Here is a 57,671-nt window from a genome sequence, read left to right on the forward strand (position 1 = left end):
GCTTGGCGTGAATAATCCGAAAGCTCTGGCCAAAAAACTATTGCCCCTGAACTCTGATGATGCGGCATTAATTGCCGGCGCTATGCATTTCGCGGCCACGGCGCAGCGCCGAATTTTCACATATTCAGACAAGGATTATCCGGCCCTATCCGCCGCAATTGCCATGCAGTTCGAAGCCGGATTTTCCGAAAATTTCCTATGAGCGATGATCCCGATTTCCCGTTTGACCGCTGGCTCAAAATCGCCGTGACGATTCTGCGCATTTCACCGTCACAGTTCTGGGCGATGAGCCTGCTGGACTGGCAAATGCTGACACGCATTGATGAGAAGAGCTTGGGCCGCGCCGATCTGGCGGCCCTCCAACACCACTATCCTGACGAGACATATATATGACACAAATTGATAATGGCGCTGGCGCGCTGGAGGACTTCGCAGTCCGCGAGGCCAAATCCGGCGCGCAGGCAACGGCTCAAGCGTTTGAGGCGGCGGGGCGGCGCATCGAAGCCGCGCTGGTCAAAGCGGCTAAGACCGGGGAGTTGTCCTTTCACGACATGGCCGAAGCGATCCTTAAAGACCTCGCCCGCATCGCCGTGCAGCAGGTCATTACCGGCCCGCTGGAAACGGCGCTTGGGGGCCTTGGCAGTGAGAGAAATTCCGGAATTCCGCAATCGCCACAAGGCCCCATGAATATCACACTCAACCTGTCCGGCGTGTCGGATGCCGGCAGCTTCACGCGCAGCCAAGGGCAGATTTCCGCCGCGCTGGCCCGCGCAGTCTCCGAGGGACAGAGGTTTTTATGATAGACGATATTGTATTTCCGCTGCCGCTGGCCTTTGGCGCGAGCGGCGGTCCTTCTCGCGTGGTCGAAATTTATACCGCCGCCTCCGGGCGCGAGCAAAGAAACAGCCCGCACGCACAGTCCCGCCGCCGATTTGACGCCGGAGTCGGGATTAAATCGCTGGATGATATTCACACTTTGATCGCGTTTTTTGAAGCGCGCGGCGGACAGCTTCGCGGCTTTCGGTTTCGTGACCCGATGGATTATAAAAGCAGCCCGCCAAGCGAAGGCATCCGTCCCACAGACCAATCTGTCGGTATAGGCGACGGCGCGGTGGATCGCTTCATCCTCGTCAAAAACTATGGCGATAATGCGGGGCAACATACTCGCCGCATTGCTTATCCGCGATTTGAGACGCTCGCCGTTTTCGTTGACGGTCTAGCCGTTCCAGTCACGTGGGACGCGGAGGAAAAAGAAGTTGTCCTTGATACGCCCCCCGCTATCGGCGCCGTGATCACGGCAGGATTTGAATTTGATACGCCTGTGCGCTTTGACACCCCGTCGCTGACGCTGGCCTTACAAGCGTTTGGCGCGGGGCAAGCCGCCCATATCCCGCTGATAGAGGTTACTGAATATGCGTGATCTTTCCCCTGAATTTAGGGCTTTGATAGAGGCCGAACATAGCCGGGTGTGCTGGTGCTGGACGATCACGCGCGCAGATGAGATCATGCTTGGATTTACGGATCATGACCGTGATTTGACGGTGGGCGGCGTCATCCATTATGCGCGTAGCGGCCTGACCCCCAGCGCTGTGGATAGCCGCGAAGGATTCGCGGTCGATAACTCCGCCATTGCAGGCGCTCTGGATCATGAGAGCTTAGACAGCGCCGCTCTGGCTAAAGGCTTATTTGATGGCGCGCAGATTATTCTTCGCCGCGTGTCATGGGAAAACCCGGATATCACCGATACGGTGTGGGCGGGGCGCTTCGGTAAAATTACGCGCAGTGATAATGGCTTCACGGCTGACCTTGTCGGGCCGGGCGAGGCGCTTAACCGCGCGGTGGGCCGCGTCTTTTCTAAAATGTGTGACGCGCGGTTTGGCGATGCGCGTTGCGGCGTTGACGCGGCCAATTATCCTGAAGGAACGCTTTGCCCGCGCACATTCGAGGCGTGCCAATCCCTGTTTAATAATACCGTGAATTTTCGCGGCTTTCCCTATCTCATCGGCGATGACGCCATGCAGGCGGGGCCGGATAGTCAGGCCGTGCGTGACGGAAGCTCGCGCTATTCATGACGCAGATCAGCCGCGCGGACATCGTGGCTGCGGCCCGCGACTGGATCGGCACGCCTTATCGTCACCAAGCGTGCTGTAAAAACGCCGGCACGGATTGCCTCGGTCTTATACGCGGGCTGTGGGCTGAGCTTTACGGCAGCCTGCCTGAGTTGCCGCCGCCCTATAGTCCCGATTGGGCCGAGCGGGCGGGCCGCGAAACCTTATACGCCGCTGCCGCGCGCCATATGGTCGAAAAACCGCTTTCGGCCGCAAAGCCCGGCGATATGCTTCTGTTTCGTATGGCCGCAAACAGCCCCGTCAAACACGCAGCCATCATCAGCGCGCCGGATAAGATCATCCATGCTTATTGGGCGCGCGCCGTGACCGAGAGTTTTCTCATTCCCTATTGGCAGAGGCGACGCGCCTATGCCTTTTCATTTCCAAATCTGACGGACCCCACATGAGTAATGTCATCTTGCAAAGCGCGGCGCGGGCCGCCCCTCTCATTGCCCGGACAGCCGGGCGTATCGCGCTGGCCTATGCCAATAGCGCCATTAGCCGCGCCTTTGATAACCGCGTATTCGAAGGCCCGCGTCTGGAGCAATTTCACCTGCTGACCTCACAGGACGGCGCGCCTATGGCGCGGGTTTTTGGCCGTGTGCGTCTGGCCGGGCAGGTCATCTGGGCGGCCCGTATAACCGAAATCCAAACGGATGAGCAGGTTGGCGGCAAAGGCGGCGGGCCTGTGCAGCGCGATTATAGCTACAGTATAAGTTTTGCGATCGGTCTGTGCGAGGGAGAGATTTCCGGCATTGGCCGCATCTGGGCGAATGGCGAAATCCTGCGCGCCAGCAACCTGAATTACCGCGTTCATTACGGCGCGGACGGCCAAGTGCCCGATCCGCTAATTGCCGAGATTGAAGGCGGCGATGTGCCCGCCTTTCGCGGCGTGGCCTATATCGTCTTTGAGGATTTTCCGCTGGATGATTATGGTGCGCGTCTGCCGCAGATTAATGTCGAAGTGTTTGCCGCGCCTGACAGTGTAGGCGGCGAGCCCCGGCTTGAGGATCTGGTGACAGGCGTCAATCTTATCCCCGGGTCAGGCGAATTTGTCTATGCGACAACGCCAGTCGAAGAGCTGATCAAACCCGGGCAAACGCGGGCTCTTAATGTCAATAATATGGACGGACGAAGCGATGCCTCTATCGCACTGGATCAGCTGCAAAGCCAGCTGCCCAATTGCAAACATGTCAGCCTGATTGTGTCTTGGTTCGGCGATGATCTGCGCGCGGGGCAATGCAAATTGCGTCCGGGGATCGAGCGCCGTGACCGCGTTACGCAGCCTTTAACCTGGCGCGTTAATGGTCAGACCCGTGACACGGCCATACTCATCCGCGAGGCAGGCGGCAATGCCGTTTATGGCGGTACGCCCGATGATAGCTCCGTTATTGATATGATCCGCGAGCTTAAATCACGTGGCTTTTCGGTGACGCTTTACCCGTTCATCCTAATGGATGTGGACAGCAAAACGGGGCAGGGCGCATTTCCGTGGCGCGGCCGTATTATCAGCGTCGCTGCTGATGACAGCGCCGCTGCACAGGGCGAAGTCGCCGCCTTTTTTGGCGCGTGCAGCGCGTCTGATTTTGCCGCAGACGGAGAGACCGTGACATATAATGGCCCGGTCGAGGACAGTTTTCGCCGTATGATTTTGCATTACGCAAAACTGGCCGGCCTTGCGGGCGGGGTGGATAAATTCATTATCGGATCAGAAATGCGCGGCCTGACCACGATACGCGGCGGCGGCCTATCCTATCCCGCCGTGTCGGCCTTTAAAACGCTGGCCGCCGATGTGCGCTCCGTTATGGGCGCGCAGACGCAGCTCACCTATGCCGCCGATTGGAGCGAATATTTCGGCCATCATTTCGGCGATAATGTCATCTTCCATCTCGATCCCTTATGGGCTGATCCAAATATAGACGCAGTGGGGATAGATGCCTATTTTTCACTTTCGGATTGGCGTGAAGAGGCAGACCATCTCGACGGGGCTCTGACCGATAATATTTATGATACGGATTATTTAGCGGGCAATATTGAGGGGGGTGAAGGCTATGAGTGGTTCTACGCCAGCGCCGCAGATCGCGAGTCGCAAAATCGCACCGCGATTACCGACGGGGCATACTCAAAACCGTGGGTGTATCGTTATAAAGACCTGAAAAATTGGTGGACCAACCCGCATTACAATCGCATTGATGGCGTCGAGCAGGCCATGCCGACGTCCTGGACGCCGCAATCAAAACCGATTTGGCTGACCGAAATTGGCTGTCCTGCTATCGATAAGGGTGCCAACCAGCCCAATGTATTTTACGACCCGAAAAGCAGTGAGAGCGCTGCGCCCTATCATTCGACCGCGCAGCGCGACGACCTGATCCAGCGTCGATATCTGGAGAGCCTGCTCACATATTACAGCGAAGGCGGCGCGAATAATCCGGTGTCGTCAGTGTATGGCGGGCCGATGATAGCGCCCGATCACAGGCATGTCTGGTGTTGGGATGCACGGCCGTTTCCCGACTTTCCGGTCCGCGACAGCGTCTGGGCAGACGGCGAGAATTGGTCACGCGGGCATTGGCTATCGGGCCGCGTCGGGGCCGCCATGCTGGGCGATGTTGTGCGCGATATTGTGACCGCAGGGGGCCATAGCGCGCCGGATGTCAGCGGCCTAACCGGCATTGTGACGGGCTACCGCATTGACCGCCCGATGAGCGTGCGCGCCGCGCTGGAGCCGCTCGCCTTTGTCTATGATTTTACAATAGTAGAAGATGCCGGAGCGTTGCGTTTTATCCATAACGGGCGCAGTGAGGCGACGGCGTTAACGCTCGATGATTTGGCCGAAAAACATCCCGGCCCGGCGGAATTTATCGCCGCCGACCCCAAAGCCCGGATGCGCGAGCTGCGCCTGCATTATATCGATAGTGGCGGCGATTATCGCGCCGCGACGGTCAGCGCGCAGGACGATCTTGCGCAGAGTGAAGGCGTCATCGACATGACGGCGCCGCTGGTGATGGACGCGGCGGGGGCAAAGGCGGTGACAGTGCAGATTATGTCCGCCGCCACCGCGGCGCGGCGCAGCGCGCAATTCTTGCTTATGCCGCGCGCTCATGCCCTGCAGCCCGGCGATATCGTCACGCTTCGGGATAGCGCGGCGCGCTACCAGATTGAAGCGCTGGATGGTTTGATGCAGCGTGACGTTACAGCCCGCGCCCTGCCGGATGGGCGTGGCCTGGCCTTGGTGACGATAGGAGAGCCTGCAGTTCCGGATACGCCGCTCTGGACATCGGAGCCGCAAATTATTGTGATCGACGCTGTCAATCTGCCCCTATTCGAGGGTCGGAGCGGGCCGCTTATCGTGGCAAATGCCGAGCCTTTTTCGCCCGTGACAGTCATCCATGCGGGCGCGCAAATCACGTTAAACCGCCGCGCCATGGTCGGGACGACGCTCACAGATTTCCTGGCCCGCCCTGTGGGCCGCTTTGATGAGGCCGGATATTTGGATATTGAGCTGGCTTGGGGCCATATTGCGAGCGTCGAAGAGCTGGACGTTCTATCAGGGGGAAATGCGCTGGCTTTGGAAACGCTGCAAGGGTGGGAGATCATCCAGTTCCAATATGCGCAACTGATTGCGCCGCGCACTTATCGCCTGTCCAGATTTTTACGGGGGCAAGCGGGCAGTGATTATGCGATGGCCGCAAATCTTGCAGCGGGTGCGCGGCTCGTCATCCTAAATGACGCCGCGCAGCCCCTTGCACTCTCAAATGAGCTGGCCGGAACGACAGTCACGTTGCAGGTTTATACCGGTGACCGCGCCATGCAGAAGATTGAGGTGGATTACACCGCTGCGCATCTTAAACCGCTCTCGCCTGTCTATCTACGCGCGACTGAAACGCCAGGCAGTCTGAATATATCATGGCTGCGGCGCGGACGGTCAGGCGCAGATAGCTGGGCCGGAACTGATATACCCTTAGGCGAGGAGACCGAGCAATATTCCGTAACCGTCATCAAAAATGATGTTCGTCTTGCGCAATATCTGATGCCGCAACACGCCTTTAGTATGCCCATGCAAAACCTGCCCGACCGTCCTTTCCAGATTGCCGTGGCACAGTTGTCAATGGTGATCGGTGCGGGGTTTGCAACTAAAATCAGTCTCACCTGACCCGTTGTAAAACACGGATAAATCCTTAAATACCTCCTGTAGAAAGGAGGCAGATATGGCCGAAAACCCGTACACCCTATTGGGCATTAAAAAGACCGCGACAGAAACAGAGATACGCAAAGCCTATCGGGCTTTGGCTAAAAAACTGCATCCTGACGTCAATCCCGATGAAAAAGCACAGGAAAAGTTCAAGAAGATCAGCGCGGCTTACACGCTGCTGACGGACAAGGATATGCGCGCGCGCTATGATAGCGGACAGGTGGACGGCCAAGGCCAGCAGCAAGCGCAAAATCCGTTTGGCGCCGGCTATGGCGGACGCGGTGGTCAACAGCCTGCAGGCGGATTCCAAGGCCAAGGCTTTGACGATATGAATGATATCTTTGCCTCGCTTTTTGGCATGCAAATGGGCGGACAGCGCGGCGGCGCGCGCCTGCGCCCGCAAAAAGGCGGTGATATTCGTTATAAGCTCACCATCGATTTTCTCGAAGCCGTAACAGGCGGCGCAAAATCAGTTAGCATGGGCGACGGGCAGAAACTGTCCATTAAAATTCCCGAAGGCACGGATGACGGCACGACGCTTCGCTTGCGCGGTAAAGGGCAGCCCGGCGCGAATGGCGGCCTTGCGGGTGACGCCATGGTTGAGATCAGCGTGCGACCGCATAAATATTTCCGCCGTGACGGAAAGGATTTGCGCCTCGATCACAATATCGACCTGCAAACCGCGGTTGTTGGCGGCAAGACCGAAGTCATGACTCCAACGGGCACCGCCAAGGTGAGCATTAAAGCGGGAACGAGTTCCGGGAAAACGCTTCGCCTGAAAGGCAAGGGCGTCAAAGGAGGCGATCTCTACGTGAAGCTTATGATCGTATTGCCGGATGACCTGTCAGAGCTCTCCGCCTTGTATCAGGAAAAGGTGCAGTAGCGTCTTTTCCTTGCCCATTGCGGTAAGCCTGCTTACATACGCTTACATAACAAGACATTCAGTTTAGGTTCAGCGCAATTTGCTATGGATGCGATATGACTATCACGCGATTACATAAGCTGACATTTGGCGCCGCCTGCGCGGCGATGCTGGCGTTTGGCGTGCCCTCTGTGGCGAGCGCGCAAACTCGCACAAATGGGCCGGATTACACCGCCCGCCAGAGCTATGAGGCTGTGCCAATGGCGCGCCGCCGTGCGGCGCCTCCCGGCCAATATCAGGTCGCGCAAAATCAGATTTCCCCCAGTCAGGCCAAAGCGATTGCCATGCGCGCCGTACCGCGCAGCAAATATCTGGATCTGCGCATGGATGGCAGTGGATATCGCGTCCGGCTGATCAATAAGGACGGCGAACGCGTCGAAGTCTTTGTTGACGCGCGCTCCGGTGCTTACCGCATCGTCAGAGCGTAAATCCTTTGCGTTTTTGACGCTTCCCCCTAAACATGACTGCGACCAGCTTCCGAAAGGGCAAATATCATGAGAGTTTTGATTGTCGAAGATGATGCCGATCTGTGCCGCCAACTTGTCGACGCGATGAAGACGGCCGGTTACGCGGTCGATCACGCCACCGACGGGGAAGAAGGTCACTTTTTAGGCGATACAGAGCCTTATGACGCGGTAGTGTTAGATCTTGGCCTGCCCACGATAGACGGCATTTCCATATTGCAAAAATGGCGTGCTGACGAGAAGACCTTCCCGGTTCTCATCCTGACGGCCCGCGATCAATGGAGCGAAAAAGTCGCCGGATTTGACGCCGGAGCCGATGATTACCTCACCAAGCCCTTTCACACCGAAGAGCTTCTAGCGCGCCTTCGCGCCCTGCTGCGCCGGTCCGCGGGCCATAGCACGGATACGCTGGATATTGGCGGACTGATCGTCGATACGCGCGCGGCCCGCGCCTTTGTGGAAGGCAGGCCCGTTAAGCTCACCAGCCACGAATTTCGCCTGCTCAATTATATGGCGCTGCATCAGGGCCGCGTGATTTCGCGCACCGAACTGGTCGAGCATATTTACGATCAGGACTTTGACCGCGACAGCAACACCATCGAAGTGTTTGTCGGACGCCTGCGGAAGAAAATCGGGGTTGACCGGATCGAAACTGTGCGCGGTCTGGGCTATCGCCTTGTTGATCCGGATGAGGGCAAACCCGTTCCGCCAAAGCTGGAAGATAAGTCAGCGTAGAAGCGGCGGGGATTTTAACGTTTATATGGCCGAGCCGCGCAAACCGAAACTGCCGACGCAAGCCGAAGTGACGCGTTCGCTTGTTGGGCGTCTTGTACGCGCCGCTGCCCTATGGGCGCTGCCGCTCCTCGCTTTGACAGCATTCGCTCTGTCATGGCTTTATCGCAATTCCACCTATCAGATTATCGAAGAGCCGCTCGTTGAAACGGTGACCTCCCTACTGGCCCATACCGACACCATTCCCCAAAGCGACGGGGAGACGATTATTGACCTGAACCGCGAACCGCTTGATCCACGGTTTCAGCGTGCTTTATCGGGTCTATATTGGGAAATTTTATCGCGTGATGAACAAACGAAACAGCTTAGATCAGAGATAAATTCTAGGTCCCTATATGGCGCGACGATAAAGCTGCCTGTCAGCGCTGTCGAACGCCTGATGACCGAACCGGGGCTGGAACTGCGCACTTCGGCGACCGGAGCTGACAGCGAAAGCCTGCGCGTCGTGGCGCGCTCAATCATTCTGCCGAATATGGACCGCCCCGTCATTATGGTTGCCGGTATTAACCAAGCGCCGGCCAACCGCGCCGTGCGGCGCTTTGCGCTATTGGCCATTGGCCTGGTGGCGGCGCTCACATTGGGCCTGATCGGGGCGATTATATTGCAGGTTCGGCTGGGCCTGCAGCCTTTATTTGATCTGCGCGAACGCGTCGCCGATGTACGTGAGGGGCGGCAGGCACAGGTTTTGGGCAAATACCCGCAGGAAATCGCGCCGCTGGCCCTGGAGCTTAATTCACTGATCGCGCATAACCGCGATATTGTCGAGCGCGCCCGCACTCATGTTTCCAATCTCGCGCACGCGCTGAAAACACCGCTCGCCGTATTGCAAAATGACGCTGCGGCCAAAGACCCTGAACTGGCCGCCAGTGTCACGAAGCAAACCGAGAATATGCTCGCGCAGGTGAACCAACACCTGGCCCGCGCCCGCGCCGCCGCCCGCGCGCAAACCACAACGGCGCGCAGCGATATCGCCAAGGCCGTCAATGATCTGACGCGTACATTAGAGAAAATCTACCGGGATAAGTCAGTCGCAGTGGATTTGGCGCTGGCTGAAAATGTAGGCTTTCGCGGCGAGAAAACCGATCTGGACGATATGATCGGTAATCTCTTGGATAACGCCTTTAAATGGAGCGCGGGGCGGGTCAGCGCGCGTGTAGAATCAGATCCCGAACGCAGCGATTTCGTGCGCATCATCATTGGTGATGACGGGCCGGGTATATCACAGGAGCTTCGCGATCAAGCCCGGCTGCGTGGTGAGCGCCTTGATGAAACCATGCCCGGAACAGGGTTCGGCCTTGCCATTGTTGATGATCTGGCCCGCGCCTATCAGGGCGAGTTGATTCTCGGCAAAAGTAGCTGGGGCGGACTGGAAGCGATCTTAAGACTGCCGCGCGTGCAGGATGGCCGGGTGACATGAGCGATAAACCGGTCCATTTGGAAGACCGCACCTCTGAGGGCGCGCGACTGTTTTCACCGACAGCGGCCCGTAATTGCGGCCCTATAGCAGACATTATCGCGCCGCAGATTAAGCCTGGCCAATGCGTTCTGGAAATTGCTTCCGGCACGGGGCAGCAGGCGATGGCGATTATCGACAAAGCTCTTGATATTTACTGGCAACCCAGTGATCCTGATGCGGCGTCGCGCGCCAGCGTTAAGACTTATATTGAAGCCGCGCCGCTGCGACTGTTAGACCCGTTAAATATTGACGTCACGCAGCCAAATTGGTGGGCGGCTTTGCCCCGAACCTATGATCACATGTTTTGCGCCAATATGATCCATATCGCGCCCGCCGCCGCACTGCATGGACTCGCAAAGGGGGCGGGCGAATTGCTTCCACCCGGCGGCAATATCTGGCTTTATGGTCCGTTTTTGTTCGGCGACGATAGCGCACAGTCAAATCTGACCTTTAATGACCGGTTAAAACAACGTGATCCCGCATGGGGCGTACGAGAGTTAGACTTTGTTAAGCCTATTTTTGCGAATGCAGGGCTAGACTGCGACCGTGTGACCGCTATGCCTGCAAATAATCACATTATTTGCCTGAAAAAACCCTAGCGACATACAACATGACGACTTTGTCATAATTTGGACATGTTTGTGTTATGCGCCAGGCTGCATGACACTAATAGCTAAGGACGATCACTATGATTGCGACAGTCTTGAAATTTGCCGTAACGGGCGCGGGTGCTTTATGGCTTGGCACAGCCTATGGGGCTATGGCCACAGCGCAGACGGTTCCCGCTTCGCTAACCATGCCGTCCCCATCGGGCGATAAAATGCCCGACAGTGTGGCTGATCTGATCGCCATTGTTAGCCAGTCTACGGTAAACGTCATTTCAATTGAAAACGGCACCGCTGCCGAAGGCGCGTCCATGGGACAGGGCTCCGGGTTTATCATCAGTGCTGACGGCAAGGTCGTCACAAATTACCATGTCATCAGAGGCGGTGACAGTTACGAGATTAAGATGAGCGATGGCCGCATGTATAAGGCCCTCGTCATCGGAACGGATGAGGAAACGGATCTGGCTGTTTTACAAATTCAATCTTCCGACCCGTTTAAATTCGTCAAATTTTATCGTGGTAAGCCGCTGCGTGTGGGCGATTGGGTTTTAGCCATCGGTAATCCGTTCGGCATCGGACAAAGCTCCTCTGTCGGTATAATTTCCGCGCTTGGCCGTGACGCCGAGGGCAGCGGGCCCTATGTTGATTACCTTCAAACCGATGCCGTGATTAACCGCGGCAATTCCGGCGGCCCGCTTTATAATATGACGGGCGATGTCATTGCAGTGAATTCTGCTATTTACTCTCCAACAGGGGCCAGCGTCGGAATTGGTTATGCGATACCGCATGATATCGCCGAAGGTATAGTTTATGACCTTGTGACGAAAGGCAAAGTTAATCGCGGATTTTTCGGTGCAGCCCTGCGTACGGTCGAAGTCACAGCTGATGAAGATCCCAATTTTTTTCGGGAATATGTAACAGTTGAGGGTCTCGCGCCCGGCGGCCCCGCGCAAATTGCAGGCCTGAAGGTTGAAGATATTATCGTCAATATTAACGGATCGGCTGTTACTGACTCAGCGGAAGCCACCCGCAAAATCGGGCGTATGCGCGCAGGTCAAACCGTGAGTTTTGATGTCTTCCGCAATAATGAAACGATGACTGTGCCGGTCACTCTGGCCGAGCGACCTGCCAAAGCCAAGGTCGACGCGCTGGCGGGCGTCGTGCCCGGTAGCGGGACACCGCAAGCCCCGACAGCGCCAAGCGGCGATACCGGATTAGGTCTGGTAGATTTGTCGACTACATTTCGGGACAGTATTGGCATGCCGCGCGGTCAGGTCGGCGTTTATGTTGATACGGTCGCGCCCGGCACACATGCAGCGCGCAAAGGATTGCAATCCGGTATGATTTTGCTTGAGATTGATCAAAAACCTATTGCGTCAGTATCGCAATGGGAGAGCCTCATTGCCAAGGCGCGTAAAGCTGGAAAAACGAATATTTTACTTAAAGTCCGCACTTTAAACGGGTCGGAGAACTTCGTGGGCTTGCCCATATAACGGCCTCATTGTCGCCGTCTTTGCACGGCAATCTATGCGGCCAGATAAAGGAAAAACGATGAGAGTTTTGGTTGTAGAAGATGATGAAATCGCCGCGGAATATGTCCGCAAGGGATTAATGGAAGAGGGCCATGTTGTCGATCTGGCCCCTGACGGAGAAATCGGTCTGGAAATGGCTAAGGCCGCCGATTATGACGCCGTAATTCTAGACCGCATGCTGCCTAAACGCGACGGTCTGTCCGTTCTGTCGGCCATGCGTGAAGACGGCGATGCCACTCCGGTTCTGATTTTATCCGCGCTGGGCGAAGTCGATCACCGCGTCGAAGGCCTGCGTGCCGGCGGCGATGATTATCTGGCCAAGCCCTATAGCTTCACCGAACTCCTCGCCCGAGTCGAAGCCATTGGCCGGCGCAGCGATCCGACAGCCGCTGTGACCAAGCTGAAAGTCGCGGATCTTGAAATGGATCTGCTAGCCCGTACGGTCACTCGGGCAGGGCAGAATATTCTCCTACAGCCGCGCGAATTTCGTCTCCTAGAATGCTTGATGCGTCACGCCGGACGGGTTGTGACACGGACTATGTTGCTCGAAAAAGTATGGGATTACCACTTTGACCCCCAGACCAATGTCATTGACGTTCATATTTCCCGTTTGCGGGCCAAAATCGATAAAGAATTTGAATCCCCGCTTCTGCACACTGTGCGCGGGGCGGGTTATCGCTTGCAGCATTAATTAAGTCTGTCAAAACAGGCTTATGCTCGGTGGTGTCCCCAGACTGATTAAAAGTACGGTGTTCAGGCTTAGCCTGATCGCCGCCGGTTTGTTTATTGCCTCTTCGGTGATTGTGCTGGGCTATATTTATTATGCCTCAGTCACGGCGCCGCTTAATGAGATTAAAAAAGAGATCGAAGCCGAGCTTGATGTCTTGGTGGCGGAGCATGAAAAAAACGGATTAAACGGAATTAACCGTGAAGTTATTATACGGATGCGTCTTCTGGGTCCGAATATCTACTTCTTAAAATTACCGGCCGGTCAGACAGCAAATTTAAATCAACCGGCCATATTTGAAGAATTTAAGAACCCAAATAAAGTTGTTCGATTTTTACGTCGTCAGCCGGACGCTCAAAATCAAATTGACAAAGATAGCGGCGTGCGGCGCGGAATAGGATTATTCCGGCCCTTATATAATGGGTTATTTATATTTGTGGGCCGAGACGTTGAGGATCAACTCAAGACCGCAGAGCGATTACAGCGCGCTTTATTCATCGCCGCTATGATGTCGCTGATATTGGGCCTTGCTTCGGGTATTTATGTCTCAGGCCGGTTTGCGCGGCGCATTGATAGTTTAAACCGTCTGGCTACCGATATTCGCGGGGGAGATTGGAGCCGGCGGGCCCCGCTCACACAGTCCGGAGACGAGTTGGATGATCTGGCCGAGCATCTCAATGGCATGCTGGATCATATTAATACGCTGATGAGCGCCATGCGTTATGCCGGAGACAGCATTGCCCATGACCTGCGCAGTCCGCTGACGCGCCTTCGCACGCGGCTGGAAACCTCGGCAAATGAAATAAATGATCCGATTGCGCGAGAAACTTTGATCGATGCTGCGGAAAATGCCGACGAGCTTTTGCAAACCTTTGACAGCGTGCTGCGGATTGCGCGGCTTGAAGCGGGAGATCGCCGCGAATTACTGGTTCCGGTCGATCCAAAACCGCTGCTGGATGACTTGGCAGAACTTTATGAGCTGTCTTTTGAAGATGCAGGTCTAAAATTTGAGACGCAGATTAACGCAGTCGACGACATTCTCGCTGATCGCGGGCTGTTATCACAGGCCGTCTCAAATCTTTTGGAAAACGCCATTAAATATAACGAGCCGGGCGGAAAGATTGTTCTGGAGCTGAACAAGACGCGAAATGGCCGCGTCACGATTGCGGTTGTCGATGACGGCCCGGGCATCCCCGAGGCGCAGCGGCAACGCGTTAAAGAACGGTTTGTGCGGCTTGAAGATTCGCGCTCCAAGCCAGGCTCGGGCCTGGGCTTGTCACTTGTTACAGCTGTTGCGGATTTGCACAGGGCGACGTTTGAGCTGGGCAATGGCCATGGCTCCGATGAGAGCCGGCCCGGCCTGCGTTCAGAGCTTATTTTTCCCCGATACAAAGCCTGATTTTGTCGGAGCGGTTTACGGAGCGGGCAAATTTAGAGGCATTGGGTTACGCTGACTTTGACATGTTCATGGTCCGCGTTGCTGAGATGGCGCCTTATCTTTCGCGATTGATTGAGTTGGAGCCCGGTCTTGTGGAGTCTATCCGCGCCAAATCGCCCGAGACATTAAGCGAGGAGATTCTCAACGCCGTTCGCGCTTATCAAGTCTGCGATGTCGAAGCCGAATTAATGGCGGGCCTGCGCGCGCAGAAATATAAAATTCATCTGTTATGCGCTCTATGTGATCTCGCCGGAGTTTGGCCGTGGGAGCAGGTTACCCGTATGCTCTCTGATTTTGCGGACGCCGCATTACAGGTTACGCTGGGATATGCTGCACGGCAGGCGGGGTTGCAGACGGTTCCAAAGGGAATTTTTGTTCTGGCTTTGGGTAAATATGGCGGGCGGGAGCTAAATTACAGCTCGGATATAGACATCATATTTTTCTATGACCGCGACCTTGTGCGTCTTGATCCGGATCGCGGCATTGAGCGGCACATGATCCGCCTCGTGCAGCGCTGCGCACGTGTGATTGATACCATCAATGGCGAGGGATATGTGTTTCGCGTTGATCTGCGTCTTCGGCCGGATCCGCGATCCAACAGCGTTGCCATTTCGACATTTCTCGCCGAGCGCTATTACGAGGCTTTGGGACAAAATTGGGAGCGCGCGGCGATGATCAAAGCCCGCGTTTGCGCAGGTGATGAAGCCGCCGGGCAAACCTTTATAGACGAGGTGCTCTCCCCCTATATCTGGCGCAAAAACCTGGACTTCGCGGCGATCGACGATATTTCCGCTATGGCCAGGCAAATTCTGTCCAAGGGTGATCGCGCTAAAATTAAATCCGCGGATCATAATATCAAACTGGGCCGGGGTGGAATTCGGTCTATCGAATTTTTCACACAGACTCAGCAACTTATCCATGCCGGACGCCGCGCCCAGCTGCGTACGGCGCGTACGGACGATACATTGGATGCGCTGGCTCAAGCGGGCGTCATTACTGATCAAACCTGCATACAGATGAAAAACGATTACGCTTTTTTACGCAATATCGAGCACCGCATTCAGATGACAGAGGATGAACAGGACCATGTTCTGCCAGCTAATGATGAAAAGCGGTCGGCGATCGCATGGATGTCGGGATATAATGACCTCGCGGATTTTGACGACGCAGTGTACGGCACGCTTGAGCGCGTCCATAGCGCCTATGACGCGCTCTATGCGGGCGGCAGGTCTCTGGCGCTGTCCGAAGGGAGCCTAATGTTTACAGGCGTCGCGCCCGAGCGCGATACGCTGCGAACCTTAAATACGCTCGGCTTCACCCGTGGCAAAGACGTTTGGCGAGAAATGGCAGGATGGCTGGGTGGACGTATAGCCGCGACACGAACGCCGCGCGCGCGAGAACTGCTCACGGATCTGGCCCCGTTTATTATGACGGCCTGCCGGGATAGCGGGCAGGCCGACGAGGCCTTTTACCGGTTTTCTGATTTTTTTACGCGCCTGCGATCCGGCGTGGTTCTACTCTCAATGTTTAAAGCAAAGCCCGATACGCTAACGATGTTGATCAATCTTCTGGCTATGGCGCCGCGTTTGGCGCGCACGTTATCGGATCGGCCCGAAGTGCTGGATGTCTTGATCGAGCCGATGCGAGGCCCGCGTGAAACGGGCGCGATAACCGACACAAGTCTTGAGGAGGCCCTAAGCCAACTTCGCTTAGAGACGGGCGAGGTCCAATTTATAACCGGGGCAGGCCTGTTAACGGGTGCAGTCAGTCCGGCGGATGCGGCGCTGGCCTATACAGCGCAAGCCGACCGCGCCGTGCAAACCTTATTGCCGCTTGCATTTGAAAATGCAGCACAACGCCTAACCCCGCCCGGCGGGCTGGATTTTGCGGTTATCGCGCTTGGCAAAATGGGCAGCCGGGAAATGTCGGCGCGATCCGACCTTGATTTAATGGTGCTTTACCGTCCGTCTACCGCCTCCGACAGCGCACATCAATTTGCGGCGCGTATGACCAAGCGGCTCATCCGTTACCTGACATCAGTCACTGAAGACGGCCCCCTATACGATGTCGATATGGCCTTGCGCCCCAGTGGCGGATCCGGGCCGATCACCGTAAGCCAAGCTGCATTTGACAGCTATTACGCGAAAGATGCGTGGACATGGGAATTTATGACGTTGACCCGCGCGCGGGTCGTGGCGGCGTCGTCTGACGGTTACGCCTCTTTCCTGACTGCGCGTATTGTACAGGTTTTAAAATGGGCTGGCTCCGATAAAAAAATATGTACGGATGTACGTGATATGCGGGCGCGTTTGTGGTCTGAAAAACCGCCGAAAAACGATTGGCATATTAAACGTGTCAAAGGCGGGCGTGTTGATCTGGAATTTATCACGCAAGGGCTCAGCTTGATTGAGGCGGGCAAAGCGGACCGCGCAATTGATGGACATGTCCGCGCGGCCATTGGCGATGTTCATGAGGCAGGCGATATTAGTGACGAACAGTGCACGGCTTTAATTGCAGCCTATGATCAATTTGAAGCTTTACGTCAGGTTTTTGCAGTCTGTCTCAGCGGTGTGTTTGATCCCGAGGCAGACAGCGCGGCGCTAAAACGCACATTATGCAAGGTGACAGGGCAGCCTGACTTTAAGGCGTTGACGTTAAGCTATGCAAAGCACCGCGCGGATGTTTTGAAAGTGTTCGAAGAGTTATACGGGCCGTATTAAGTCCGGACTCTATGCCGCACCATTCTTTCAGCAAAGTAATTTGAGATGAGCTGGCGAAAGGCCGGAAACGTGGATGTGTGCGTGGGTATGACGTGGTTCGTTCTTTGACTGGGTGATGGCATTCTTTTTTTGCAGTAGCTTGTATACGTTTTTGGGCTGAAAGTAGAAGGGCCATTTTTAGCTGCTTAAACAAAAATGCGGCGGTCAGACTGATCATAGAAACTGCGCGGTGTAATGTCACATACCACGCAGGATATTTTTTCAAATGCGGGGGTAATTGCGCGCAGACTTTGTGTCAGTAAAAGTCTTAAACAGGGGGTGGCAGTGCGCGTAGTAATATCGGAGACTTGTTGAATGAAATAAGCTCTAAAAATAGCGGCAGGTTTGTGTGAACCCAAGCATAGGGCTATGGACATCAATAACGCGGTTTCGGATAGGGTTGCTACAAATGTAATTGAAGCAGCACACTGGCGATATAGGGCTGCGTCCAAACGAGGTTTAATTTGAAAAACTACAAAATCTTTGCCTTCATTCTCTTAGTGGCTTTCCTCATTCATTTGCCCGCGATGATATATCCAGACGGTAAAAGCCACAGCGCCGTTTACAACTTCATCTGGACAACCGAGTTTGCAGACTCTTTTCTAAATGATGTTTACTACCCGCGCTGGGCTCCCGGTAGCTTTGAAGGTTTAGGTAGCCCTACCTTCTATTTCTATCCGCCCCTAGCATTTTGGATAGCTGGAGCTTATGCGGCTCTGGGCATTCCACCGCTTTTGGCAGTGGTATTTGCTGGGGCGATGTTTAGCGCGGCGTCTGGCATGGCGATGTATTATTGGCTTGCGGCGCGGACACCGCATGCACTGCTGGGCGCAATCGCTTATATGCTCATGCCCTACCATCTTTATAATTTCTATGTTCGCGGTGCCTTAGCAGAATATGCAGCGTTTGTCTGGCTACCGTTGATAGTGCTTTCTATCGACCATCTGCCTAAAAAGCATGGAGTTTTGTTTCTTGCAATTTCATACGCGTGCTTGTTGTTAACACATATCCCTTCGGCTCTATTGGCGACGGTATTCTTGATAGCCCCTTACGCAATATATCAGGCCTATTATGACAGGGGGAAGATTTTGCCGGGAATTATAAGCGCGGCGCTTGGCATCGGCCTATCGTGTTTTTACTTAGTTCCCGCTCTCGCATTGCAGGACTATATCTCGACTGACTTACTATGGTCTAGCTATTATCAGCCAAGCTCGTGGTTCCCATGGAACCGTTTCGAAATTGGCTACCTGATCGGAATTCCTACTCTGGCCGTTACCTATATAATGTGCGGTATTTCGACACGTAACTTTTGGGGTGTAATTGCGATCATTGCAAGCGCGTCATCAGTCGGACTTATTCCCTTCATCTGGAATATTGATTTATTGACGCAGGTCCAGTTCCCCTGGCGGTTACTGGGGGTAGTTGAATTTGCGGCTGTCACCGCAATTGCTTTAGGCGTGCGGTACAAGCGCCTTCTGAAGTTCGGCTTGATAATCGCAATTATGCCCAGCGTGGCATTTCTGACGACTGCGTTACTCACAATACGCACACCGATGGACATCAGCGCTATTGATGAAAAGCGTCCTGATGCTCCCGAGTATTTACCACCTGGTGTAAAAAAGGACGGTATAACCGGAGTGGATCGCGTTGCAGACCTTACCGACTTTAAGCACCTTTCGCGTGGCGATCGCATCACTGTTTTGGCAAAAGGCGATGTTATGATTGGTCGCGCTGATTTCCCTATCTGGCAGATCGTTCACAATGGTAAGATTATCCCGCATGAGGGGCCTGTCATTAATTTTTATGCTCCTGAGCCGGGTGTCTATGTTGTGGAGAGGAAGGTGATGCCAAGTGAAAGAGTGGGATGGCTGGCATCGTTAATTACACTACTAATAATTCTGTTTCTATATATCAGTTCGTCTAAATACGTTTTCCTAAGGGCCCTTAGGTAGCGGCAGAAACTCCAAGGTTCACGCTGCCTGCGTCATTAAGGAACGGCCGGTCGTCCTGCTGATATCCTACCAAAGCACTTTCAGTAGGAAAATACCTTCACTTAGATTCTACACACTTTGGGTATCGTATGGGTCGAATGTCAACGACCGGTCGGATGGTAACTTAATCGGCTGTATTATATACTTTATATTTCGCTCTAGATTAGCCTTCGTAACGCGGGGGTCAGAGGTTCGAATCCTCTATGCCGCAGGAGGCGGGGCGGTTGGCTGAGTTTGATTTTGGGGAGCAGAGAGAGATACGGGCTCCGCTACATTATTAGGCGTGTTATCGCTACCGGCCAGCACATCAGCAATATCTTGGGCAAGACGATTAATTTCCTGACCCACTTCCTGATTTTTTTCAGGTGCGGATTTAACCGGCGGCGTGTTCGGAAGTGTAAATGTAACCGTTGTGCCTTCGCCCGGCTGGCTTTCCATCAGGAAGTTACCGCCATGAAGCTCAATCAGAGATTTGGACAGCGCGAGACCTAAGCCCGTACCTTCATTTTGTTTAGACGCATCCTTATCAACTTGTTCAAACGGCTTGGCCAAACGGTTAATATCATCCTTGGAAATGCCGATGCCGCTATCCATAACTTTAACGATGACGCCCGCTTGATTATCGATAACGCCCACACGCACTGTACCGCCTTCGGGTGTAAATTTGATCGCATTTGTAATGAGGTTCAGAAGGATTTGCTTGACGGCGCGCGGATCGGCTTCGACCGATTTTTCGCCCTCATTTTCATAGACCAATTTAAGTTTATTATCTTCCGCGCGGCCCCGGACGATCCGGAGAACTTGCGAGATCATATCGCCGACTTTAACCATGTCGGTATTGAGCGTCATCTTACCCGCCTCAATTTTGGACATGTCCAGAATATCATTAATCAAAGAGAGAAGATGCTGACCGGAAAAAAGTATGTCAGAGATATATTCCTTATAGCGGGGATCACCGAGAGGACCGAACATTTCTTTTTTCATAATATCGGAGAAACCGTTAATGGCGTTAAGGGGTGTGCGAAGCTCATGGCTCATATTTGCGAGGAAATCGGATTTTGACTGACTGGCTTCTTCGGCGCGGATTTTCTCCTGCTCGTAATTATCAGCCAATTCTAAAATACGCGCCTGTGATTTTCGAAGCACCCGAACTGTATCACGTAAAGCAACGTCATTATTGCGAAGCTGCTGCTCGCGCTGCCGTGTTTCGGTTATATCTGTACCGATAGATACCATACCACCATCGGCTGTAGGCCGTTCTACATAACGCACCCAGCGACCGTCTTTAAGCAGTATCTCAACGTCCTCCGGTTCGGTTTCATCATCCGTTTTAAAAATATCGTCGATATGAGAATGGGCCATATGTTCAATCAAATGCTGTTCCTGCCCCACTTTCAATTGACCACGCGTAAAGCCAAAAAAGTCTTCAAATTTTCCGTTCCATAACAAAATACGTTGCAGACGATCCCAGACAACAAAAGAATTTGTCATAGAATTTAAAGCGTCGTAAAGGCGGGCTTCGGCGAGTTGCAACCGGCTTTGCGCGCCGCGTTGTTCTGTAATATCGCTCCCCACACCGCAAATAATAGACTGCTCACCCGAACGCCGAATATCCCCGCGCAATTTTAGTATTACAGGCCTGTGCGCGGCGCGAATATCTATTTCAAACGTGCCTTGCATTATGGCGCGACGCCCTGAAGCGATCACCCGCTCGCGGTCTTCTGTGGCGACGAGCGATAGGAAATGGGACATGGACATGTCCTGATCACCTTCTGTCAAACCGAGAAAGCGAGCCAGCGAGCGGTTGAGGAAAACAAGATTTTCGTGCACATTGATTTCAAATATCCCCCCCCTACCACTTTCCACAGCCCGCTGATATCGTAACTGCGATAAATCACTGCTTAGCTGTCCCTGCTTGGCATCGGCGACCTGTCCATAAGCGCGACGCATCAAGGCAAAAATTAAGGCTGTTGTCCCGCCGAAGAGGAGCAGGAAAGTAATCAGATTGTCATTAATCCCAACGGCTGGCGCGCCGATATTTCGGATAAAGGTTAGATCTGTATTTGCGATCCGGGTCGCGGCCATAACTTTGCCACCGGGCAAAGCGCGTGTGCCAACTCCTTGCTCAATTGTCGTGACGCGCGAAAGCTGCGACTCTGAGATTGCAAATATATCGGCTAAAGTTCCCGTGCGAACATTACTTGTCCCGTCAATCACCTGACCGCTGCGTGAAACGACGGCTTCAGTAGCAGCGCCGCTCGTCCCGAGAAAGCTGTTAGGCGCGTATTGAGTGATCAGAAAATTCTCACCTGCACGCCGAATAATAACCGGGACATCCCGGCCATTTACGCCCGGGAAACTATCGATTCGAATACCATTTTCGGGTATATTTTTGACTGAAACCGCTTCGAGTGCTTTTGCGTCTGACGGGTAGTGGGACAGTGAAATGCCGTCCGGGCCGATAAGCGCGACGCCCGATACATTATTACCGCGCGCGGAAATGCCGACAATTTGTGATGGCGATCCGCGAAATGAAAGCGCCGTTTCCTGCCATCGCACGGCTGTACCGATACGTTCTGAAATACTATTACTTTTTTCGACAATGAGAGCTTTGCTTTGCTCAAGGCCGGCAATCTGATCCGCCGTGCGCGTACTCAAAACGGTTGAGCCGGCGAGCAGAACGAAAAAAATCAAAAAGCCAATGGCTGCCGCAAATAAGAATTTATTACGTTTTGCTTTTGGGCGGGATTTAAATGCGGAGCTGAGGCGTTTGGTGAAGAGTCTATTTGCGGGTGTTTCTATTTGCGCCGTTCTGGACACCGGCTCACCGCGTGGCAATAGCCGCTTCTCAATAAAATTATGCCCAGATTGTCCGGAAGGATTATATTGGTTATTTGATAGGGGCTGCGCTGGACGTGGCGGGGGCGGCGTGTGATGGGCATGAGACTGGGCCGGCGTGTGAGGAGCATATTGCTGCGGGGCAGGCGAACGCGGCGCCGCCTGCATAGGCTGCGGCGTAGGTCTTCCATGTGTTGGTCGTCCTGTATTTTGCGTCATGCAAAAACCCCCGAATCACTGCTGAGAGTAAGGTGAAACGCTTACAAATGTCGAGCGCTCTGGCCGGATTAAAACTGTGGTAGACCATTTTATTTGCGAATTGGTTCGCGAGACGGCGTGCCGAGCGCGTAGCCCTGCGCGGCATCAAAGCCCAGTGATTTAACAAATGTAATTACAGCCTGATCCTCGACGCCTTCAGCAATAATTTTAAGATTGAGATCCTGGCGTAGATTGAGAAGGTTTTTCAAAATGACGAGGTCGCGCTCACGGTGCATTGCGGCCTGTACAAAGTCGCCGTCGATTTTGAGCCATTGCGTTTCAAAGGCCCGTAAATAGCGGATTGACGCCGCGCCTGCGCCGACATCATCCAGACATAGAGGGTGACCCGCTGCGGACAATCTGGACAGAATATGTTGGGCACGCGTCAGGTCACGCATATCCCATGTCTCTGTCAATTCGATAATAAGCCGTTCAGGCGCGGTTTTTTGCTTGGACAGAGCATAAAACAGCGCTTCTTCGAATGGCGGCTCAAGCATGGACGCGCCGGATAGATTAACCGCAATAGGGAGGCGCCTGCGATCCAGATTGAGCGTGCGGATCGCTTGTTCGAGCATAGAAACATCGAGCGTCGCGATCGCGCCGCTAATTTCTGCCGGACGCAGCATATCCACCAGACCTTCATCTGCTTCGAACCGCACAAGCCACTCATCATGTATGGGCTGCATCGTCTCCAGATCGACGACCGGCTGACGCATTATAAAATAGCGTTTTTCTTGAACATGTTGCCGGAAACCGGCGGCGGTTTTTGGATCGGACATAGAGCTGTTGCCTTGCAGTGTATCCGTTAAGCCCCCAGCGCCTTTTGCGCAATTTCCAGGACGTTTTTGGACGGTTTCCCCGCAATAACACGGTTTAGCTGATGCTTTATTAAAGTTTGGCGGTGGGAATCCAGCCGCTTCCAGATTTCAAACACCCCCAGCAGGCGCGCCGCCACGCCCGGATTCTTGCCATCCATTTCGATCACGCGGTCCGTATAAAAGGCATAGCCGGAGCCATCATAAGCGTGGAAGTTTTTCGGATTGCTCATGGCAAACCCGCCGACGAGGGCTCGAACACGGTTTGGGTTATGGCTCTGATAAGCCGCGTGGTCGAGCAGGCTGGCTATTTGCGCAAAGCTCTGTTTGCCTGCGCGTGAAGATTGCAGCGCAAACCATTTATCAACCACTAAATCGTCGTCTTTCCAGCGTTCGTAAAAGACATCGCTGGCCGCGTCGCCCATGGCGTCATCATTGCGCATAAGGGTCATCAGTGCAGAAATCTCGTCCGTCATATTGTCGGCTGTATCGAACTGTCCTTTGGCCGTGGCTTTGGTGTCATGACGGCCTTGCGTAGCCAGCAAAGACAGACAGGCATTTTTCAGCGCCCGCCGCGCGGCATGTTGCGCGCAGGGATCATATTCGCTGTCGCTCTGGTTTTCCGTATAGAGACGCGAAAGCTCAATTTGGCAGTTATCGGCGATGGCGCGGCGCAGCCAGTCCCCGGCTTCAGCAATCGCGATCGGATCAACATTATCCATTGCCAGAAGAAGTTCACTGCCCATCGGTATGCCCAGCGCCAAAGCTTTGAAGCCCGGATCGATTGTCTTATCTTGAAGCGTTTTACGGATGGCATCTGTGTAATAGCGAAGCGCGGGGTCAACGGCTGGCATTTTGCCGCTTTGGATGGCTGTGGTTTGCGCAATTAACAGATCGCGCGCGAGCGCCTGTCCGGCTTCCCAACGCGAGAATAAATCGGTTTCATAGGCCATGATATGCGCGCGGCGGGACGCAGTCTGGTCGAAATTGACCGTCACCGGCGCAGCGAATCCGCGGTTAACGGACAGAATAGAGCCGGGTTTGATATCTCTTAGCGTGACGGTGTCTTTGGCCGTGCTCAAAGGGATCATTTGCTCTGCGTAAACCTCGCCATCCGGAGCGATCAAGGCCATGGTGACAGGCATCATCATCGGGACTTTTCGGCTTTGTCCGGGCGTCGGATACGTCTTTTGCTCTAGGCTCACCGTCAGCGTTTGGGCGCTGTCATCGCGTTTTGTTCTAATGGACAAGACAGGCGTTCCCGCCTGTTCGTACCACAGCATAAATTGTGACAGGTCACGTCCGCTGGCGGCCTCGAAACATTCGATAAATTGTTCAATTGTTGCGGCTGTGCCGTCGAGCGTTTCAAAATAATGATCGCTGCCTTTGCGAAATAGCTTTTCACCCAGAAGCGCTTTGAGCATACGGATAAGCTCTGCGCCTTTTTCATAAATCGTCGCCGTGTAGAAATTATCAATTTTCAAATATTGCGTCGGCCGCACAGGATGCGCCAGCGGGCCGGCATCTTCAGGAAATTGACGTGCGCGTAGCGCTTTGACATCCTTGATACGCTGCAAGGCCGCGCCGCGCTCATGGGCGCTAAATTCCTGATCGCGAAAAACCGTGAAGCCTTCTTTCAGGCAGAGCTGGAACCAGTCGCGGCAGGTAATGCGATTGCCCGTCCAGTTGTGAAAATATTCATGGGCGACAACGCTCTCAATGCGCTGAAAATTCATGTCCGTCGCGCGTTTGGCGTCGGCCAGCAGCAGCGCGGAGTTGAATATATTCAGTCCCTTATTTTCCATTGCGCCGAAATTAAAATCGCGCACAGCGACAATCATGAACCGATCCAAATCATATTCGCGGCCAAAGGCTTTCTCGTCCCACGCCATAGAGCGTTTAAGGCTATCCATGGCATAGTCAGCGCGGGAAGCATCGCCCGGATCGACATAAATATCGAGAGGAATATCGCGCCCGCTCATCGTCGTGAAGCTGTCGGAGATCGTGTCAAACTCACCCGCAACCAAGGCGAAAAGATAGCACGGTTTGCGAAACGGATCCTCCCAGACCGCGAAGTGACGCCCGCCGTCCAGATCGCCTTCTTCCATCAAATTGCCATTCGAGAGCAGGGTTGGATAAGCGGCTTTATCGGCCGTTACTGTGACACGGTAAGTTGACAAGACATCCGGGCGGTCCGGGAAATAGGTAATACGGCGAAAGCCTTCGGCCTCGCATTGTGTGAAGAACCGTCCGCCCGAGACATAGAGTCCCATGAGCTGCGTGTTATCTTTTGGCGCGCATGTATTTTCGATCATTAGGGTAAAGGTGTCGGGGACATTTTTAATGATGAGCTGGGTCTGGTTCAGGCGGTAATCACTGCGGTTTAGTGCCGTCCCGTCTATGGCCACACTAATCAGATCGATATCTTCACCGTCGAGAACAAGCGGCGCGCCTGCCGCCCCTGTGCGCGTCATTTTCATCTGTGACGTAACCCGCGTTTTAGCCGGATCGAGATTAAAATCCAGCGCGACCGTTTCGATATTAAAATCAAACGGCGCGTAATCGGAAAGGCGGGTCGGAGTAGGGGCTGTGTCGGTGCGCATAAATCTCTCATCTTAGTTTGCTCTGTGTTCGGGAATTAAAACGGCGATGGCAAGAGGGAAGACAGACTTTACTTCATCACGCGTCAGAGTAATCTATAGAAAATGGGGAGAATATCATGAATAGGTTTTCGCGCAGACATTTTGCGCAATTGGCCGGCGGGGCCGCATGGCTGGCCGGGTGTTCTCAAGGGGCGGACACAAAGCGGGCGGACACATCAGGGCCGAAAGTCGACGCTGCGGACATCGCTGAGAGCGGCGCGCCCGCAGTGTTTGCAGAGTTTCCTGTCATCGACACGCCGCTTAAAACACTGGCCGCGCAGAAAGGCCTGCGCTTTGGCACAGCCATCGGTCATGGCGAGTCCAGCGGACTGGATGACGACGCTTACGGGGCGCTTATCAAACGCGAATGCAATGTTCTCGTGGCAGAAAATGAGCATAAATTATACTCCACATTAGGCGGCGGACCGGAGCCGATGACATTTGCGCGCGGCGACGCCATTGTCGATTTTGCCATAGAAAACGGCATGGATATGCGCGGCCATGTGCTGCTATGGAACCGTATGGATTTTACGCCCGATTGGGTCAGCGCCTATGATTTTGGCAAGGATAGCCGCGCTGGCATGGCAAAATGGCTTGATGGATATATCAAAGATCTGACGGGGCATTACGGGACAAAAATCTATAGCTGGGACGTTGTCAACGAGACGATTGATCCGGCCACAGGACATCCGCGCGAGACTATATTTACGCAAAAATACGGACCGGACGTGGTCGACTTTGCCTTCCGTAGCGCCCGTGAGCATGCCCCACATGCTGAATTGGTCTATAACGACTATATGATATGGGAGCCTAATAATGAGGCGCATATCGCAGGCGTTTTGCGATTGCTAGAGGGCTTTAAAAACCGCGATGTTCCGATTGATGCCTTTGGCGTGCAGGGCCATCTGAGCACGCAAAATCATACCGGGCGCACGACCGGGGACGGCAAAGGCTATACCGATCCGCAGAGGGCGGAGTTTACGAGATTTCTTGATGAGATTGTCGGTATGGGATACAATTTGATTGTATCAGAATTTGATGTGAACGATACGGATTTGGTGGCGGATCCTGATGTGCGCGACCTGCAAATGGCCAGTTATGGCGGGGCGTTTCTTGACATGATGCTCAGCTACCAACAGGTCAAAGACGTCTTGATGTGGGGCATGGCGGATCATCATAGCTGGCTTCGCGAATGGTGGCCGCGCAGCGATGCGGCGCTCAAACGTCCCGCGCTATATGACGATCAATTGCGGCCCAAAGCCCTGCGCCAGGCCGTTGCAAAATCGCTCATCAACGCGCTGGCGCGCTAGCCGCCTTCAAAGCGGCGGGAGGAGAGGCGGCTCTAACCGCTAAAATAACTAGACATTCGCGCCTTATGGCGTAAGGCGGCCAGCAAATCCTCCTGCTAGACCAGAGCCTTATTATGTCCGATGCGACGCCTATCAAATTCTTACGCAATGTTGCCATTGTAGCCCATGTTGACCACGGTAAAACCACGCTTGTCGACAAATTGCTCCGTCAATCGGGCACGCTGGATGAGCGCGGCGAGCGTGAAGAACGCGTCATGGACAGCAATGACATTGAAAAAGAGCGCGGCATTACAATTCTGGCGAAAAACACCGCGATTAAATGGACTGATAAATCAGGCCAGGAATGGCGCATCAATATCGTCGACACACCGGGACATGCTGACTTTGGCGGAGAGGTCGAGCGCGTCCTGTCTATGGTCGACTCCGTTGTGCTTTTGGTCGACGCCGTTGAAGGGCCGATGCCGCAAACCACATTTGTGACCAAAAAAGCTTTGGCCCAGGGTCTGAAGCCCATCGTCGTCGTCAACAAAGTCGACCGCAATGGCGCGCGTCCGGATTGGGCCGTTGACCAGACATTTGATTTGTTTGACCGCCTTGGCGCAGACGAAGAGCAAATGGATTTCCCGACAGTCTTTGCCTCTGCGCTCAATGGCTGGGCCAGCATGGACAGCACGGCGACAACCGGCGAAGATATGGGCGATCTGTTCCAAACCATCGTCGAGCACACGCCTGTCCCCGATGTTGATCCGTCAGGCCCGTTGCAGCTCCAAGTCTCCGCGCTGGATTATAACAGCTATACCGGCGTGATCGGGATTGGCCGCGTTGTGCGCGGATCCATTAACCGCAATCAGCAGGTTATCGTCGCTGCGCCGGATGGCAAACAGCGCCGCGCTAAAGTCTTGCAGCCCTACGGCTTTATGGGTCTTGAGCGTATCGAAATGGACAGCGTTCAGGCCGGCGATATCGTTGCCTTTACGGGTATCGACAAGCTGGGGATTTCCGACATGATTGTCGACCCGGATCATGTGGATATGCTGCCGCCGCTCTCTGTGGACGAGCCGACGATCTCCATGACATTTCAGGTCAATGACAGCCCCTTTGCGGGCCGCGAAGGTAAATATGTGACCTCGCGCAATATCAAAGACCGTCTGGAAAAAGAACTGATCCATAATGTGGCGCTGCGCGTCGAGCAATTGGACGAGGCTGATAAATTCCGCGTCTCCGGCCGCGGCGAGCTTCACTTGTCCATCCTGATCGAGAACATGCGCCGCGAAGGCTTCGAGCTGGCCATCTCCCGCCCGCAGGTGATTAATAAGACAATTGATGGCGAATTATGCGAGCCTTACGAGGCGCTGACCATTGATGTCGAAGAAGATCACCAAGGCTCCATTATGGAGAAACTCGGTGAGCGCAAAGGCATGATGACGGACATGGTTCCGGACGGCAAAGGCCGCGTGCGTATTGACTATGAAATTCCAACGCGCGGCCTGATTGGCTTTCGGTCCGAATTCATGACGCTCTCCTCAGGCTCCGGTCTGATGTATCACAATTTTGATAAATATGCCCCGCGCACAAAATCCGCCGGCATTGGCCGCCGCCAAAAAGGCGTTCTGATTTCCAAAGAAACCGGCAAGGCGCTGGCCTTTGCGATTTGGAATCTACAGGATCGCGGACGCATGTTTATCGGTCACGCCGAAGAAGTTTATGAAGGCATGATTGTTGGCATTAACGCCCGCGATAATGATTTGGTCGTCAACGTCCTCAAAGGCAAACAGCTGACCAATATGCGCGCCTCGGGCAATGATGAAGCCGTCACGCTAACGACGCCCATTCAAATCACGCTGGAGAGCGCGCTTGAATTTATCAATGATGATGAGCTGGTCGAAGTCACGCCCGAGAGCATCCGCATCCGCAAGCGCTACCTAACTGAAAATGCCCGCAAAAAAGAAAGCCGCAAGGCTGACGCGCTGGAGGCGAACAGCGCGTAGGGGGAGGTAAGCGCTTGTTGGTGAGGTGGGTATTTTTTCCCAAAAGGAGATGTTAGCGACGACTCCCCCCAATTCTGGTAAGTTCAGAGACATCTCGCTAAAATGGCAATATGCCTTAATTATCAGCTTCATTAACGTCTTCTTTTTTAGTGTCCTTCGTATCGAACTCAATTCCCATCCATGAACCAACTTTGAGATGAGTTTCATTTTCTTGATCTAGGTTTTCTATGAGTTCATCTTTTACAGATTGATCCGATAGATTGTACGCCTTGATCAGTTGATCTTTGTATTGGGTTAGTAAACTCGAAGATTCTTCAGAGTCTGATGAGAGCAGAGGCAATGCGAACTTAAGTATAGCCACTTTCGGATGCGCCTCTAGCGGAAAAGAAAAATCTTCGTGCTGATACAAAGCAAAAAGGTTCACCAATTCAGCATTCGACAACGTGTCTCTTGCTCCTAGGTATTTTACAACATCCTGTGTCCAAGAAGCTCTACTTTTTTCCTTCATTAATAGTGGAAAATTCGGCCACTTAAATTTGAGCGTCGATGGAGCAAAACCTTTATCAATAATTTGCTTAGTGACATCTAGTAGCGCTGGTCGAAGTGCTAGGGTTTTTACTCCATGAGGATAGCCCAATTCTAGCAAAAGAAGGGCAGACTTTGCGATCTCATCCTCGCTGAGAAGAGACGCAACCCAACCATCCTTTTCAATAGTGTTGATATGACTTGCAATAATTTTCGGTATTTCATCCATTTTGGAAGGGTGTAACTGTTTTATCTTACGGACAAAGTTTTCTGGCAAACTCACACTACTCTTAGCCGGGTAGCGCTCTGCGAAATATTCGGAATAGCCCGCAAATTTCTTCAACAACTCCAAAGACAACTCTTCACCCAATAGTTCAGTGTATGCATCGAATTTAATGCCTATATCTTTGATAACTAATGCACCAAGGCCTCCGGGTGTAGCTACTCCATGTTTAAAAACCTCTTGATAGAAATTATTTGGTTCTTTGAGTTCAATAGCAAGGTCTGCTGTGGAATTCATGGAGCCATTGTTCGAAGTAAGCTTTGAGTAAATACTAACTTCCTTTTCAATATCCTGATGATTGTTATTGGTTCTATCGTTAAATAGAGAACAATCCTCAACCATTGCGCCAAGATGCGGGTGGGTAGATACAGTCACGTTTTGAATATCACCACCAAAACTCTCCGTTTGATGGAATCGTAACTTGGCTGCAGTTTCGAAGTCTTTGGTCTTTACTGCAATAGAATAAAGTCGATAGACCACCCCACTATCATCAAGAATTTTCCAGTGAGTTTTTACAAAGTAGTTTTCAACTAAGTTTAGTAAAGCTTTTGTCAGATTTAAGGCATTTTCTGCATCTTCCAAAGCATCAGTATTTAAGTGCTCCGCGATTAATTTAGTAAACACACTTGACGTTGTTGACGGTAACGAGCGTCCAAATCTTAGCGTGAATTGATTAAGTTGCTCGGCGCTTTTCTCAATACGGCTCTCAAAGGGCGTGTTGAGCTTAGCTTCTAGCGGTATGTTTAGATCTTCAATTGGAGTGGAAAGCATTTCACTCTTTATGGAGGCCATTCCAAATATATGTTCTGGTGTCGGCCATTTTATCTCTTTTTCTTTTATAGTTTCTAAAGTGCTCTCAGTTGCGTGCTCTTCGACTGTTTGCAAAAATTTGCTGTAAACTGTAAACCATTGACGGCCATATGTATGATTTTCTTCATCTTCAGTGGCTTCATGATTTTGCAGCAATTCCTGCAAATACGCCTGAACTAAGAACGCGTATGAAGTCGCTTTGCTTGGATAGATCGCACCAAAATGCTCCAGTGGATACAGAAGGCCTTCCAATAATTCCGCCACGTCACTTATAGGATCTTTTTGACTCAGACTTGAAACGTGATTTACAAATGCTCCTAGAATATTATTTTTCTCATGATCACTTAATACGGTCAGCTCCTTAACTTGCATTAAACCTCTTAATATTGGTAAGTCGGTTCTATTGTCTAAGGAACCTATCGACTCATCCACTGTAGCGAGCAATTGTGCAATAAAGCCAGGATGCCCTTCCATATCGACAAGAGCACTACTGTCTTCTCTAAACAAACTGTTGCGAATTTCGTCGCCGAGAAGCGCTTGATAAGCCAAGTCTGGCTCAACATTGAAATGTAACGCAGCGACAAATTTAGGCCAATCTATGTCTGATAGATGGCGGCTGGTGAACTTATCACCATATGCAGACTTTTTGAGAAGCTCAGAATTCCCCTCTATTGCACCACGTCTAAGAGAATATAGAGCAATCGCCATGATTGGAATATCACCGTTCCCTCTAGTATTCCAAAGAGTGACCAATTCATTTATGAAGGACTTGATTAGTCTTGGGGATTCCTTTCTTTTGTTCATTAGCATCCAATGATTGAACAGTTGATATATTTTTACAGCGTCATCCTCAGAAATTTGCTTTCCAAATGCGTCTTCAATTTGAGATACAAAGAAAGATTTTACATCGGATATTACAGGAGCTGAGACCCGATATGTAGACATGAAAGTCTTGTGAAATATGTCCTCATTATGGGGGCCAAGTTCTGCATTCCCTGAATCATCACTGCGGGGATTAACTAAGCAATTGAGGATATGTTTTTTATCATATGGAACAATTACAGTGATAGGATGATCTGACGAAGTTGGGCTGCTCGTCGAATAGGCGTAGAAAGTTCTTAATTCAGCCCATACGTCGGGTATATTATCTTCGGGCAGTCTATCAATATTGTCCAAAACGATAACAAAGCGCTTTTCTTTTTGGTTCTTACCATGTTTTACCTTGGCAAGAATTTCGTTAAAGGTTTGACGAAATTCAGTGGAGGTCGGGTTTTCATCTCTAATGAATTGTTTGCGTGTGGTTTCTTTTGCTTGTCCCTTAATCAAAGACATCACCGCTGAACCAGCATCATTTTGGGCTTTCACATAATGATAACCCACTGAAAATAGAGCGACAATTAACGGTGAGATAGAGAGAAAAAGGAACGGTGCTAAAAGCCACCAATTCAGGCCTCCTTCTGCAGCTAGTTGCCACCGTGTTAATACCAGGAACAATGGAGTAATCAAAATTGCTACAAACAAGCACTTTGCAGTATTTGAAAATGCAGCACGATCTTGAGTCGTCGTAACAGTCTTTCGACTTCTAATTTTGTCGTTGAATTCCTTAAAGCTAGAATTGCTAATTAGCGCCTCGTCATTCAACCAATTTAGGAATGAGATCAAAAAAGCTCTCTTGAAGTCGTCTGTTTGATGGATCCACAAGTCAAATTCAAAAAACCGATAGTCAAAGGAATTGGATGATTTAGAGTCGATGAAAGCTTTAGCAAGTTTAATTACGGTGGACTTACCGCTACCCCAATCTCCCTCTAAACCGATAGCGCCATCTTCATTTGCTAATTCAATTAGTCCATTAGCTAGAGCATTGGCGGTTCGCGTGTGTCCGGCGCCCGAGAAGAAGTCGCTTTCAGCCGGCAAGTCTGAAACTCTCTTGGCGAGCTGGAACTCGTTTTCATCACTTTTCTTCACGATGCCCCCCGGGCTATATTTCAAGACACTTTAAATAAAAACATTCGCAACTACAGATAAGTACGACTTGGTTGGTTACAAGTCTTGAACGAATTTAAACATTGAACTTTTGAAACTCACCGCCCAATATCTTAATCAGAACTACGTCCATGAGGAGCCGAGTACAGATTAGAGCTAAGAGCTTATTATGGAGAAATTAACATCTAAGTGAGGTCTTCTCATAAAGGCCCGCTACACCCACATATCAGACACCACTTTCCCCACTTTAACCCACGCGTCACATCACCCTGCAAGCAGCGGCTTCAGTCCAATCCACAGCACGAAGAGTGCGGTTGCAAATATCACCGCGCCGAGAAACAGGTTCAGGGCGCGGCCGGTTTTTTGGCCTGCGAGGATGCGGTTTATGGTTCCGCCCATCCCGGCCCAGAGCGCATTGCCAATAAACCCCGTGGCTATAAAGACGGCGATAATGATCGCGGTGCGCAGCCAGAAACTCTCCGCCAGTCCGGTAAAGCTTGCCGCAGCGCCAAAGGCAAAGACGAGCCCCTTGGGATTGACCCATTGAAACAAAGTCGCCTCAATAAATCCGAGCGGACGGGTCGGGGCGGGTTTGGCCTTCGTCCCTTCCATGGACTTGGCTGCGGGCTTAACATAACCCCAAGCCAGCCCCATTAGCCAAAGCGCACCGATAATGGATATAATCGGGAGCAGGGCAGGCAGGGCCTGCACCACTGCGCCAAGGCCGAGACAGGCGGCGAGCAGTAGCGTGCCAAACCCGGCCGCAACGCCAAAAATATAGGGAATACAGCGGCGAAATCCAAAGGTGACGCCCTGGCTCATCAAGATCAGATTATTCGGTCCGGGCGTGATGGATCCGGAGGCGGTGAAGGCCAACAACCCCCAAAATAACGCAACATCCATGGATTAGGTGCGCCGCCCCAACAGGGTCTGCCAGACATCGCCGCGCGTTTGGATCAGCAGAAACAGAATATAGAGGAGCGGGACAATATTGCCGAGCACCAGCATCAGCGCGATAATGAGGACAGCTTTGAGGCCAAACCCGTCACGGTAAATAATCCATCCGGCGAGAATTAAAAACCCGGCATAAAGATCGGCGAAGACCATCAGCGCTGTGCGGTCATTGGCCATGTCTTTGAACTTGGCCCATTCCGCGCCAAGGCTGTCCATGCTGTGAATGCCCCATGCCAGAATGGCGGCGTAAATGACCAAGACGAAGGCGATATAAAATCCAGCGCGCATAATATTTTATCCTAATTTACCGTGGCAGTTTACAATAGGCACTCTAAAATCATGTCAGATAATCGCTTAGAGTGAAAGATAATTGCGCGGCCTACTCTGTCGGGCCTGTTTTGATAAATGGCGGCCTAAAGCCCCATATCGCCGCAGCCGAGCGGATATAATCGGACTCAGAGGCGTGATAATCTTTATCGCTGACGGCGATGTGGATAATGGCGTCGAACACGGCTTCGCGCAGGGCGGGGTCGGTGACGCTGGCAAAAGCCTTTAATATGACGGTATTTTTTCCGCGGCCTTTAATTTCGGCAATAATTTCAGGCCGCTGCGCGCCATACCAGTCGGCCAGCCAATCGGCGTTAGGCGGATCATATCCCGCCAGCGGGGCGAGGCCCTGCGCGTATTCGGTAAAGGCCAGTAGCTCCGCCTCGCGCTCCCGGCCGTCAATAATGACGGTAATCGCCAGAATGCGCAGGACGTTCATCCAGTCTTTGATTTTACCCGGCAAGGATATCTCTCCCCATGTCACACCCATTTGTATAAGAGCCGGGACCGCTTCATTCAAGCACTCTGAAGGGTATGGCGCGCTTGGAAACGGCCATTCAGTTTTTTGCTGTGACGCGCAGGCTACCGCTTTACCTGCGCGCAGTCATAGGCCAGAACAGCATGTAAATTGCCCCGGGGGACCTATGCTGTCTGTATTTGAAATCGCTGCTCTCTTATTATCTTTGTCGGCTTTATTTGGCTGGATCAATCACGCCTATATTAAGCTGCCGCACACGATCGGGCTTTTATTAATGGCGCTCATCGCGTCATTCGTCTTAATTGCCGTGGAACACTTTGCGCCGGGCATCTCTATTACCGACAGCCTTGAAGGCGTGCTTCTCCAAATTGATTTTAATGAAACCCTGATGAAAGGCATGCTCGGCTTTCTGCTCTTTGCAGGGGCGCTGCACGTCGATTTTGACAAATTGCGTGATGCCAAATGGGTCATCGCGGCGATGGCGACGATTGGCATATTGCTCTCGACCTTCATTGTCGGCGGCGGGACTTGGGCGCTGGCGCAACTCTTCGGTATAAATTTACCCTTTATCTGGGCGCTGGTGTTCGGCGCGCTAATCAGCCCGACCGATCCTGTCGCCGTGCTGTCCATTTTAAAAACTGTGCAGCTTCCAGAAAAGCTGGAGACAAAAATAGCAGGTGAGAGCTTGTTTAATGACGGGGTCGGTGTTGTCGTTTTTACAATCATTCTGGCCATTGCTGTCGGGACTGGCGGGGCGGATGCCTCTCACGCGTCTGCGGCCGCATCCGGGCCCGGCGGAATCGGCCTCTTTGATATTGTTGAACTCTTCGTTGTCGACGCCATAGGCGGGGCCGCGCTCGGATTTTTGATGGGCTGGATCGGCTATAAAATGATGAAGCGTATTGATGAACACGCCGTTGAAGTGCTGATCAGTCTGGCGTTGGTGGCTGGGACATATGCAGTGGCGCAGCGTATCGAAATCCTCAGCCATCATTTGTCTGGCCCTATCGCCGTTGTCGTTGCGGGGCTGATGATCGGCAATAAAGGCGCGGCCTTTGCGATGAGTGAGCAGACCAAAACCGCCTTATTCAGTTTCTGGGAAATGGTGGATGAAATCCTCAATTCCGTACTGTTCCTGCTGATCGGTCTGGAGTTTCTGGTCATCGGCCTTGCGCCGGATTATGCTTTGCTGGCGCTGCTCGCGATACCGCTGGTTCTGCTTGCCCGCCTCTGCGCAGTCTATGTCCCGATGAAACTCGTTGGCGCATTTCGCGACTTTACCAAAGGGGCGGTGCCGGTGTTGACATGGGGCGGCGTACGCGGCGGGATCAGCGTAGCCCTCGCTTTGTCTCTACCCAATAATGAGTACAAACCGCTCATTCTTACCGTGACTTATGGCGTCGTGATATTCTCTGTAATCGTTCAAGGCCTGACTATCAAACGCGTCATAGAAAAAACGGTCAAGCCGGACCTCTTCGACGCTGCGGCGGCAAAAGGCAAGGACGGGCATTAGGGCTATTCCACCACGCCAATTTTAAGCGTATTAGTCGTGCCCGGCTGTCCGAAGGGTATGCCGGCGGAGACAAGAACGGTATCACCTTTTTTGAGTCCAAGCTCCGACTTTGCAAGGGCATTAATACTGCCCAGCATGTCGTCGAAATTGACCGGATCTTTAAGGATGATTGGCGTCACGCCCCAGGTCAACGCCATGCGCGAGGCAATATGCTTATGGGGAGTCAGGCCGATAATGGGGCAGGGCGGGCGCGTGCGGGCAATACGCTTTACGGTGGATCCGGAGCTGGTATAGCCGAATACGGCCTTAGCTTCCAGCGTATGCGCGATGGTGTGAATTGAGGCGCTGATTGCGTCTTCTGCTGTGGTGCGGCGGTTGATTTTATCGCCTTTGAAGCCCTCCCAGAAATCTGGGTCGCCTTCGGCGGCGCGGATGATGCGGTCCATAATGGCCACTGTTGTTGCGGGGTGACGGCCTACGGCCGTTTCGGCCGAGAGCATTACAGCGTCCGCCCCCTGATACATGGCTGTGGCGACGTCAGAAGCTTCGGCGCGCGTTGGCGTCGGGCTGTCGATCATAGACTCCAGCATGTGTGTGGCGACAATCACCGGACGGCCGAGGCGCCGGGCAACCTGGATGATGCGGCGCTGCACAACCGGAACCTGTTCCAGCGGAAGCTCGACGCCCAGGTCGCCGCGCGCAACCATCACACCATCAGAAGCGCGGACAATCTCTTCGATATCGTCAACGGCGCTGGGCTTTTCGATTTTTACAATGAGCCCCGCCCGGCCTTTGATAATCTCTTGCGCATTGGTCACATCTTCAACGGTTTGGACAAAGGACAAGGCAATGAAATCAACGTTTTTGGACAACGCAAAAACCATATCCTTGCGGTCCTTGTCTGTCATGGCCGAGACCGGCAGCACAGCGCCGATCACATTGACGCCTTTACGGTTTCCAAGCTTGCCGGGGACTTCGACAATGGCGGTTATGTCTTTGCCGACCGCCGTGACTTTGACCGATAGTTTTCCATCATCAAATTTAAGATAACATCCCGGTTTAAGCGCTAATAAAAGCTCAGGATGGGGCATATAAATGACGCCGTCGCCGCCTTCATCATCGCCAATTTTAATCGTGACGGTTTGGCCGTAGCGCAGCTCTATGTGATCATCTGAAAACGTCGCGACGCGGATTTTCGGCCCCTGCATATCGGCGACGATGGCAATGGGCCGGCCGCGCCGCGTTTCGATCTCGCGAATTGCGTCGACAACCTTGCCGTGCCCTTCATGCTTACCATGCGAGAAATTGAGCCGGAACACATCCACGCCGACATCTGAAAGTAATTCCAGATTGGAGGGTGCGGCGCTGGCCGGCCCGACTGTGGCGACGATTTTAGCAAGGCGGTTTCTCATGAGGTCTCCCAGTATATTTTGCCGGTGTCTAACCGATTCAGGTTTAAAATGACAGCGCTATCATTTTAGGCGGGCGCTTTGAATGTCCGCTGCAATATGACGGATTTTTAAGACCGTAGACAGTTTTAACATTCTAAAATAAGTCAAAATATGGAGAATCCTATGAAAACTTATCTTGTAAGCGCCGCCTTTACTGCGCTGTCGCTCAGTCTTGTCCCGCAAATTGCACATGCCCAGATGGCGATGGACGCAAAACGCGGCGTCGTTACCATGGCTCCGACTGTTGAGCGCACTGTTCCGGCGGTTGTGTCCATTCGCGTCACCAGCCGTAAGAGCAGCGGCACAACAGCCATGATGCTTCCGCCGCAGTTGCGCGATATGCTGCCCGAAGGCCTGCTAGAGCAGCAGCCCCGTCAGCGCGATGCTGTCAGCGCCGGATCCGGAGTCATTGTCGATGCGCGCAAGGGCCATATTCTGACCAACCATCACGTCATTGACGGCGCAAAAGACATTGCGATCACGCTGCATGACGGCCGCCAATTTGACGCCGAAATTATCGGCAGCGACGATAAAACCGATCTGGCGCTCATCAAGATCGACGCTAAGGACTTAAAAGCGATTACATTTGCCGATGCCAAAAATGTCAAAGTCGGCGATTATGCCATCGCCATCGGTAATCCCTTCGGTGTTGGCCTGACCGTCACGACCGGCATCGTGTCCGGCATGGAGCGTTATAGTGGCAGCCGCGATAAATATGAGAATTTTATCCAAACCGATGCCTCAATTAATCCGGGTAATTCCGGCGGTGCTTTGGTCAATTCCAAAGGCGAGCTGATCGGGATAAATAGCTCGATCATCTCGCGTTCGGGAACCAGCTCTGGCGTGGGCTTTGCCGTTCCTGTCGATATGGCGCAAAACGTCATGGCGCAGCTGCTCGAATATGGCGAGGTGCGCCGCGGGCGTATTGGCGTGGTCATACAGGACGTTACGCCCGGCCTCGCTAAAGCGCTGGATTTGAAAGTAAAAAAAGGCGCGCTGATCGCCGAAGTGGCTGAAGGCAGTCCGGCTGATCTGGCTGGTTTGAAGGCGGGAGATGTCGTAACGACATTTGACGGCGAGGCGATTGAAAGCTCGCGGGATCTGCGCAATGCTGTCGGCTTTGTTCCGCTCGGAAAAACCAGCAAGCTGAGCTATAATCGCGACGGAAAAACGCGTAAAACCTCAATCGGCGTCGAAGCCATTACCGAGGATGATCTTCCTGTCGATAACGATGCTATGGAGGACATACCTGAACCGGGTACGGCTAAATTTCGTGGTGCGACGGTGATGAATATCCCCGGTGAGATATCCCCCAGCGGAGGTAATGACGGCGTTGTTATTAGCAATGTTGAACGCACAAGCGCCGCCGACGAAGCCGGATTAAGACGCGGCGATATTGTCCGCGAGATTAATCGCCGCGAAATCACCGATGTGGACGATTTCTCGACCCTGATTGACGGTAAGTCCGGCGTAGTGGCTCTCACCGTGCAGCGCGGACGCAGTCAAATTTTTGTTGCGATCGAATAATTTTGATAAGCACTATGTGTGATATATTTCCGGATTGCAGTCTCTAAAGCAGTCCGTATCAAAATGGCCATAGCGGTCTTGTCGCAACATATAGCTCGGATATCTTTGAGTGAAAGATTAGAGCGTGAGCGTTTAAATGTCCGGAATATGGAGCGCTTTCTCGGCTGAGTTCTCGTGATTCGGCTAGGGAAACCCAACATCGCGCATAAACAGATGCGCAAGGTTTATAAAGCGCTGGGTTTGGACGTGAAAGTGGGGAGTTTCTGTTGCCAGCTACTCCCCGGAGCCCGCCTAGGGGTTGAAGCCTAGGAGTTAGGTCGAGAATACTCGGGCTGCTTACGCGGCTAGAGCAAACTCTTCTGCTGTATTATCGTTTGCAGATGTTAAAACGAGGCCTTTAACGGAGACCCATGCGAACGAAAGCTAACCTCTTTAGACGTCTGTCGATCCTATTTCGGCCCCATTATAAAGGTTCGGAAAAATCCAAACCCTTATGGTGGAGCCGCCGGGTACCGCCCCCGGGTCCAGCCCGCTTATGACAGGCGCGTTTATCGTCATAGCTGGCAAGCCAGCCCTATTAATATAGAGGCTATGGGGCAGAATTTAAAGGGGTAAATGTTCTCGGCAGCATATTGCCGCTAGAATCGCCGCGGTAGGGTGTCCTCGCGGCTGCGCGTGCGTTTTTCTTTCACCACGATCCGGCGCGTGGCGTTAAACACCAGTTCTTCGCGGGACAGAGCGTTGTCGGTGTCCTTGTCCATATCCGTAAATATTTGTGTCAGAAGCCCGGTAAATTCTGACTCCGATACCATCGTGTCCAAATCCTGGTCAAAGGTCACGCGCGAAGGCAAAGCCTCTTTACTGCCCATTGCGCTGATCTGCCAGCGTTCAAAAGTGATCGGGCTGACTTTGCCGGAAAAATTAGTATTCATCGCCGACCACTCTCGCGCCAATCCGGCGTCAAGTTCGGAGCGGCTGACGATGCGGTCATGATTGGCGTCAAAGCCTGTGAATATAAGCGATACGGGGCGGGACTGCACAGTACCGGACAAAGCCGCGGCGCGGCCATCGGGGGAGTCAAACCGCGCTTTTTTCCCCCGCGGCGTTGTCTTAATAATGTCATCGGGGTCAGCGGCATAAGCCGGCGTGCTAATGACTGTCGTCAGAAATAGAGCGGAGGTAAGTATAGCAAAGTAATATTTCATAACGGTGCGTAACACATTCATTATGAATTTGGGCTAAATAATCGGTAACGCGCAGCGTGACGCAGGGTCTATACGCAACGCAGCGCAGGATGATTATATATCGCCGAGCTTTCCGGCATGTCTGGCGGTCAGGTAGTAAAATGTGACGCGTTGTTTGCGGTTGTCGCCCTGCATTTCCTCGCACACATCATTGACGAGTTTCGCCGTATCGCCGGACAGTCCCAACGTCCCTTCGACCCAGTCTTCTTTAATGCTGTCTGTCTCGGCCAGGTCCGTGCACACGACAAATTTGGCGTCGTCATTTTTCAAGGCCGCGCCTAAATGGGTCACGATTTTCTGGACAACGCTTTGCTCTGCCTCCGGATCGTAACGCCGGACATCTGCAATGTAATCTGCTGCTTTGGCCATAACATTTCTCGTAAAGATTGAACTTTTAAAGGATTAAGCCTTATTTATTGTTCTGCCAAGCTAAATGCGCCTTTCAATTTAAGTCGGGACAGGTAGAACGCAATATGGCTGCGACCTCTATAGATATGACGGTATTGACCGGGTATTTGGCTGATTTAGTGGCTTTTGACACCCGCAATGGGGTCGGCGATGAATTGCCCTGCGCGCAATATCTCGCGCAATGCCTAAAAACATATCATCCTGATAGTCTAAAAATAGGCACAGCCTTACGCAGCAGGGCGCGCTCTGACGGCGCCTATGTCCTAGCGCAATGGGGCCGACCGCGCGTTATTATAAATGTTCATCTGGACACCGTGCCCAGCGGGCAGGGATGGGATACGGATCCTCTCACATTGACCCGAAAGGGCGAGCGGCTTTACGGTCTGGGCGCGGCTGATATTAAGGGGGCCATCGCCTGCGTTTTGTCATGTATGGCGTTGGCTCCGCCTAAAAATGTTGCCGTGTTGTTTTCCGGAGATGAAGAGCAAGGCAGTGAATTGATGGCGCAGATCGTGTCGCGCGGCGATTATAGCGACGCGCCTCTCGCCATAATCTGCGAGCCGACCGGCGCGCTTCCCGGGCTTCGCCACCGCGGCTTCGCTGCTTTCGCGCAGGACTTTACAGGCCCCGGAGGGCATAGCAGCGCCGCAGATCAAACGCCCGCGCCCGCCTTGGACGCTGCACGCGTGGCCAGCGCTTTGGGCGATTTCGGCGCGGCGCATTTAAACGTTGGGCCCGAAGGGTTTAAAGGTCTGTGCATGAATGTTGGCAGTTTACAGGGCGACGGCGCCCATAATGTTATTCCGACACAGGCGCAGCTTCTCATGTCATTGCGTCCGCCGCCCGGTGATGATGTTAATGTGCGCGCTGAACAAATTCTAAATATTATGAATACCGCGGGACCGCGCGGCGCAATTACGCAGCTGGCCCGTCACACCGCTTTTGCGTGTGATGATATAAGCGCATTTAAATCCATACTTGGCCCGCTGGCGGATAAAGGTATTGATCTGCCCTATTGGACGGAAGCTGCTATGCTGGCGCAAACGGGTAAGAACTGCATTGTCTTCGGGCCGGGACATATAAATGTTGCGCATGCGCCTAATGAATTTGTCACGCTAGGCCAACTTGCTGCCACAATTGATGTTTATTCGCGCGCGCTGAGCGGGGAGTATCTATGAGTTTACGAGAAACGGTTATGCGCAGCCTTGCTGCAGTAGGCGCTGAGCACGAGGCCGAGTTCTATGCGAGGCTTTTTCGCGACGAAGCGCCGGAGCGGTTTGCGCTCATCGTGCTTGACCCGCGCTGCCTAAAAAGCCCGCTACTCAAAGCTCTGATTAGCGATCTGCGTATGCTTGCGGATTTGCAATTGACGCCTGTCTTGCTTGTTGGCGCGCTGGATGACGACCGGACTTCAATTACGTTTCAGGCCCGCAGGCTTATGACAGAAATGGAAGCCGCCAGCATAAAAACTAGCAAGCTCAACTGTGCTTCATACGGGCTGCTGCCCGATGTGACCCGGCAATCCAAAGCGGGCCGGATTGTAATTTTGGAGATGACCGAGCGGCGCGGGAAGATGAATTTGCAGAGCCTGACGGCCGCATTAAATCCGGGTAAAGTCATCTTCTTACAGCCGTCCGGGGGTTTGCGGCGTGATGGTCAACGGCTTCCTGTTATTAAGCTGAGCGAACTTGACGAAAATTTGAATGTCGATGCTTTGTCTGCCGGACAATCGAAATTCATCAAAATGGCCGGCACTCTGGCCGCGCAGCCCGATATTCGTGCCAGCTATGTTATGGCCTCTCCGCTTAATCTGCTCGAGGAATTATTCACGACAAAAGGTTCGGGAACCATGCTGCGCCGGCAGGCATCCATCTCCGTTTTTGATAGCTATAAAGGGCTGGATAAAACCAGACTGCGCAGCGGTATTGATGAGTCATTTGCAAAGTCTCTATCAAAAGACTTTTTCAAACGTCCGGTGCACCGTGTTTTTATAGAAGATGACTATCGCGGTGGCGCTATATTCACGCAGCTATCCGGACTACCCTATCTTTCCAAATTCTGGGTAAGCCGGGCCGCTCGCGGGGAGGGTATCGCCCGTGATATCTGGGAGGCGTGCTGCGACGAGATACCGGCCTTTTTCTGGCGCTCACGACAGAAAAACTCGTTTAATAATTGGTACATGAATACCTGTGACGGTATGCAGGTCAACGGTGATTGGCGGATATTCTGGACCGGGCTGGACGCGCCGGAAATCCCCGGCGCAATCATCGCGGCCGCCAATGCGCCGCATGACTTTGAATATATTAAGGATGACTAGATTTGTGCGGCGAATCTTTGGTAATCACCGCTAAAATTTTACAGGGAAAGACTTATGAAGATCAGTTCAGATTTTGACGGTGGCAATATCGCAGTCGTCGAAGCTAAAAATCCAGATGCCATCCGCCTAAATATTAATAAAGACAACGCCTCTGATTTTTATCAATGGTTCTATTACCGCGTTGACGGCGTGCAGGGCCGCACCTTGAATATGGCGCTCGAAAACGCGGGTGCGGCGGCTTATGTCGGCGGATGGGAGAACTATTCGGCCTGCGCGAGCTATGATAACGAAACTTGGTTTCGCGTGCCGACCCAATATGAGGATGGCTCACTAAATATCCTGCATACGCCGTCTCATGAAACGGTTTGGTATGCCTATTTTGCACCTTATCCGATGGCACGCCATCAGGCTCTTATTAAGAAATATGCTGAAACCGAAGGCGTAGAGCATAGCGTTTTGGGTAAGACTCTGGACGGACAGAACCTTGATCTACTGCATATTCCGGGCGGCCCAAAAACCATCTGGGTAGATGCACGGCAACATCCCGGCGAGAGCATGGCGCAGTGGTGGATGGAAGGCTTTCTAGGACGGCTGACCAATAAGGATGACCCGGCGGCCATGGCGCTGCGCGAAAAGGCGTCGTTTTACATCGTGCCGAATATGAACCCTGACGGGACCTCGCGGGGCAATCTGCGCACCAATGGCGCGGGCGCAAATTTGAACCGGGAATGGGGTATTGCCACGATGGACCGTAGCCCTGAAGTCAAACTCGTTATGGACAAGATGGATGAGACGGGAGTGAACCTCTCGCTCGACGTTCATGGCGATGAGGCTCTGCCCTATAATTTTATTGCCGGCGGTGAAGGAGTGCCCGGCTTTACGGAACGCGATCAAAACCTGTTAGATAAATTCCAGGCAGAGTATGAAAAGGCCACGCCCGCATTTCAGCGCAAAGTTGGCTATGGCGTCACCGCGCCGGGCAAAGCTAATTTGACGATGGCAACCAATTATACCGCGCATCGCTTCCGCGCGCTGTCGGCGACTTTGGAAATGCCGTTTAAGGATGATGCCAACCATCCCGATGCTGATTTCGGGTGGTCAGCAGAACGCAGCGCCCAACTCGGCTATGATGTTATCCCCGCCATGCTGGCTGTCGTTGATGAGCTTTAGGCTGTTTGCTCACAGCTTTCCGCGCGCGGCCAATAGCGCCGCGCGTCGAATCGGATAAGCTGCGTATATGCAGCAATATCTAGACCTTCTTTCCCACGTCATGGAACACGGGACCGACCGGATGGACCGCACCGGAACGGGGACGCGCGGTGTATTCGGCTACCAAATGCGCTTTGATCTGGCTGAGGGTTTTCCCATGGTCACGACGAAAAAGCTGCATAAAAAATCTATAATTCATGAGCTGGTCTGGTTTCTCGCGGGCGATACCAATATTAAATATCTGCAGGATAACGGCGTGCGCATATGGGATGAATGGGCCGATAAGAACGGCGATTTAGGCCCGGTTTACGGTAAGCAGTGGCGGCGATGGGAAGGCCCGGATGGCGCCGTCATCGATCAGGTTGATAAAGTTATCGACGCCATTAAGACAAACCCAAACTCCCGCCGTCACATTGTCAGTGCGTGGAACCCCGCGGATGTCGACGATATGGCCTTGCCGCCCTGTCACTGTTTGTTTCAGTTTCATGTTGCAGACGGCAAATTGAGTTGCCAGCTATATCAACGCAGCGCGGATATTTTCCTTGGCGTACCGTTTAATATCGCGTCTTACGCATTACTTACGCATATGGTGGCTCATGTTTGTGGTCTGAAGGCGGGGGATTTCATCCATACATTCGGTGACGCGCATATTTATTCAAACCATTTTGAGCAGGTCAAAGAACAGCTCTCCCGCGCGCCCAAGCCGCTGCCGCGCCTCAAGCTCAATAGAGATATTACCTCAATTTACGACTTCACATATGAAGATGTAAAAATTTATGGCTATGAGGCTCACCCGCATATTGCCGGTAAGGTCGCGGTGTAATTACCTGACGAACTCAATTAGAAGTGAATAGCTTAGTCTTCTGACCATAGATCGCGAATACGTTTGTCCAGATCCGCGCCGATATTAAACCACGCTGTGCGGTTATTAGCGCTGTCCACAATAAACATACGGTCTTGCCGGCCAAGCGTCTGGGATAGGGCATTGCGCAATTTCTCGGCGCTGGCGGCGCTGCGCAGCGCCCACAAAGTTTCTCCAATACGTTCCGTGCGGCCGAAGCTTTGCATGATTTGCAAAAATGTCATGGCATCTGTGGATCTAATTTCGGCCATAATAATAAATGTCGCGTCGTTATCAGTATCTTTCACGGGAGTAGGCTGCTGTTGCTGCGCGCTTTCATTAGCGGCGTCTGAGATTTCGCGTTTCGCTGAAAATGAGAGCAATTGGGCGGTCTGCCCGGACGCAGCACTGAGTTGACTCTGCCCGGTACCGGCCCAAAAATTGAAAATGTCGTAGGCGCTGGCATCATAAAATCCGCCCGCTGGATTATTTGTGATGCGCGATTGTGACGTCACTCTGCCTTCGGCGACAAATCCCTGCATGGCGTGGTCATCATAGGGTCCGTAAACCTGTTCACTAACCTGTACAAACCAATGCATTGACGTTCGCTTTCTTCATTCACTTTAAATTAGATTATATTATCTCATACACTTACAAAGTTTCCCTTGAGAATAAAGTCCTGATAGCCCACCTAGCTTTTATGTCCCAACGCGAGCCATTTTTTAATATTAGAGAGAAAACGCCGTTTTATCTCTGCGTACTATTATTCGTGATCCATATCATCGTAATTTTACCCCATAGTCTGGGCAATTTGCTCTTTCAATATGGAACGCTGTTCTATGCTAATGGACAGTTAAGCCCGCCTTATACACTGCTGACACACGGCTTTTTTCATGCGGACTTTGGACATGTAATCATGAACAGCGTTATGATTGTCATCTTCGGAACAGTGGCGTGCGAGGCCGCAGGGCAGGGCTGGCGTAAAGTCTTGAGATTTCTCAGCATTTTTCTGGGCAGTGTTATTATTGGCGGCCTCGCGCAATGGGCGTGGTGGATGCTGGCCCGTGAGTCGGGCGGCGCTATAGTGGCCTCCGGCGGGGCGTCGGGTTTATTCGCGGCTATGGCGTGGGCCACGGGCGGGCGTAGCCGTCTTGTCCAGTTCGGATTGATATGGGCTGTCATACAAGTTGTCATCGTTTTTACCGAAGCTGTGGGTATCGCGCCATTTTCGACCGCCGTGGCGGCGCATATGGGCGGTTATGCCGGCGGGGCGCTGCTCTCCGTTATTATGTTAAAACCGTCCAGCGTCAGATTCAGGCTCGGCCGCTGAGAATAATGTTTTCCGTCGAGCCACAGACCCGACACTCTTCCAACGCCTTGATCGCTTACAGAGAGTTCAAGCTGTGTCTGCTGGCCGGAGCGGCGTAGGGCATCACGTACAAAATCACGGCGAGGTGCAATTTGGTCAAACCCATATTCAACTTTGATCTCTCCGTCATCCATGCTGACAATATATCCCGCGAGCATGATTTGGTCATCACGAAGGTTTTCGCCGTGATAGGGGAGTTTCCGCAACACGGCATAGGGATACCAGACAGTTCCGGCGTCTTTTAGAAAGACATAAACCGTATCCCCCACCGAGAAATAATTATCACCCGAAAGCTGCGCCGGGAGAAGCGTTTGTAACGGTGTCGCGATGTCAACCAGCGGCACAATCGACTTATCCTGGGCGCGCGTGATCTGGACCGGCAGCGTGATCGTCCGTCCGGCATTGAGCTTAACAGAGCGCGTGGCCAGGGCCCCGACGGGAATGGCGGTGAGGATTAACGCGGCGATGAGGACGAGCCCCGTAGACAAGCGGGCCATATTTGAAGGCGGGGACGAAGAGATCATGTGTCAGCCTGAACAAAGTTTCGCGACGCCAGCAAAGCGAGCAGAGCCGCGCCCGCAAAAATAATCAGCGCTTGCGGGGTCATTAATATATGATCTAGCGCAATCACGCTCAGCCCCATTATCGCCGCGATCCCGCCGAAAATTTTCCCCGATTGTGAGCGGCGAATGCCGGTTAAAATATGACGCCATGCCAAGGCAAAACTTATGCCGCCAAATATCAATCCAATACCTTGACGCAGTGTCACACCGGCCCATTGCGGAATAATGCCGGCCGCGCCGTCAATGATGTGGGCATAGGCCGGAATGAATAATGCGCCCGCAATGAATACGGGGATACACAGAGCGGCCAGCACGCTTTGCGGGCGGTAAGTTATGCGGGCTATCTCAATAAGAATGATGGCGAATATAGCCGCGAGCGCGGCCATGATGAAGCCTGCCGAAGCTAGCGGTGTCAGCGTGTCAAATGTCCATGGAACGGCGTCTCCGCGCAGCCAGAAATCCGTGGCGGCGATCAGCGCGGTCATGAAAATAATCCATCCCCACGCGCTCATCGCCTGACCAAAACTGCTTTGGCGCTGCTCTAGATAGCGCCCGGCGCGGTACTCCGTAAAGGCCGCGGCCATGACAAGGCAGACGGCATGTATAGCGGGCATAATCCCGCCGAGAACAGCGAGGGATAAGGCGGCGCCAAGCCATCCATAAAGCGGTAAATGCGATAGGCTGAAGGCCGCCTGATCATGCCGGTGCGCGGAAATAATCAGGGCCAGCGCGCCGAATAGCGGCAGTCCCCATGCGATCTGCGGCGCGCCGGCTGCGGTTAATCCGGCGGCGAGCCAAGCCAGTCCCAAAAATGCGGCGGCGCGTAGGCATATCCGGCTATGCAATACATAGCCCAGGCCCAGTGCGGCGCAGGTCAGCACGCCTGCCGACATGACAGCAGTGCCCAGCAGACCGAAATGCGCGGCCAGAACATATATGGTTCCGGCAAAAGCGAGAAGCGCGCTCAACGCGCCGACTTCCCGTCCCACAGAATTTGCCGCGCGGGCTTGGGTATAGGACAGGGCCAGCGACGCCCATAACAGCACAATTACGGCGAGCAGTTGCACAATACCGGCCGCGCCGGAATATACGGTCCATCCGGTGGCCGCGAGGCTGGCGAGCCAGAGCAGCACGCTAACTCCGCCCGCGACATGCGCCGGGGGTGTTTCATCAGTTTTCGGGCTTGCACGCTGAGGGCTGTGGAAACCAAATTGCCCGAACGTGGCTGTTGTGGACGGCGTGCTGTGACCGGTCAGGACATCTGCCGCGCTGTGATGCACATCCGGGTTATAGGGCGTTGCGCGCAATGTCAGTCCGACATGTCCGCCCATCATGGGCGGGACATTGTCATTAGCATTATGGACATTAAAACCCATTAAGTGTCTCTCTTAAGCACAGTTATTGGCGCTTTAGCGCATTAATATGAGTTAAAGAGCAAGCCCTGTGCCATGCGGGTTGGGGGCGAGCGGATTGCTGTGGATGGTTTGCTTTATTTTTGGCATAGAATATCGTGCAATGGCCCATCGGGTGACCACATGCGCGCCGGGCCTTCCGGCGGCGGCGCGCCGCAAAAACAAGAGGCGAGTCTCGTCGCTGGACGAGCCGGGAATTAAAAAGTGCGGACTCATCCGCGAAGCTGAGCCTCCGATGGAGACCAGAAGAGAAATGTTTTACGAAGGGTCAGCTTCGCGGCGATATCTCACGGCCGATACGCGGCTCTCGCTAAGGTCACACTCCGCAGCGCAGAATGCTCCCAAACCTGTTTGACGTAGGCCGTAACCCCACTTCTCCCGAATCCAATACCGATCTCTCATAAGTTCCGAACGTCGACACCCGGCCCGCCACAAGAGACAGTTTAAAGATAGGAGAGAATGAGAGGGCGGGGATGAGATTGACGGGAAAATATCTAAAACGCTGATTTTTATAGATTGTTTTGTGATGATTGCGAGGATGTATCTCTAAGACTGATTGTTCTGTGAGGCGACCGTCCGTTTGTCGCACTCACAGAGCATCTATTCAAGCGACCTATTGATACAAGCTGATATCAAAATTTCGGCTGGAAGCGTTGGCTTCTGCAACGGCTTCCAGCATTGCGTTCAACTTGCTGCGATCCAGAACACGACCGTTTAGAATGACAGTGTCGATTGATTTAGTATTCTCAATATTGGCGAGCGGGTCTTCGTTGAGCAAAACCAGATCAGCGCGGCGGCCTGCTTCAATGACACCCGCATTATTATTGATTAATCTGGCTGGTGCTGCCGTTGCGGAGTAAAGTGTTTGTGCGGGAGACATGCCTACAAGATTCAGCGATTGTAATTCATCGTGCAGAGAAAAGCCCGGAACCACCAACCACCCATTTGAATCTGTTCCCGCCAAAATTGTGACGCCACCATCAACCATTGCCTTTAATAAGATATAGTGAGCCTTTTCTCTGACATCCCAAAACTCTTTGTTCCGCGCTATCTCCTCAGGCGTATTCCCGGCATAGGTCTGAAATTTGTTAAACCCCGGTAGCCACGAAGTCCCGGATGAAGGATGACCTTTAACAATTCCGGGGTTGGCATAACCAAGCTGTACTTCGACTATTTTGGAATCGAGGTCAAAAATTTGTTCGTTTAGGCTTTCCGTGTACCAAAGCGTGCTGTGTACAGCAATATCGTTCGCCAACAGATCACCGATGATTTCTTCTTTCCTGCTATCAACGAACGCAAGGAAGGTATCACGACCCTCAGATTCGGAACCAGCAAACTCTCGCTGTAATGCTTTATAAATCTCCTCAAGATGACCGATCTCATTCAGTTTAGTCGTACGCAATTCACTTAAAGGGAACGCATCAGGGAGGTGGCCAGCTGTTGGGATATCAAATTCTTCGGCAACATCCAGGATAGCACGAAAGCTATCCATGGTTAGAAACCCGTATAGCTTGAGACCATCATAGCCGCGCTCAATAAACTCTCTTGCTTCTCTTACGGCTTGCTCTGTGGTTGCCGTGGACTCATGGTTGAAAGCTGTTTCAATGAACCAAATATGCAATCGCTCTGGCATCCAAGAAGGGATAGGTAAAGCCCCCTTAACGGGCCCCCAGCCTTCATCAGAATTCATCGAAGGTGACGAAACATAGTAATGAGGACCAATACGGCCATTCTTTATTTCTTCCCTCAGCACTAGATCTGCCGATGAACCATTCATACTTCTAATCTGCGTCACGCCATTTGCCACATAAAGTAACAGATCATTGGGGCTGCGGTGAAGATGGGCATGAGAATCCGTCAAGCCAGGGATCAGATATTTACCCTGTCCGTCAATGACCGTCATACCTTTCGGAACGGGACCATCGTTCGCGACGGAAATAATCTCCCCATCATCCAACAACACGGTTTGATCCGCTAACATTTCTTTGCCGTCTGGCGACAAGACGCTGACATGAGTAATCGCAATAGGTTCCATATCTGTTGCGAACTGAGCATGATCTGCAAGCTCAGTTTGGCTGCCAAAGACGGGGTCCCAAACGCTATTGATATACACAGTGAGCGCAAGAGCCGCCAACGCGACCAAACCGACGATTACAGCTGCGGCCCGCAAGCCCCACGTCATGATTGTATTTTTTTGCATTGATTAACCCTCTGTGTGATTTGCCTGATTTACATAAACCATCACCTTTCAGCAGTTTTTCTGTGAGTGTGCGTCCAAATAGGTCGAATTGGACGTCCGAATCGACGTGTTCAGACGTCTTCTAACTTTAATTTATTGCGGTATTGCGTCGGGGTGCGCCCGGTAAACTGCTTAAAGATAGCATTGAACGTGCTCTTGGAGGAAAATCCTGCCTCCAACGCAATATCCAGAATGTTTTGGGTTGAACCTTCCTCAAGGCGCTTACATACAAAATCAACTCTATAACCATTGATGAACTGATAGAAGTTCTTGCCCGCATGTCGGTTCAGGACTTCGGACAAATGATGCTTGCTTAGGCGAGTCGCTGCCGCGAGCCTTGCCAAGGTCAGCGTACTGTCTAGATAAATTTGTTCGCTTTCAAACTGGCTTTTGACTGTCTTGAAAAGCTCCGTCCGAATGGCTGGATCCAGTTCACCGTCTTGCTCGCGTATACGTGTGCTCTCCCTTTGTGGAGTTGGTGTGTTTTCAATTGCGGTCAGACCAGAGATTATAAAGAACTGGGGATTGCGCCATTGCATCGCGGCGATAAAGTATACGAAGAGTACCAGAAGCAGGTTAGCAATGTCAGAATAAGTTTCTGAGGCAGACCCAAGCCCGGGTAACGCTTTCAGCCCCACGACTGTTAGAATAAGTAACTGCATTAAGAGCAGCCATCTAAAGACTGACACGTTGAAATTTGCCAGATTGGCATGGGCTTGCTTGCGATAGCGCAAAATCATCGCCAACGTCCATCCGCCATAACCAAAGGCTTGAGCTACGATCACATACTCACTCGCGGACAAACGCCAATCTTCGGAATAAGTGCCCGCGATCCACTGCGCTATTTCTTGCGGATCGCCTATAAGCAAATCGACAGTCATTACATAGCAGAACAATAAAGGGATAAGATGAACAAGATCACTTACCGTTATTGGCTTTTCAGTGAGCGCACTACGACAATATAAATAGGTAGCCGGCCCTAATATGGCCGGAAGATAGAAAAGCCAGCCGATACTCCACATGACCATGTTGTTCTCGATATTCAACAACAGGAATGGAAACAGGAAAGTCAAAGCAATCAATAAACAGACCGCGCCCAAAATGCGGCTCGCAGTTGTCATGCGTGAGCCGGTGACCAACAAGACAAACAATAAAAACCCCTGAAAGCTCCCAATAACCGATATGTATTCCTGTAACGTCGACATGTTTTACACTCATCTTCTGAATCGGCAGAAGTCGGAGAGCTCTCGGGCTGTCTCAAACAACTATCAGCAACTATGGATCTTGGTCAATCAGTGACTGAAAGAGCGTTCATAAGGCATGTCAATGAGAGCCTAAAACCACCTCAAAACGGGCTCTCACCATGTCCGCTTTTGCAGGGGCAAAGCAACCCTTAGGCTTTGTCGAGTATTTAGTCTGCTATGCGGATTACCGTTACCGTCATACCTAAGATTTCCTGACGCCCGATCAAAACCTCTAAGTAGCTCCGTTCATCTCCGCAATGAACGCGTCGGCGGCAGAGATAGACTGTTCCATTTCGGCGATAAGGCGGGCGACATCATCTTCGAGATCTGCGGTTTCCGTGTTGAGGGCCGCAATCGCGCGCGCATTTAAATTGTGCTTTAAATAGAGAACCCGGTCGTTGAAGACTGTGAGGACGGGATCCATGGACGCCGTTGCGGCATCCATCTTGTCGGTGAGGACCTCATATCTTTGCTGCGTCTCGCGCAATTGCCGCTCGGATGCGCGGCGAAGACCGGCATCTGAATAGCTGTCCAGTTCACTGTCCCACTCGCGGAAGAGGTCGCGGGCGACGCGTTTGACGGCATCAACGCGCGCGCGAACCTCATCGGCCTGACCCCGGGCGCGGTCATAAGCCCGGCTGAGATCATCATAGACATCCTCGAGTGCGCCGGCATCGACAGCCACGACTGCGCGAAACGCCTCCAGCGCGTCTTTGAATTCTTCTTTGGCCTCTGTTTGGGATTTCGCGACGTCTTGGACACGGTCCACCAGAATGTCACGCTTCTCAATCCCGAACTTCTCCTGGATATTGTAAGCCGCGGTCGTGCAGCCCGTGACTAAAATTGGCGTCAAGACCAGTGCGCCCATTATTCCAACTAAGTTATGCTTCATATATCGCATTTTATCCTACCTTGTTTTCCGAGACCAAAGACACTGCGTCATCAAATCTTAACATCGTAAATGTGGGTTTGCCATAGTTTACTGATACCCAACCTTATGCGTGACCGGATTAGCGGTTGACCCTAACTTACCGTATGGCTGCCCGGCAGGCCTGACAGAACGTCAATGACGCTTCGGATCAGGGGGATTTCGTGCTGCATTGCGCGGTAGCCCCGCTCAATCAGCTCGTCGGCTTTGGTAAATTCAAGCATGCCGATATGGCCGACACGCGGCGCGACAAAGACGTCCGGCGGATCCCCGGCGAGGCGGGAGCGCGAAATCCGGTCCATAACGATATTGAGCGCCCCCATCATGACGGATCCAAGGCGCGGGCCTTCGCCGGGCCCGTTGCCGCCGATCATAGAGCGCAGCAGCAGGCGGTCGGGGCGCATCTTATTCAGGCTGCGCGCCGCAAGCTCCAGCGGCTCTAAGTCTTCGTCATCGGATTGGAGCGGCTCGCGGTCAAAATCGACTTCGTTATTTGTGCCGATGGGGCCGAAGGCGTCACCGTTCAGGCTGACCGCGATGACGACATGCGCGCCCAGCGCGCGGCAGGCCGAGACGGGCACGGGATTGACCAGCGCGCCGTCAATCATATAGCGCCCGTCGATTTTAACGGGCTCGAACGCGCCGGGCAGGGCGTAGCTGGCGCGCAAAGCCGGGACGAGGGGGCCGTCCTGAAACCACACTTCATAGCCCGTGCGTAGATCACACGCCACAGCGGCATATTTTCGGTCGAGTTCTTCAATACGAATATCGCCCATATAATGCTTGAGCACTCTGCCGATACGCTCGCCGCGCATCAGGCCGGCCCCGCCCCAGCGCACATCCATATAAGAGAGCATACGGTTACGGGTCAGGGCGCGCGCCCAGTTTTCCAGCGCGTCCAGATTGCCTGAGAGGTAAGCTGCGCCGACCAGCGCGCCGATAGAGGTCCCGGCGACAATATCCGGACGAATGCCGGCTTCGATCAGGGCGCGAATGGCGCCGATATGGGCCCAGCCGCGCGCCACTCCGCCGCCAAGCGCAATACCCAGCGGCGGATGTCTCCGGTTTCCATCAATATGGTCATCATGTACATTTGGCGTTGTTTGCAATCGCATAAGACTGTCCTTTGAGTCTTTGTAAGCCACGGCGCGTCATAATCAAAATAAATCCGCTTTAAGCTTGGAAATTTGGAGCCATATTCGTAAACCAAGGCCATGGGGGGAGAGATATGAACATCCAAACCGTTATAATGGGCTCTACGGCGCTTTTGCTGCTGCCGGCCTGTGCGAGTATATCTGAGAGTGAATGCGCGGCCGGAAACTGGCAGGATCTGGGCTATCGTGATGGACTGAACGGCGTAAGCCGCAGCCAGATCGCAGAATATTCCACTACATGCAGCGAATATGGCTTGGATACGGATAGCCGGGCGTATGAACGTGGCTATGAGCGCGGCTTGGCGCTCTATTGCGTGCCCGAAAAAGCCTATGATATGGGCGTCAGCGGCATGGCCTATACCGGAATATGCGCGGGGACGCTTACCGGCGATGATTTCAGGATCGCCTATGAGGATGGCCGCGTGCAGTATCAGGCCGGGGTCGAGCATACGCGATTGCAAAGCCGCATGCAGGATTTCGATGACAAGATCGAAGATATTCGCGTGCGGATGCGTAGCGATGAAATTGGTGAAGACGAATATGACCGCTTGCGCCGTAAACGCGACCGGCTGGAGGATGAGCGGGCGACGGCTCTAATTGATATGCGTGAATTTGAGCGCGCGAACGGCCTTCCCAAAGCTTACCGGGACTATTGAATTGACCGCATTTTCATTGCGTAACGTGGCGCCCGCTGACTACGCCGAGATACTCCCTATATATAATGACGTCGTGGCGCGCAGCACGGCGATATATAGTGACGATCCCGCGACGCTCGGCGACATCGAAAACTATGGACAAATGCGGCTGTCAGAGGGGTTTCCCTTTATCGTGGCCGTAGATGATGACGGCAAGATTGCGGGCTATGGCACTTACGGCACATTTCGCGCCCGCCCGGGCTACCGCTACACGGTCGAGCACAGCGTGCATATCCGGCCTGATCTGCGCGGGGCAGGGGTCGGGTCCATGTTAATGGGCGAGCTGATCAAACTGGCTAAGGCCGGCGGATATCATATCATGATCGGCGCTGTCGACGCGCAGAATGAAGGCAGCCTTCGCTTTCATGACCGGCTGGGTTTTACCCGCAGCGCACGGCTTGATGAGATCGGACGGAAATTCGGCCGCTGGCTGGACGTTGTTTTTGTGACGTTGAATCTGGATTAGAGCCGGCGGCTATCTGAAGTCCGGGATTTTAAAGTCAAGACACGTATCCGCGTGGAGGGAATCACACGTAATCACCCTCTTTCTTCACTTGCCAGAGAATCGTTTGCGGTTCAGGACAGGCGAAATCGCTGAAAAAGCGGCTCTGCACAGATTTGACAGGACAAAAAAGCTTATTATCGGGTGGTCGCAATAGGGTTTGTGCAGGACTTTCAACTTTATGCGCTGCATATGATGACATTCGTTTCGCAAATATCGTGGCTGTGAACAGCGGATACGACGATTTAAATCAGCAAAGCCCATCTTGAAGTGATCCGAAAGCACCCCTTCAAGCTCCTCATAATAAGACCAATCCGAATTGATAGCCCGAATCTTACCAGATAATTCCATAGCCATTGATGATTTTGAGCGAATAAGGGGCTAATTACCGCCCGTGTCATTGCGCAAAGCGATTCAAACGGCGCAGCGAATTGCGCAATATGGGATATAAAGTGATGAAATTAGTTTGCAAATAGGCCGCTCATCGCAGCTTTAGGCGCTCATCACGGCTAAAAAACACTAAAATGCAGAAAAAAATGCGGTTTATGCGCAATCTTGCTTGCATTTTTCGTTTCAGAGACGTAAATACTGGCTCCTCGCTGAGTCGCCTAACGGATTGACTTGGCGGCTCAGTCTAACGTTTAGCTTTCATGAACCCGGATTTCGGTTTGGTGGCAGGAAAGTTTTTCGCCGGATTTCAGGGTAAGGCAGAAGGTCAAATGACCAACTGAACTAAACTGAAAAAAGATGAAGAAGGCGTTTGACAGGTGATTGGGTTAGCCCTAAACACCGCCAACCTTGAGAAGGGGCGTCGCAAAAACGTCACATTCGATAGGGCGGCCCTCTCGGGGGCCATATTTTTTGAGAGCCATTTATTTGGTAATCACGCTGTTTGACATTGTTAATTATGGAAAGAGAAACGCAGGCGGCGGTGAGCTGTGAGCTTCATCTGGATTTATTCAGAGAAGCACATTTGTTGACTGACTGTTTGACGTTTCTTGAATACAAGAATGAGTATCGCTTATATGAGCAAGCCGTGTACGGATTGTTCATGTGGTGTACTCGTCAAGTATTCTTTGAACGCAATAAGTATGAAAGATGGCTTCGGCCATCAATTATGCCAGACGACAGTTAGATTCAATATTCTCAACCTGAGAGTTTGATTCTGGCTCAGAACGAACGCTGGCGGCAGGCTTAACACATGCAAGTCGAACGATAAGCTACCTTCGGGTAGTGGACAGTGGCAGACGGGTGAGTAACGCGTAGCAATCTACCTATCACTACGGAATAACGTCGAGAAATTGACGCTAATACCGTATACGTCCTCCGGGAGAAAGATTTATCGGTGATAGATGAGGCTGCGTTAGATTAGCTAGATGGTGAGGTAAAAGCTCACCATGGCGACGATCTATAGCGGGTCTGAGAGGATGATCCGCCACACTGGGACTGAGACACGGCCCAGACTCCTACGGGAGGCAGCAGTGGGGAATCTTGGACAATGGGCGAAAGCCTGATCCAGCCATGCCGCGTGAATGATGAAGGCCTTAGGGTTGTAAAATTCTTTCGCTAGGGAAGATAATGACGGTACCTAGTAAAGAAGCCCCGGCTAACTCCGTGCCAGCAGCCGCGGTAATACGGAGGGGGCTAGCGTTGTTCGGAATTACTGGGCGTAAAGCGTGCGTAGGCGGATTGATAAGTTAGAGGTGAAATCCCAGGGCTCAACCCTGGAACTGCCTTTAAAACTGTCAGTCTAGAATTCTGGAGAGGTAAGTGGAATTCCTAGTGTAGAGGTGAAATTCGTAGATATTAGGAGGAACACCAGAGGCGAAGGCGACTTACTGGACAGATATTGACGCTGAGGCACGAAAGTGTGGGTAGCAAACAGGATTAGATACCCTGGTAGTCCACACCGTAAACGATGAGAGCTAGTTGTCTGCATGCATGCATGTAGGTGACGCAGCTAACGCATTAAGCTCTCCGCCTGGGGAGTACGGTCGCAAGATTAAAACTCAAAGAAATTGACGGGGGCCCGCACAAGCGGTGGAGCATGTGGTTTAATTCGAAGCAACGCGCAGAACCTTACCTACCCTTGACTTCCTCATCGCGATTTCCAGAGATGGATTTCTTCAGTTAGGCTGGATGAGTGACAGGTGCTGCATGGCTGTCGTCAGCTCGTGTCGTGAGATGTTGGGTTAAGTCCCGCAACGAGCGCAACCCTCGTCCTTAGTTGCCAGCATTTAGTTGGGCACTCTAGGGAGACTGCCGGTGCTAAGCCGGAGGAAGGTGGGGATGACGTCAAGTCCTCATGGCCCTTATGGGTAGGGCTACACACGTGCTACAATGGCGCTGACAGAGGGTTAATCCCTAAAAGGCGTCTCAGTTCGGATTGTCTTCTGCAACTCGAAGGCATGAAGTTGGAATCGCTAGTAATCGTGGATCAGCATGCCACGGTGAATACGTTCCCGGGCCTTGTACACACCGCCCGTCACACCATGGGAGTTGGTTCTACCCGAAGGTGGTGCGCTAACCAGTTTACTGGAGGCAGCCAACCACGGTAGGGTCAGCGACTGGGGTGAAGTCGTAACAAGGTAGCCGTAGGGGAACCTGCGGCTGGATCACCTCCTTTCTAAGGACGATCTGGTCAAATTCATCTTTTATTAGATGGCCGAGATTAGATCTCTGATGAAACATCGAAAGCCCTGTAATTATCTTCGGATAATCTCAGGTGACTTTCAAAACTATAACGGTTTGCCGCCGTCTTCGTTTCTCTTTCCAAATAGTTCAGACATTGCCCGCGCAATATGGCGCGGTTTTGTTTTGAACTCTGTTGAGGCAGCAGTTTTGCTGTTTTGGAGGCCGGT

45 protein-coding genes, 1 tRNA gene, 1 rRNA gene and 1 other RNA gene (2 of these 48 only partly in view) are annotated in these 57,671 nt (G+C 52.7%); 30 read left to right on the forward strand and 18 right to left on the reverse strand.

Translation table 11 applies throughout. The annotated features are described in order from the left end of the window. From H142_RS0100605 to H142_RS13785, 17 genes are all read left to right on the forward strand, one after another. Positions 1-202: the 3' portion of a hypothetical protein gene (locus tag H142_RS0100605; protein ID WP_017930152.1), read on the forward strand. It extends 98 nt beyond the left edge of the window; the window shows 202 of its 300 coding nt (coding positions 99-300); its start codon lies beyond the left edge, outside the window; its stop codon occupies positions 200-202. Then, positions 199-393 (forward strand): phage tail assembly chaperone, encoded by a 195-nt coding sequence (locus H142_RS13760; protein WP_017930153.1) that lies wholly within the window; start codon positions 199-201, stop codon positions 391-393. Before H142_RS0100605 ends, H142_RS13760 begins: the two co-directional genes overlap by 4 nt. Next, entirely contained in the window at positions 390-800 is a 411-nt protein-coding gene (locus H142_RS0100615; RefSeq protein WP_017930154.1) for a phage tail tape measure C-terminal domain-containing protein, read from the forward strand. Before H142_RS13760 ends, H142_RS0100615 begins: the two co-directional genes overlap by 4 nt. Then, positions 797-1,420, forward strand: coding sequence for a DUF2460 domain-containing protein (locus tag H142_RS0100620; RefSeq protein ID WP_017930155.1), 624 nt, complete (start codon positions 797-799; stop codon positions 1,418-1,420). Before H142_RS0100615 ends, H142_RS0100620 begins: the two co-directional genes overlap by 4 nt. Further along, positions 1,413-2,072 (forward strand): DUF2163 domain-containing protein, encoded by a 660-nt coding sequence (locus H142_RS0100625; RefSeq protein ID WP_017930156.1) that lies wholly within the window; start codon positions 1,413-1,415, stop codon positions 2,070-2,072. The genes H142_RS0100620 and H142_RS0100625 overlap by 8 nt, the downstream gene beginning before the upstream one ends. Then, on the forward strand, positions 2,069-2,515 hold the full coding sequence (locus H142_RS0100630; protein ID WP_017930157.1) for an NlpC/P60 family protein: 447 nt from the start codon (positions 2,069-2,071) through the stop codon (positions 2,513-2,515). The genes H142_RS0100625 and H142_RS0100630 overlap by 4 nt, the downstream gene beginning before the upstream one ends. After that, positions 2,512-6,258, forward strand: coding sequence for a baseplate multidomain protein megatron (locus H142_RS0100635; RefSeq protein WP_017930158.1), 3,747 nt, complete (start codon positions 2,512-2,514; stop codon positions 6,256-6,258). The genes H142_RS0100630 and H142_RS0100635 overlap by 4 nt, the downstream gene beginning before the upstream one ends. Positions 6,259-6,313: 55 nt before the next feature. Beyond that, positions 6,314-7,180 (forward strand): DnaJ C-terminal domain-containing protein, encoded by an 867-nt coding sequence (locus tag H142_RS13765; RefSeq protein ID WP_017930159.1) that lies wholly within the window; start codon positions 6,314-6,316, stop codon positions 7,178-7,180. A 95-nt stretch (positions 7,181-7,275) separates the two neighbouring features. Next, entirely contained in the window at positions 7,276-7,647 is a 372-nt protein-coding gene (locus tag H142_RS13770; protein WP_017930160.1) for a PepSY domain-containing protein, read from the forward strand. A 66-nt stretch (positions 7,648-7,713) separates the two neighbouring features. Next, positions 7,714-8,418 carry a response regulator transcription factor gene (locus tag H142_RS0100650; protein WP_017930161.1) on the forward strand — a complete coding sequence of 235 codons (705 nt, stop codon included), beginning with the start codon at positions 7,714-7,716 and terminating at the stop codon, positions 8,416-8,418. A gap of 25 nt (positions 8,419-8,443) precedes the next feature. Next, positions 8,444-9,892: a sensor histidine kinase gene (locus H142_RS0100655; RefSeq protein WP_017930162.1), complete on the forward strand. Its 1,449-nt coding sequence runs from the start codon at positions 8,444-8,446 to the stop codon at positions 9,890-9,892. Next, complete coding sequence (locus H142_RS0100660; RefSeq protein ID WP_017930163.1) at positions 9,889-10,530, forward strand: DUF938 domain-containing protein; 642 nt, start codon at positions 9,889-9,891, stop codon at positions 10,528-10,530. Before H142_RS0100655 ends, H142_RS0100660 begins: the two co-directional genes overlap by 4 nt. 89 nt (positions 10,531-10,619) lie before the next feature. Beyond that, the gene (locus tag H142_RS13775) at positions 10,620-12,029 is read left to right on the forward strand and encodes a trypsin-like peptidase domain-containing protein (protein WP_017930164.1); all 1,410 of its coding nucleotides are present in this window, start codon (positions 10,620-10,622) and stop codon (positions 12,027-12,029) included. Between the two features lie 58 nt (positions 12,030-12,087). After that, positions 12,088-12,759, forward strand: a complete 672-nt coding sequence (locus H142_RS0100670) for a response regulator transcription factor (protein ID WP_026147672.1) — start codon at positions 12,088-12,090, stop codon at positions 12,757-12,759. Between the two features lie 22 nt (positions 12,760-12,781). After that, positions 12,782-14,194 (forward strand): sensor histidine kinase, encoded by a 1,413-nt coding sequence (locus tag H142_RS0100675; RefSeq protein WP_017930166.1) that lies wholly within the window; start codon positions 12,782-12,784, stop codon positions 14,192-14,194. A gap of 62 nt (positions 14,195-14,256) precedes the next feature. Continuing rightward, entirely contained in the window at positions 14,257-16,953 is a 2,697-nt protein-coding gene (locus tag H142_RS13780; protein ID WP_017930167.1) for a bifunctional [glutamine synthetase] adenylyltransferase/[glutamine synthetase]-adenylyl-L-tyrosine phosphorylase, read from the forward strand. A gap of 503 nt (positions 16,954-17,456) precedes the next feature. After that, a complete protein-coding gene (locus tag H142_RS13785; protein WP_017930168.1) occupies positions 17,457-18,944 on the forward strand; it encodes a glycosyltransferase family protein in 1,488 nt (495 codons plus the stop codon). A 240-nt stretch (positions 18,945-19,184) separates the two neighbouring features. On the opposite strand, the gene H142_RS16005 is transcribed toward H142_RS13785, so the two are convergent. The 3 genes from H142_RS16005 to pepN all read right to left on the reverse strand — a co-directional run bounded on the left by H142_RS16005 (position 19,185) and on the right by pepN (position 25,497). Then, entirely contained in the window at positions 19,185-21,677 is a 2,493-nt protein-coding gene (locus tag H142_RS16005; protein WP_233341528.1) for a PAS domain-containing sensor histidine kinase, read from the reverse strand. A gap of 452 nt (positions 21,678-22,129) precedes the next feature. Continuing rightward, positions 22,130-22,858, reverse strand: coding sequence for an EAL domain-containing protein (locus tag H142_RS0100695; RefSeq protein ID WP_017930170.1), 729 nt, complete (start codon positions 22,856-22,858; stop codon positions 22,130-22,132). A gap of 26 nt (positions 22,859-22,884) precedes the next feature. Further along, entirely contained in the window at positions 22,885-25,497 is a 2,613-nt protein-coding gene (gene pepN, locus H142_RS0100700; protein WP_017930171.1) for an aminopeptidase N, read from the reverse strand. Between the two features lie 116 nt (positions 25,498-25,613). Here pepN and H142_RS0100705 point away from each other — a divergent pair, with 116 nt between their 5' ends. Both H142_RS0100705 and typA read left to right on the forward strand, forming a co-directional pair. After that, positions 25,614-26,846: an endo-1,4-beta-xylanase gene (locus H142_RS0100705; protein ID WP_017930172.1), complete on the forward strand. Its 1,233-nt coding sequence runs from the start codon at positions 25,614-25,616 to the stop codon at positions 26,844-26,846. A 113-nt stretch (positions 26,847-26,959) separates the two neighbouring features. Continuing rightward, positions 26,960-28,834 carry a translational GTPase TypA gene (typA, locus tag H142_RS0100710; protein WP_017930173.1) on the forward strand — a complete coding sequence of 625 codons (1,875 nt, stop codon included), beginning with the start codon at positions 26,960-26,962 and terminating at the stop codon, positions 28,832-28,834. 115 nt (positions 28,835-28,949) lie between these two features. Here the strand turns inward: typA and H142_RS0100715 are convergent, their stop codons facing one another. The 4 genes from H142_RS0100715 to H142_RS0100730 all read right to left on the reverse strand — a co-directional run bounded on the left by H142_RS0100715 (position 28,950) and on the right by H142_RS0100730 (position 34,179). After that, positions 28,950-32,417 carry a P-loop NTPase fold protein gene (locus tag H142_RS0100715; RefSeq protein ID WP_017930174.1) on the reverse strand — a complete coding sequence of 1,156 codons (3,468 nt, stop codon included), beginning with the start codon at positions 32,415-32,417 and terminating at the stop codon, positions 28,950-28,952. 282 nt (positions 32,418-32,699) lie between these two features. Beyond that, positions 32,700-33,338, reverse strand: coding sequence for a LysE family translocator (locus tag H142_RS13795; RefSeq protein ID WP_017930175.1), 639 nt, complete (start codon positions 33,336-33,338; stop codon positions 32,700-32,702). A 3-nt stretch (positions 33,339-33,341) separates the two neighbouring features. Beyond that, on the reverse strand, positions 33,342-33,677 hold the full coding sequence (locus tag H142_RS0100725; RefSeq protein WP_017930176.1) for a hypothetical protein: 336 nt from the start codon (positions 33,675-33,677) through the stop codon (positions 33,342-33,344). A gap of 91 nt (positions 33,678-33,768) precedes the next feature. Continuing rightward, positions 33,769-34,179 (reverse strand): TerB family tellurite resistance protein, encoded by a 411-nt coding sequence (locus tag H142_RS0100730; protein ID WP_169331782.1) that lies wholly within the window; start codon positions 34,177-34,179, stop codon positions 33,769-33,771. Between the two features lie 181 nt (positions 34,180-34,360). On the opposite strand from H142_RS0100730, the gene H142_RS0100740 reads away from it, so the two are divergent. Further along, complete coding sequence (locus H142_RS0100740; protein WP_017930179.1) at positions 34,361-35,707, forward strand: cation:proton antiporter; 1,347 nt, start codon at positions 34,361-34,363, stop codon at positions 35,705-35,707. Between the two features lie 2 nt (positions 35,708-35,709). On the opposite strand, the gene pyk is transcribed toward H142_RS0100740, so the two are convergent. Beyond that, positions 35,710-37,119, reverse strand: a complete 1,410-nt coding sequence (pyk, locus tag H142_RS13800) for a pyruvate kinase (RefSeq protein ID WP_017930180.1) — start codon at positions 37,117-37,119, stop codon at positions 35,710-35,712. A gap of 162 nt (positions 37,120-37,281) precedes the next feature. Here pyk and H142_RS0100750 point away from each other — a divergent pair, with 162 nt between their 5' ends. Then, positions 37,282-38,685: a Do family serine endopeptidase gene (locus tag H142_RS0100750; RefSeq protein WP_017930181.1), complete on the forward strand. Its 1,404-nt coding sequence runs from the start codon at positions 37,282-37,284 to the stop codon at positions 38,683-38,685. Between the two features lie 251 nt (positions 38,686-38,936). On the opposite strand, the gene ssrA is transcribed toward H142_RS0100750, so the two are convergent. The 3 genes from ssrA to H142_RS0100760 all read right to left on the reverse strand — a co-directional run bounded on the left by ssrA (position 38,937) and on the right by H142_RS0100760 (position 40,298). Then, positions 38,937-39,297: a transfer-messenger RNA gene (gene ssrA / locus H142_RS16570) on the reverse strand. Positions 39,298-39,323: 26 nt separating this feature from the next. Beyond that, positions 39,324-39,890, reverse strand: coding sequence for an EF-hand domain-containing protein (locus H142_RS0100755; protein WP_156811842.1), 567 nt, complete (start codon positions 39,888-39,890; stop codon positions 39,324-39,326). Between the two features lie 93 nt (positions 39,891-39,983). Further along, a complete protein-coding gene (locus H142_RS0100760) occupies positions 39,984-40,298 on the reverse strand; it encodes a DUF2853 family protein (protein ID WP_017930183.1) in 315 nt (104 codons plus the stop codon). A 104-nt stretch (positions 40,299-40,402) separates the two neighbouring features. Between H142_RS0100760 and H142_RS0100765 the strand changes: the two genes are divergently transcribed. The 4 genes from H142_RS0100765 (at position 40,403) to H142_RS0100780 (ending at position 44,686) form a co-directional block, all read left to right on the forward strand. Further along, positions 40,403-41,515: a M20/M25/M40 family metallo-hydrolase gene (locus H142_RS0100765; protein ID WP_017930184.1), complete on the forward strand. Its 1,113-nt coding sequence runs from the start codon at positions 40,403-40,405 to the stop codon at positions 41,513-41,515. Beyond that, positions 41,512-42,654, forward strand: coding sequence for a hypothetical protein (locus tag H142_RS16010; protein ID WP_017930185.1), 1,143 nt, complete (start codon positions 41,512-41,514; stop codon positions 42,652-42,654). The genes H142_RS0100765 and H142_RS16010 overlap by 4 nt, the downstream gene beginning before the upstream one ends. Positions 42,655-42,708: 54 nt before the next feature. Continuing rightward, positions 42,709-43,824 carry a M14 family metallopeptidase gene (locus tag H142_RS0100775; protein ID WP_017930186.1) on the forward strand — a complete coding sequence of 372 codons (1,116 nt, stop codon included), beginning with the start codon at positions 42,709-42,711 and terminating at the stop codon, positions 43,822-43,824. Positions 43,825-43,891: 67 nt separating this feature from the next. Then, complete coding sequence (locus tag H142_RS0100780; RefSeq protein ID WP_017930187.1) at positions 43,892-44,686, forward strand: thymidylate synthase; 795 nt, start codon at positions 43,892-43,894, stop codon at positions 44,684-44,686. 32 nt (positions 44,687-44,718) lie between these two features. On the opposite strand, the gene H142_RS0100785 is transcribed toward H142_RS0100780, so the two are convergent. Continuing rightward, positions 44,719-45,303, reverse strand: a complete 585-nt coding sequence (locus tag H142_RS0100785; protein WP_017930188.1) for a hypothetical protein — start codon at positions 45,301-45,303, stop codon at positions 44,719-44,721. Positions 45,304-45,620: 317 nt separating this feature from the next. Here H142_RS0100785 and H142_RS0100790 point away from each other — a divergent pair, with 317 nt between their 5' ends. Then, on the forward strand, positions 45,621-46,034 hold the full coding sequence (locus tag H142_RS0100790) for a rhomboid family intramembrane serine protease (protein WP_233341529.1): 414 nt from the start codon (positions 45,621-45,623) through the stop codon (positions 46,032-46,034). Here H142_RS0100790 and H142_RS0100795 read toward each other — a convergent pair. The 6 genes from H142_RS0100795 to H142_RS0100825 all read right to left on the reverse strand — a co-directional run bounded on the left by H142_RS0100795 (position 45,962) and on the right by H142_RS0100825 (position 53,574). After that, positions 45,962-46,597: a hypothetical protein gene (locus tag H142_RS0100795; RefSeq protein WP_017930190.1), complete on the reverse strand. Its 636-nt coding sequence runs from the start codon at positions 46,595-46,597 to the stop codon at positions 45,962-45,964. The genes H142_RS0100790 and H142_RS0100795 overlap by 73 nt on opposite strands. Beyond that, positions 46,594-48,012, reverse strand: coding sequence for a hypothetical protein (locus H142_RS0100800; protein ID WP_017930191.1), 1,419 nt, complete (start codon positions 48,010-48,012; stop codon positions 46,594-46,596). Before H142_RS0100800 ends, H142_RS0100795 begins: the two co-directional genes overlap by 4 nt. A gap of 649 nt (positions 48,013-48,661) precedes the next feature. Then, the gene (locus H142_RS0100810) at positions 48,662-50,248 is read right to left on the reverse strand and encodes an amidohydrolase family protein (RefSeq protein ID WP_017930193.1); all 1,587 of its coding nucleotides are present in this window, start codon (positions 50,246-50,248) and stop codon (positions 48,662-48,664) included. Between the two features lie 110 nt (positions 50,249-50,358). Next, the gene (locus H142_RS0100815; protein ID WP_017930194.1) at positions 50,359-51,492 is read right to left on the reverse strand and encodes a helix-turn-helix domain-containing protein; all 1,134 of its coding nucleotides are present in this window, start codon (positions 51,490-51,492) and stop codon (positions 50,359-50,361) included. Positions 51,493-51,763: 271 nt separating this feature from the next. After that, positions 51,764-52,423 carry a DUF2959 domain-containing protein gene (locus tag H142_RS0100820; RefSeq protein ID WP_026147675.1) on the reverse strand — a complete coding sequence of 220 codons (660 nt, stop codon included), beginning with the start codon at positions 52,421-52,423 and terminating at the stop codon, positions 51,764-51,766. A gap of 131 nt (positions 52,424-52,554) precedes the next feature. Beyond that, a complete protein-coding gene (locus H142_RS0100825) occupies positions 52,555-53,574 on the reverse strand; it encodes a patatin-like phospholipase family protein (RefSeq protein WP_017930196.1) in 1,020 nt (339 codons plus the stop codon). Positions 53,575-53,687: 113 nt separating this feature from the next. Between H142_RS0100825 and H142_RS13810 the strand changes: the two genes are divergently transcribed. From H142_RS13810 to H142_RS0100845, 4 genes are all read left to right on the forward strand, one after another. Further along, positions 53,688-54,269 carry a DUF2799 domain-containing protein gene (locus H142_RS13810; RefSeq protein ID WP_017930197.1) on the forward strand — a complete coding sequence of 194 codons (582 nt, stop codon included), beginning with the start codon at positions 53,688-53,690 and terminating at the stop codon, positions 54,267-54,269. Position 54,270: 1 nt separating this feature from the next. Next, on the forward strand, positions 54,271-54,774 hold the full coding sequence (locus tag H142_RS0100835; protein ID WP_017930198.1) for a GNAT family N-acetyltransferase: 504 nt from the start codon (positions 54,271-54,273) through the stop codon (positions 54,772-54,774). Positions 54,775-55,957: 1,183 nt separating this feature from the next. After that, a 16S ribosomal RNA gene (locus H142_RS13815) occupies positions 55,958-57,436 on the forward strand. Between the two features lie 227 nt (positions 57,437-57,663). Beyond that, a tRNA-Ile gene (locus H142_RS0100845) sits at positions 57,664-57,671 on the forward strand (it continues 69 nt past the right edge of the window).

This window comes from Robiginitomaculum antarcticum DSM 21748 (genome assembly GCF_000365025.1).
GTDB classification, from domain to species: domain Bacteria; phylum Pseudomonadota; class Alphaproteobacteria; order Caulobacterales; family Maricaulaceae; genus Robiginitomaculum; species Robiginitomaculum antarcticum.

Bases quoted from the DNA above. Each gene is read 5' to 3' on its own strand.
- H142_RS0100635 (WP_017930158.1), top strand. From the start codon at position 2,512: ATGAGTAATGTCATCTTGCAAAGCGCGGCGCGGGCCGCCCCTCTCATT.
- H142_RS0100705 (WP_017930172.1), top strand. From the start codon at position 25,614: ATGAATAGGTTTTCGCGCAGACATTTTGCGCAATTGGCCGGCGGGGCC.
- H142_RS0100670 (WP_026147672.1), top strand. From the start codon at position 12,088: ATGAGAGTTTTGGTTGTAGAAGATGATGAAATCGCCGCGGAATATGTC.
- H142_RS0100800 (WP_017930191.1), bottom strand. From the start codon at position 48,012: ATGGGTTTTAATGTCCATAATGCTAATGACAATGTCCCGCCCATGATG.
- H142_RS0100725 (WP_017930176.1), bottom strand. From the start codon at position 33,677: ATGCGCGCTGGATTTTATATCGCCTTCGTCTTGGTCATTTACGCCGCC.
- H142_RS0100780 (WP_017930187.1), top strand. From the start codon at position 43,892: ATGCAGCAATATCTAGACCTTCTTTCCCACGTCATGGAACACGGGACC.
- H142_RS0100775 (WP_017930186.1), top strand. From the start codon at position 42,709: ATGAAGATCAGTTCAGATTTTGACGGTGGCAATATCGCAGTCGTCGAA.
- H142_RS13760 (WP_017930153.1), top strand. From the start codon at position 199: ATGAGCGATGATCCCGATTTCCCGTTTGACCGCTGGCTCAAAATCGCC.
- pepN (WP_017930171.1), bottom strand. From the start codon at position 25,497: ATGCGCACCGACACAGCCCCTACTCCGACCCGCCTTTCCGATTACGCG.
- H142_RS0100650 (WP_017930161.1), top strand. From the start codon at position 7,714: ATGAGAGTTTTGATTGTCGAAGATGATGCCGATCTGTGCCGCCAACTT.
- H142_RS0100630 (WP_017930157.1), top strand. From the start codon at position 2,069: ATGACGCAGATCAGCCGCGCGGACATCGTGGCTGCGGCCCGCGACTGG.
- H142_RS0100740 (WP_017930179.1), top strand. From the start codon at position 34,361: ATGCTGTCTGTATTTGAAATCGCTGCTCTCTTATTATCTTTGTCGGCT.
- H142_RS13775 (WP_017930164.1), top strand. From the start codon at position 10,620: ATGATTGCGACAGTCTTGAAATTTGCCGTAACGGGCGCGGGTGCTTTA.
- H142_RS0100825 (WP_017930196.1), bottom strand. From the start codon at position 53,574: ATGCGATTGCAAACAACGCCAAATGTACATGATGACCATATTGATGGA.
- H142_RS0100810 (WP_017930193.1), bottom strand. From the start codon at position 50,248: ATGCAAAAAAATACAATCATGACGTGGGGCTTGCGGGCCGCAGCTGTA.
- pyk (WP_017930180.1), bottom strand. From the start codon at position 37,119: ATGAGAAACCGCCTTGCTAAAATCGTCGCCACAGTCGGGCCGGCCAGC.
- H142_RS0100625 (WP_017930156.1), top strand. From the start codon at position 1,413: ATGCGTGATCTTTCCCCTGAATTTAGGGCTTTGATAGAGGCCGAACAT.
- H142_RS0100755 (WP_156811842.1), bottom strand. From the start codon at position 39,890: ATGAAATATTACTTTGCTATACTTACCTCCGCTCTATTTCTGACGACA.
- H142_RS0100620 (WP_017930155.1), top strand. From the start codon at position 797: ATGATAGACGATATTGTATTTCCGCTGCCGCTGGCCTTTGGCGCGAGC.
- H142_RS0100695 (WP_017930170.1), bottom strand. From the start codon at position 22,858: ATGTCCGATCCAAAAACCGCCGCCGGTTTCCGGCAACATGTTCAAGAA.
- H142_RS13765 (WP_017930159.1), top strand. From the start codon at position 6,314: ATGGCCGAAAACCCGTACACCCTATTGGGCATTAAAAAGACCGCGACA.
- H142_RS0100615 (WP_017930154.1), top strand. From the start codon at position 390: ATGACACAAATTGATAATGGCGCTGGCGCGCTGGAGGACTTCGCAGTC.
- H142_RS0100815 (WP_017930194.1), bottom strand. From the start codon at position 51,492: ATGTCGACGTTACAGGAATACATATCGGTTATTGGGAGCTTTCAGGGG.
- H142_RS13810 (WP_017930197.1), top strand. From the start codon at position 53,688: ATGAACATCCAAACCGTTATAATGGGCTCTACGGCGCTTTTGCTGCTG.
- H142_RS0100790 (WP_233341529.1), top strand. From the start codon at position 45,621: ATGAACAGCGTTATGATTGTCATCTTCGGAACAGTGGCGTGCGAGGCC.
- H142_RS16010 (WP_017930185.1), top strand. From the start codon at position 41,512: ATGAGTTTACGAGAAACGGTTATGCGCAGCCTTGCTGCAGTAGGCGCT.
- H142_RS0100765 (WP_017930184.1), top strand. From the start codon at position 40,403: ATGGCTGCGACCTCTATAGATATGACGGTATTGACCGGGTATTTGGCT.
- H142_RS13795 (WP_017930175.1), bottom strand. From the start codon at position 33,338: ATGGATGTTGCGTTATTTTGGGGGTTGTTGGCCTTCACCGCCTCCGGA.
- H142_RS13770 (WP_017930160.1), top strand. From the start codon at position 7,276: ATGACTATCACGCGATTACATAAGCTGACATTTGGCGCCGCCTGCGCG.
- H142_RS0100785 (WP_017930188.1), bottom strand. From the start codon at position 45,303: ATGCATTGGTTTGTACAGGTTAGTGAACAGGTTTACGGACCCTATGAT.
- H142_RS0100760 (WP_017930183.1), bottom strand. From the start codon at position 40,298: ATGGCCAAAGCAGCAGATTACATTGCAGATGTCCGGCGTTACGATCCG.
- H142_RS0100660 (WP_017930163.1), top strand. From the start codon at position 9,889: ATGAGCGATAAACCGGTCCATTTGGAAGACCGCACCTCTGAGGGCGCG.
- typA (WP_017930173.1), top strand. From the start codon at position 26,960: ATGTCCGATGCGACGCCTATCAAATTCTTACGCAATGTTGCCATTGTA.
- H142_RS0100655 (WP_017930162.1), top strand. From the start codon at position 8,444: ATGGCCGAGCCGCGCAAACCGAAACTGCCGACGCAAGCCGAAGTGACG.
- H142_RS0100820 (WP_026147675.1), bottom strand. From the start codon at position 52,423: ATGAAGCATAACTTAGTTGGAATAATGGGCGCACTGGTCTTGACGCCA.
- H142_RS0100675 (WP_017930166.1), top strand. From the start codon at position 12,782: ATGCTCGGTGGTGTCCCCAGACTGATTAAAAGTACGGTGTTCAGGCTT.
- H142_RS13780 (WP_017930167.1), top strand. From the start codon at position 14,257: ATGTTCATGGTCCGCGTTGCTGAGATGGCGCCTTATCTTTCGCGATTG.
- H142_RS0100795 (WP_017930190.1), bottom strand. From the start codon at position 46,597: ATGATCTCTTCGTCCCCGCCTTCAAATATGGCCCGCTTGTCTACGGGG.
- H142_RS0100750 (WP_017930181.1), top strand. From the start codon at position 37,282: ATGAAAACTTATCTTGTAAGCGCCGCCTTTACTGCGCTGTCGCTCAGT.